The sequence below is a fragment of the Acinetobacter sp. YH12218 genome, from assembly GCF_013417925.1.
GTDB classification, from domain to species: domain Bacteria; phylum Pseudomonadota; class Gammaproteobacteria; order Pseudomonadales; family Moraxellaceae; genus Acinetobacter; species Acinetobacter amyesii.
Genome location: NZ_VPDB01000016.1, coordinates 1 through 55227 on the forward strand (window position 1 = coordinate 1; position 55227 = coordinate 55227).

The 55227-nt window shown below is 39.4% G+C and carries 47 protein-coding genes, 1 tRNA gene and 1 pseudogene; 19 read left to right on the forward strand and 30 right to left on the reverse strand.

Annotated elements, in window-relative coordinates; all coding sequences use genetic code 11:
* Window positions 1-297: 297 nt before the first annotated feature.
* Together FTV03_RS06495 and crp are read right to left on the reverse strand one after the other, a co-directional pair.
* A complete protein-coding gene (locus FTV03_RS06495; RefSeq protein WP_180040589.1) occupies window positions 298-1347 on the reverse strand; it encodes an NADP(H)-dependent aldo-keto reductase in 1050 nt (349 codons plus the stop codon).
* A gap of 202 nt (window positions 1348-1549) precedes the next feature.
* Complete coding sequence (crp, locus tag FTV03_RS06500) at window positions 1550-2260, reverse strand: cAMP-activated global transcriptional regulator CRP (protein ID WP_180040591.1); 711 nt, start codon at window positions 2258-2260, stop codon at window positions 1550-1552.
* 148 nt (window positions 2261-2408) lie between these two features.
* On the opposite strand from crp, the gene FTV03_RS06505 reads away from it, so the two are divergent.
* Together FTV03_RS06505 and FTV03_RS17925 are read left to right on the forward strand one after the other, a co-directional pair.
* The gene (locus tag FTV03_RS06505; RefSeq protein WP_180040593.1) at window positions 2409-2837 is read left to right on the forward strand and encodes an OsmC family protein; all 429 of its coding nucleotides are present in this window, start codon (window positions 2409-2411) and stop codon (window positions 2835-2837) included.
* A gap of 133 nt (window positions 2838-2970) precedes the next feature.
* Window positions 2971-3249, forward strand: a pseudogene (locus FTV03_RS17925) (ATP-dependent helicase); the annotation flags it as partial.
* Between the two features lie 84 nt (window positions 3250-3333).
* Here the strand turns inward: FTV03_RS17925 and FTV03_RS06510 are convergent.
* The 8 genes from FTV03_RS06510 to efp form a co-directional block, all read right to left on the reverse strand.
* Window positions 3334-4143 (reverse strand): phospholipase D-like domain-containing protein, encoded by an 810-nt coding sequence (locus FTV03_RS06510; RefSeq protein ID WP_180040595.1) that lies wholly within the window; start codon window positions 4141-4143, stop codon window positions 3334-3336.
* A gap of 369 nt (window positions 4144-4512) precedes the next feature.
* Window positions 4513-4589 (reverse strand) — tRNA-Val (locus FTV03_RS06515).
* Between the two features lie 32 nt (window positions 4590-4621).
* On the reverse strand, window positions 4622-6634 hold the full coding sequence (locus tag FTV03_RS06520) for a DUF3488 and transglutaminase-like domain-containing protein (RefSeq protein ID WP_180040597.1): 2013 nt from the start codon (window positions 6632-6634) through the stop codon (window positions 4622-4624).
* Window positions 6635-6637: 3 nt separating this feature from the next.
* A complete protein-coding gene (locus tag FTV03_RS06525) occupies window positions 6638-7543 on the reverse strand; it encodes a DUF58 domain-containing protein (RefSeq protein ID WP_180040599.1) in 906 nt (301 codons plus the stop codon).
* Between the two features lie 12 nt (window positions 7544-7555).
* Window positions 7556-8512 (reverse strand): MoxR family ATPase, encoded by a 957-nt coding sequence (locus FTV03_RS06530; RefSeq protein WP_180004888.1) that lies wholly within the window; start codon window positions 8510-8512, stop codon window positions 7556-7558.
* Window positions 8513-8740: 228 nt separating this feature from the next.
* Window positions 8741-9043: a YbdD/YjiX family protein gene (locus FTV03_RS06535; RefSeq protein WP_078190160.1), complete on the reverse strand. Its 303-nt coding sequence runs from the start codon at window positions 9041-9043 to the stop codon at window positions 8741-8743.
* Window positions 9044-9056: 13 nt separating this feature from the next.
* A complete protein-coding gene (locus tag FTV03_RS06540) occupies window positions 9057-11159 on the reverse strand; it encodes a carbon starvation CstA family protein (protein ID WP_078190161.1) in 2103 nt (700 codons plus the stop codon).
* A 194-nt stretch (window positions 11160-11353) separates the two neighbouring features.
* Window positions 11354-11923, reverse strand: coding sequence for an elongation factor P (gene efp, locus FTV03_RS06545; RefSeq protein WP_067762759.1), 570 nt, complete (start codon window positions 11921-11923; stop codon window positions 11354-11356).
* A gap of 388 nt (window positions 11924-12311) precedes the next feature.
* Between efp and epmB the strand changes: the two genes are divergently transcribed.
* Genes epmB through FTV03_RS06560 form a run of 3 tightly spaced genes read left to right on the forward strand, consistent with a single transcriptional unit; the run spans window position 12312 to window position 17199 of the window.
* The gene (epmB, locus tag FTV03_RS06550; protein ID WP_180040601.1) at window positions 12312-13328 is read left to right on the forward strand and encodes an EF-P beta-lysylation protein EpmB; all 1017 of its coding nucleotides are present in this window, start codon (window positions 12312-12314) and stop codon (window positions 13326-13328) included.
* Between the two features lie 14 nt (window positions 13329-13342).
* The gene (locus FTV03_RS06555; RefSeq protein WP_180040603.1) at window positions 13343-15088 is read left to right on the forward strand and encodes a GTPase; all 1746 of its coding nucleotides are present in this window, start codon (window positions 13343-13345) and stop codon (window positions 15086-15088) included.
* Complete coding sequence (locus tag FTV03_RS06560; RefSeq protein ID WP_180040605.1) at window positions 15070-17199, forward strand: EAL domain-containing protein; 2130 nt, start codon at window positions 15070-15072, stop codon at window positions 17197-17199. The genes FTV03_RS06555 and FTV03_RS06560 overlap by 19 nt, the downstream gene beginning before the upstream one ends.
* An 84-nt stretch (window positions 17200-17283) precedes the next feature.
* Here the strand turns inward: FTV03_RS06560 and rpmE are convergent, their stop codons facing one another.
* From rpmE to FTV03_RS06585, 5 genes are all read right to left on the reverse strand, one after another.
* Window positions 17284-17508 carry a 50S ribosomal protein L31 gene (rpmE, locus tag FTV03_RS06565; protein ID WP_078190165.1) on the reverse strand — a complete coding sequence of 75 codons (225 nt, stop codon included), beginning with the start codon at window positions 17506-17508 and terminating at the stop codon, window positions 17284-17286.
* Window positions 17509-17725: 217 nt separating this feature from the next.
* Window positions 17726-18196: a hypothetical protein gene (locus FTV03_RS06570; RefSeq protein ID WP_180040607.1), complete on the reverse strand. Its 471-nt coding sequence runs from the start codon at window positions 18194-18196 to the stop codon at window positions 17726-17728.
* Window positions 18197-18247: 51 nt separating this feature from the next.
* Window positions 18248-19222: a bile acid:sodium symporter family protein gene (locus FTV03_RS06575; protein WP_180026456.1), complete on the reverse strand. Its 975-nt coding sequence runs from the start codon at window positions 19220-19222 to the stop codon at window positions 18248-18250.
* A 223-nt stretch (window positions 19223-19445) separates the two neighbouring features.
* Window positions 19446-19847: a lactoylglutathione lyase gene (gloA, locus tag FTV03_RS06580; protein ID WP_078190168.1), complete on the reverse strand. Its 402-nt coding sequence runs from the start codon at window positions 19845-19847 to the stop codon at window positions 19446-19448.
* A 198-nt stretch (window positions 19848-20045) separates the two neighbouring features.
* Window positions 20046-22190 (reverse strand): MFS transporter, encoded by a 2145-nt coding sequence (locus FTV03_RS06585; protein ID WP_180040608.1) that lies wholly within the window; start codon window positions 22188-22190, stop codon window positions 20046-20048.
* A gap of 205 nt (window positions 22191-22395) precedes the next feature.
* On the opposite strand from FTV03_RS06585, the gene FTV03_RS06590 reads away from it, so the two are divergent.
* Window positions 22396-25044, forward strand: a complete 2649-nt coding sequence (locus FTV03_RS06590) for a Lon protease family protein (protein ID WP_373687951.1) — start codon at window positions 22396-22398, stop codon at window positions 25042-25044.
* Between the two features lie 182 nt (window positions 25045-25226).
* Here the strand turns inward: FTV03_RS06590 and grxD are convergent, their stop codons facing one another.
* Complete coding sequence (grxD, locus tag FTV03_RS06595; protein ID WP_067762767.1) at window positions 25227-25568, reverse strand: Grx4 family monothiol glutaredoxin; 342 nt, start codon at window positions 25566-25568, stop codon at window positions 25227-25229.
* A 198-nt stretch (window positions 25569-25766) separates the two neighbouring features.
* On the opposite strand from grxD, the gene FTV03_RS06600 reads away from it, so the two are divergent.
* On the forward strand, window positions 25767-26978 hold the full coding sequence (locus tag FTV03_RS06600; protein ID WP_180040612.1) for an aspartate aminotransferase family protein: 1212 nt from the start codon (window positions 25767-25769) through the stop codon (window positions 26976-26978).
* Between the two features lie 68 nt (window positions 26979-27046).
* Here the strand turns inward: FTV03_RS06600 and FTV03_RS06605 are convergent, their stop codons facing one another.
* The 3 genes from FTV03_RS06605 to surE form a co-directional block, all read right to left on the reverse strand.
* Entirely contained in the window at window positions 27047-27976 is a 930-nt protein-coding gene (locus FTV03_RS06605) for a LysR family transcriptional regulator (RefSeq protein WP_078190171.1), read from the reverse strand.
* A 92-nt stretch (window positions 27977-28068) separates the two neighbouring features.
* Window positions 28069-28899, reverse strand: a complete 831-nt coding sequence (locus FTV03_RS06610; protein WP_180040634.1) for a peptidoglycan DD-metalloendopeptidase family protein — start codon at window positions 28897-28899, stop codon at window positions 28069-28071.
* 114 nt (window positions 28900-29013) lie between these two features.
* Entirely contained in the window at window positions 29014-29787 is a 774-nt protein-coding gene (gene surE / locus FTV03_RS06615; protein ID WP_078190173.1) for a 5'/3'-nucleotidase SurE, read from the reverse strand.
* A 116-nt stretch (window positions 29788-29903) separates the two neighbouring features.
* Here surE and FTV03_RS06620 point away from each other — a divergent pair, with 116 nt between their 5' ends.
* From FTV03_RS06620 to FTV03_RS06635, 4 genes are all read left to right on the forward strand, one after another.
* Window positions 29904-30278: an MCR_0457 family protein gene (locus FTV03_RS06620; RefSeq protein ID WP_168377836.1), complete on the forward strand. Its 375-nt coding sequence runs from the start codon at window positions 29904-29906 to the stop codon at window positions 30276-30278.
* Between the two features lie 228 nt (window positions 30279-30506).
* The gene (locus tag FTV03_RS06625; protein ID WP_111884221.1) at window positions 30507-30893 is read left to right on the forward strand and encodes an MCR_0457 family protein; all 387 of its coding nucleotides are present in this window, start codon (window positions 30507-30509) and stop codon (window positions 30891-30893) included.
* A 118-nt stretch (window positions 30894-31011) separates the two neighbouring features.
* Window positions 31012-32160, forward strand: coding sequence for a D-alanyl-D-alanine carboxypeptidase PBP5/6 (dacC, locus tag FTV03_RS06630; protein ID WP_078191838.1), 1149 nt, complete (start codon window positions 31012-31014; stop codon window positions 32158-32160).
* Window positions 32161-32263: 103 nt separating this feature from the next.
* Window positions 32264-32794, forward strand: a complete 531-nt coding sequence (locus tag FTV03_RS06635; RefSeq protein ID WP_168377838.1) for a gamma carbonic anhydrase family protein — start codon at window positions 32264-32266, stop codon at window positions 32792-32794.
* A gap of 67 nt (window positions 32795-32861) precedes the next feature.
* Here the strand turns inward: FTV03_RS06635 and FTV03_RS06640 are convergent, their stop codons facing one another.
* Window positions 32862-34073: a P-loop ATPase, Sll1717 family gene (locus FTV03_RS06640; protein ID WP_373687952.1), complete on the reverse strand. Its 1212-nt coding sequence runs from the start codon at window positions 34071-34073 to the stop codon at window positions 32862-32864.
* Window positions 34074-34088: 15 nt separating this feature from the next.
* Window positions 34089-34958, reverse strand: a complete 870-nt coding sequence (locus FTV03_RS06645) for an IS982 family transposase (RefSeq protein ID WP_180040636.1) — start codon at window positions 34956-34958, stop codon at window positions 34089-34091.
* Window positions 34959-35178: 220 nt separating this feature from the next.
* Here FTV03_RS06645 and FTV03_RS06650 point away from each other — a divergent pair.
* From FTV03_RS06650 to purB, 5 genes are all read left to right on the forward strand, one after another.
* Window positions 35179-36269, forward strand: a protein-coding gene (locus FTV03_RS06650) for an IS4-like element ISAba1 family transposase (protein ID WP_085940648.1) whose coding sequence is annotated in 2 segments (ribosomal slippage) — window positions 35179-35719 and window positions 35719-36269 — 1092 coding nt in all. Because the reading frame shifts where the segments join, the coding sequence is not laid out codon by codon here.
* Between the two features lie 614 nt (window positions 36270-36883).
* Window positions 36884-37369, forward strand: coding sequence for an NUDIX hydrolase (locus FTV03_RS06655; RefSeq protein ID WP_078190179.1), 486 nt, complete (start codon window positions 36884-36886; stop codon window positions 37367-37369).
* 4 nt (window positions 37370-37373) lie between these two features.
* Window positions 37374-38510, forward strand: a complete 1137-nt coding sequence (gene mnmA / locus FTV03_RS06660; protein ID WP_180040616.1) for a tRNA 2-thiouridine(34) synthase MnmA — start codon at window positions 37374-37376, stop codon at window positions 38508-38510.
* Between the two features lie 12 nt (window positions 38511-38522).
* Window positions 38523-39254 (forward strand): high frequency lysogenization protein HflD, encoded by a 732-nt coding sequence (hflD, locus tag FTV03_RS06665; RefSeq protein WP_078190181.1) that lies wholly within the window; start codon window positions 38523-38525, stop codon window positions 39252-39254.
* A 56-nt stretch (window positions 39255-39310) separates the two neighbouring features.
* On the forward strand, window positions 39311-40699 hold the full coding sequence (gene purB, locus FTV03_RS06670) for an adenylosuccinate lyase (RefSeq protein WP_168379206.1): 1389 nt from the start codon (window positions 39311-39313) through the stop codon (window positions 40697-40699).
* A gap of 185 nt (window positions 40700-40884) precedes the next feature.
* Here the strand turns inward: purB and FTV03_RS06675 are convergent, their stop codons facing one another.
* Window positions 40885-41124 carry a hypothetical protein gene (locus FTV03_RS06675; protein WP_180040618.1) on the reverse strand — a complete coding sequence of 80 codons (240 nt, stop codon included), beginning with the start codon at window positions 41122-41124 and terminating at the stop codon, window positions 40885-40887.
* Window positions 41125-41336: 212 nt separating this feature from the next.
* Here FTV03_RS06675 and FTV03_RS06680 point away from each other — a divergent pair, with 212 nt between their 5' ends.
* Window positions 41337-42002, forward strand: coding sequence for a DUF2238 domain-containing protein (locus tag FTV03_RS06680; RefSeq protein ID WP_180040620.1), 666 nt, complete (start codon window positions 41337-41339; stop codon window positions 42000-42002).
* A gap of 364 nt (window positions 42003-42366) precedes the next feature.
* Here the strand turns inward: FTV03_RS06680 and FTV03_RS06685 are convergent, their stop codons facing one another.
* The 6 genes from FTV03_RS06685 to FTV03_RS06710 all read right to left on the reverse strand — a co-directional run bounded on the left by FTV03_RS06685 (window position 42367) and on the right by FTV03_RS06710 (window position 48883).
* Window positions 42367-42792, reverse strand: a complete 426-nt coding sequence (locus FTV03_RS06685) for a hypothetical protein (protein ID WP_252725857.1) — start codon at window positions 42790-42792, stop codon at window positions 42367-42369.
* A 105-nt stretch (window positions 42793-42897) separates the two neighbouring features.
* Window positions 42898-43860, reverse strand: coding sequence for a protease SohB (sohB, locus tag FTV03_RS06690; RefSeq protein ID WP_180009607.1), 963 nt, complete (start codon window positions 43858-43860; stop codon window positions 42898-42900).
* Between the two features lie 190 nt (window positions 43861-44050).
* The gene (gene pstB / locus FTV03_RS06695; RefSeq protein WP_168379202.1) at window positions 44051-44974 is read right to left on the reverse strand and encodes a phosphate ABC transporter ATP-binding protein PstB; all 924 of its coding nucleotides are present in this window, start codon (window positions 44972-44974) and stop codon (window positions 44051-44053) included.
* A gap of 13 nt (window positions 44975-44987) precedes the next feature.
* Window positions 44988-46379, reverse strand: a complete 1392-nt coding sequence (gene pstA, locus FTV03_RS06700; RefSeq protein WP_180040622.1) for a phosphate ABC transporter permease PstA — start codon at window positions 46377-46379, stop codon at window positions 44988-44990.
* Window positions 46376-47755 carry a phosphate ABC transporter permease subunit PstC gene (pstC, locus tag FTV03_RS06705; RefSeq protein WP_180040624.1) on the reverse strand — a complete coding sequence of 460 codons (1380 nt, stop codon included), beginning with the start codon at window positions 47753-47755 and terminating at the stop codon, window positions 46376-46378. The genes pstA and pstC overlap by 4 nt, the downstream gene beginning before the upstream one ends.
* A 99-nt stretch (window positions 47756-47854) precedes the next feature.
* Window positions 47855-48883: a substrate-binding domain-containing protein gene (locus tag FTV03_RS06710; RefSeq protein ID WP_078190190.1), complete on the reverse strand. Its 1029-nt coding sequence runs from the start codon at window positions 48881-48883 to the stop codon at window positions 47855-47857.
* Window positions 48884-49293: 410 nt separating this feature from the next.
* Here FTV03_RS06710 and FTV03_RS06715 point away from each other — a divergent pair, with 410 nt between their 5' ends.
* Window positions 49294-50346, forward strand: a complete 1053-nt coding sequence (locus FTV03_RS06715) for a Rieske 2Fe-2S domain-containing protein (RefSeq protein ID WP_180040626.1) — start codon at window positions 49294-49296, stop codon at window positions 50344-50346.
* 357 nt (window positions 50347-50703) lie between these two features.
* Here the strand turns inward: FTV03_RS06715 and FTV03_RS06720 are convergent, their stop codons facing one another.
* Both FTV03_RS06720 and FTV03_RS06725 read right to left on the reverse strand, forming a co-directional pair.
* Entirely contained in the window at window positions 50704-52236 is a 1533-nt protein-coding gene (locus tag FTV03_RS06720; RefSeq protein WP_180040628.1) for an aspartate aminotransferase family protein, read from the reverse strand.
* A 3-nt stretch (window positions 52237-52239) separates the two neighbouring features.
* A complete protein-coding gene (locus FTV03_RS06725; protein ID WP_180040630.1) occupies window positions 52240-53613 on the reverse strand; it encodes a diaminobutyrate--2-oxoglutarate transaminase in 1374 nt (457 codons plus the stop codon).
* Between the two features lie 483 nt (window positions 53614-54096).
* Between FTV03_RS06725 and FTV03_RS06730 the strand changes: the two genes are divergently transcribed.
* Complete coding sequence (locus tag FTV03_RS06730) at window positions 54097-54798, forward strand: SIMPL domain-containing protein (RefSeq protein WP_180040632.1); 702 nt, start codon at window positions 54097-54099, stop codon at window positions 54796-54798.
* The last annotated feature ends 429 nt before the right edge of the window (window positions 54799-55227 follow it).

Below are 55227 nucleotides of genomic sequence, written 5' to 3' on the forward strand. Positions count from 1 at the left end.
GTTCAAATGGCTATTCTACGTTTGATTGGTTTTGGAAAAAAAGAAGAATTTAAGAAAGTGCTAGCAATTTTAAGAAAGAAAAAGCCTGATAGGACAAGGATCCTATGAAATTTGTCGTGTACAGAGTACTTTATTATATTGTTTAAATACATATGTATTTTTAGGCAATTTTCTTGTCAACTCAACTGACTTTCTGACAATAAAATTCAATGATTTTCCATTTGCTTAAATAATACAAATGTCAAAAAAGCCCACATTTACATGCAGGCTTTTGCTTAATCCACTAAAAAGTTCAGCTTAAGGTGCAGGATTTGGCTGTTGGCGATGAATAGCTTCAATCCCTTTTAAAATGTCTTCTGATAAATTCACCTCAAAAGCATCAATATTTTCTTTCAACTGATCTAGATTTGTCGCACCAATAATTGTACTGGTGACAAAAAATTGCTGCTTAATAAATGCTAGTGCTAACTGTGTCAACGTTAAACCATACTGTTCAGCCAATTGTGCATATTGTTCTGTTGCCCATTCACTCTCCGCATTTGAATAGCGGCTGAAGCGTGAAAATAGTGTCACTCGAGCATTGGCAGGACGTGCACCATGACGGAATTTACCTGTTAGATAACCAAATGCTAAAGGTGAATATGCCAATAAGCCCACGCCTTCGTAGTGTGCAATTTCAGATAAACCGATTTCATAAGTACGATTCAACAAACTATATGGATTTTGCACACTGACAATTTTTTCTAAACCATGCTTTTCTGCAAGTTGTAGGAATTTTAACGTTCCCCATGGCGTTTCATTAGATAGTCCAATTGAGCGAATTCGACCTTTTTTAACCTCATGACTTAAAGCAACTAATGTTTCTTCTAAATTGGTAATAGTTTGCGTACTGTTTGCTTCGGCATTGCCATAACCCAATTTACCGAAAAAGTTGGTTGGACGTTGCGGCCAATGCAACTGGTATAAGTCAAGATAATCTGTTTGTAAGCGCTGAAGAGAATGATCCAGTGCAGACTCAATTTCCGAAGCAATAAATTTAGTTTGCCCGTCACGAATATGACTACCGCCTTGTGACGGCCCTGCAATTTTTGAAGCTAAGATTAATTTATCACGTCCACCGCGAGCTGCAATCCAGTTACCAATAATAGTTTCAGTTGAACCTTGGGTTTCAGGTTTTGGTGGGACAGGATACATTTCTGCAGTATCCCAAAAGTTAAGACCACGCTCTAAAGCATAATCCAGTTGCTCGAAAGCTTCTGCTTGGGTGTTTTGTTCACCAAACGTCATAGTGCCTAAACAAATTTCTGGAACTAAAATTCCGGTATGGGCCAATGGTTTAAATTGCATGCCACAAATTCCCTCTTTATTTTAAATATCAATATATAAGTCACGAAGTAGCTTACCTAAGATATCGGCTTTGTTTAAATCATAATTTTCTGTTTACTTGTCAAAAAATGTGAGAAAAGCTTGTTCAGATATAATAGTGAGAAATGAATAGACATAAAAAAAGCAAACCCCTGAGTTTGCTTTTTTTGATTTAGAAGAATGATTATTCTTCGTCGTCGAAATCATCTGAAGCCAATTGGCTTTTATCTTCAAGCGATGCATCAAAAATTAGAATCGCTTTACCATCAGTTTCAATCATGCCTTGTTCTTCAAGTGTTTTTAGAACACGACCAACCATTTCACGGGAACAACCCACGATACGACCAATCTCTTGACGAGTAATACGAATCTGACGACCATTTGGCAAAATCATTGCTTCAGGTTGTGAAGATAAATCAATTAAGCAACGTGCAATACGACCTGACACGTCAATAAACGCAAGGTCAGTGACTTTCCGTGTCGTATTTTTAAGACGACGTACAAGCTGTGCAAATACCGCATAACTTAAGTCTGGGTATTGTTTGCTTAATTCATGAAAGTTTTCATAGGTAATCTCAGCAATTTCACATACATCACGCGTACGCACTTCTGCAGTACGCTGTGCATTTGCTTCGAATAGACCCATTTCCCCAAAAAAGTCACCCGCATTTAAGTACGCAACCACAATTTCACGCTCATCATCTTCGCGTAAAATGATAGATACTGAACCCTTAAGAATTAAATACAAAGATTTAGATTCTGAGCCCGCATCAACGATTGTTGTACGTTTTGGGTAACGATTGATATATGCACGTTTTAATAATGCCTTCACCGACTCAGGTAACTGCCCCGGAGATAGCGCATCTGTGCTAAGTTGTGAAAAGTTTGAAGTCATGCTAACAGTTTCCGAATATGGATAATTTATAGATCGCACAAGACCTAAAGTGAACTTGTCACACGTAAGAGTTGAAATTCCTTATCAACTCAATTTATGTTAGTGTACAGGTACTGCGTAAATTTATAGCTTTTTTTAGGGACTTGCAATGCAAACTAGTGTTCATTGGCTAGAGAATGTTGCTTTTGAAGCAAAAACTCAAAGTGGTCACACTGTTATGATGGATGGATCACAAGAATATGGCGGTGAAAACCGTGGTCCGCGCCCAATGGAACTGATTTTAACAGGACTTGGTGGTTGTGCATCTTTCGATATTGTGACGATTTTAAAGAAAGCACGCCAAGACATTACCGATGTTCGTTGTGAATTAAATGCAGAACGTGCCGACACTATTCCTGCTGTATTCACTAAAATTCATTTGCACTTTGTAGTCACTGGTCATGGCGTGAAGGAAAAGCAAGTTGCAAAAGCGGTTGAACTTTCTGCTGAAAAATACTGTTCTGCTAGTAAAATGCTGATGGATGGTGGTGTAGAAATTACCCATGACTTCGAAATTTTAGAAGCGGAAGCTGTTTAAAAATTAAACTCAAAGCTTGCATAGATTAGCCCTAATTCTTGTTAGGGCTTTTTTATGTTTGAGAATTTACTAATTTGTGAGGAAATAGATTGGGAGTTGTAGGCAGTACCTTTGTGATATTTCTAAGCTGCCGATAACCGCTTTAGAAATTCTCGAAGTGCTTGAACTGGGCCCTGCTTTGGTAACTGCTCCTTTACGAGTTACGGCAAGTGCTTGGCCAGATGAAGCAAAGAAATAGCAGCACGTAGAAAAGCTTAAGGTCATTGCAATTATCGGAACGCCTAAAGAACGTGAAACCACACTTCGCCAAAAAGCCCACGTGGACACAATCAATTATGAAAACTTGCTATGGCTCATTGAATACCTTGGTAGCAATTGGAAATTCAACAAAGTGGTTGCAGATGAAAGTACATAGCTAAAAGGCTTCCGTGTACTAGTGTGGCAAAGCGCGACGCTAGACGGAAACTTTAAAAAAATGGCTTAGTGTCCTTTTTAGTTATTTTCTAGGTAAATCTTCGATAAGTTTAATAAATTCATCTGCAAATTTTTCTGCTTGCTCTCTTTGCTCTATCACAGCTATATTTTCATTATTAAATGAAGCTTTGACTGTCCAATTAAAAGAACCAGTAATAACTTTTTTTAGATCTATGATGCAAAATTTATGATGCATTAAATTTTTAAAACCCCCATTTAGAGGAGCTATTTTATAATATTCTATTTCTGACTTTTCTATTTCCCCCCCTTTGCTGTTTGTTAACTCATCATCATTTACCACTATTCGAACATTTACACCTTTTTTATGTTGTTTATATAGTGCCTCTGCAATTGGACGAGACGTTATCCATGCCACAGCGACCCAAATGGAATACTTTGCTGAACGGATTTGCTCTATCACTTGCTTTTCAATATCTTCAAAAACTGGAATAACTGAAACACTTTCAGGAAGATCTGCACCAGAAATCTTATAAATACCGTCTGCATTCCTGACCAATTCATATTTATCATATTTCAAAATTTTGTTTAACTCTTTCGCTGTTTCTTCCGAAGCGTTGTTCTCTCTTTCATCCACTAAAATTTCAATCAAGTTTCTTAATTGGTTACTTCCGTTTATTTCTAAAAGTTTCTTTTTGGCAAAATCTTTTCTTGCGCCAAAAAGCCCCTGAGCATTTAAAAACCAATAATCGTCCCGAAACTCAACGGCATTAAATAGCTCTACAAGAGCTGGACCACTTCTATAGCTAGGTGATTTTTCTATTCCCAGAACAATTGAGACTATCGATAAAACAGAAAGATCTGATATTTTCATTCTTAAAAAAGCCCCATTCAATGGGGACTATTCTATTTAATATTCAACATTTTGGCTATTACAGATAGCCGTCGGGTGTAATACGTATTTATCAATATATCGAATATTTTATGTCCCGTGACCTTTGCCAATATTTCTACGGCTACCATTGATCATAATTTCATTATAAAACGTTGCACCGCGATTGCGAGGTTGCACTAATTTCATGACGTAAATTCTAAAATTCTTGACGTAAATCTAACTACATAATCGGCATAAATAGCGATTTTGCAGTAAGTACGGTTAAGCTATAATTTTTTTGTGGGCATAAAAAAAGGGCTTTAAGCTGTTGTTTTAGCTTAAAACCCTTATAACATATAGTTTGAATATTGGTAGGTTTAACCAGATTCGAACTGGTGACCTCTACGATGTCAACGTAGCGCTCTAACCAACTGAGCTATAAACCTAGAATGCGTAGAATCATATTCATTTTTATTTTTTATGACAAGCCCTTTTCTGACTTTTTTAAACTTTGCGTACAAGTTTTAAGCAATAACTTAAAACATTGAATATCTTGAGAACTTAGCGGAGTACCTACGTAAATTTCCTGCTCAAATAACCTAATAGCTTGTTCAAATGAACGCCTTTCATGTTCAGGTACATTTTCTGCCAAACGTTGTAACCAATGCCGAAAACTTTCAGAAGTCAATTTTTGCTGGCTCAAGGGTAAATTCTTTGCGAAATTGGTAATTTCTCTTTCAAGCGGGCTTAAACTTTTTCTTTTTTTCCGCAAAATCCATATAAAATATAATGCTACAATGCCACCAATACTCAAAATAAGAATTAAAACACCTGCATAAGCAGAATTTGTACCTAGCTTTTTAAACCATTGTTGTTGAGATTGAGCATTATAGCCCACCACTTTGCTTTGCCATTGGTAACTCGCATAATCACTCCATACACGGACTTTTTTCAACATCGAAAATTGTTGATAGGCCCAAGTAGACTGCTGGCTCCCAAAAATTGTCCGATCTTGTTCCATATAATCCTGCATCCCACCATCGATACGCTGAGGTGCGATCATGGCTGTAGGATCAATTCGACGCCAATGTTGATTGACATAAACCTCTGTCCACGCATGTGCATCAAGTTGACGAACTTCCCAACTTTTTCCATCTGGTGCTAATTGACCACCTTGATATCCCACGACAATACGCGATGGAACACCCACATAGCGCATCAACATTGCAAAGCTCGAAGCAAAATGTTCGCAAAAGCCCTGTCTTGATCCGAATAAAAAATCATCTATCCGATTTTGCCCCAATACACCTGGGCTTAAGGTATATGCAAAGCGATTTTGTTTATACCATTGCAAAACTTCTGCAATATAACGCTCAGGATTTTGATGACTTTGCTGCCATAAAGTTTGGGCCAATTGTTGTGATTGAACATCCAAGTTTTCAACATAACGTGTGTTTAATTTTTCAAGTAAAGTCACATTTTTTATTTGTGGCGGCTCTGCACTTCCTAACCATTTCAGTTGAATCGGCTCCGTACGTGCTGATAATCGGTAGGGTGTAATTCGACCATCTTGACCTAAAGCAAAACGTGCTTCATTGGGAACGGATTGCTCCAACGACATAATCCACATCACACTTGGGTCGGCAGCCAAATATTGATAATTCAATGTCCGTTTGGGTTTTAACTCGGCTGGATTCAGCTGTATAACGTTCTGGTTAAAAAAATGACTGGTCCATTTAGCACCATCATATTCATCTAATGCCATCGCCCGCCAATACAGCTCTGTACGTGGTGGCAAGGCTTGGATATCACCGATTATACGAAAAGCCAAACTACTCGACTGTGATAACTCAGCAATATCGCCCGGAGACATGCTGTCACTGATCCCCGTTGTGGCTTTATTTTCAGGAATAGGAATGTGCCATAGCGGCGGGAGGCGTGGAAAAAAGAGAAACAATAAGATAAAGAATGGAACAGCTAGGGCAATAAATTTTCCCACATGCCCAATATCTTGTTTAATCGCTTGTACTTCACCGCCTGAGTTTTGGCTAAAACCAACGGTCTGTAAACGGTATAATCCAATAAAACAGCTCAACAACGCCAATAAAATAACCAATGCCATGGCAAAAGACTGGCTAAACAAAAAGCTACTGGCAATCACAAACATCGCAAAGTTAAATAAAATAATCACATCACGACGTGTTTTTGTTTCTAAAGATTTAGCAAATAAAAATGTACTGAGTACTGCAACCCCTGCATCAACACCAATAAAGGTTTTATGGCTTATATAAATGCTAAATAATGCTGTCAATGTCAGCACATAGGTTAAAATTTTAGAAAATGGTTTTTTACTGGCGCGGGTATTGAGTAATAAAATAAGCCAAATGACTAAAAATACTAATGATGTCACCACTGGTATATAAAGCATTTGCGCAATGAGCACCAAAGCTAAAGTGAGTAGTATGGAGCGGCGTATGGTATTTTCAATCATAAATCAAGCCTGCGCCAATAACCGTTTAGCTTCGGAAAAATGCAGTGCTCCAGTGCCTGATGCTAACTCAGCATTAGGTAAATACAGTGCATATTGATCGTGATTTTGCTCAGCCTGCTCGACCAAACCCATCATAAGGCTAAGTTTTTCTTCATGACTTTGAGCTGGCATATGGTGATAATGAATCTCCAATTTCTTTAGATCTTCATATTGTTCAAAGACTTTGACATATAAGCCTTGTCCACGTGCTGCTTGTTTCCATGACACCGCATGAAGTGAATCCCCCGCCTGAAAACTGCGTAATTCCCGAAATTCATCAAAATCAGGTTCAAAATTTTGCTGTTGTTGCTTATTTTCAACGGAATGCAAACTGGCTTGTGGCGCAACCCACGCAGGTTGCTGTGCATACAAATACGTCCAGGCCCGAACTAAACCAAAGGGATAAACACTATAAATTTGTATGGGTGGAATCTGAAAAACACCGCGTTGGCTGGTTGTAAAATTTAACTGGAAACAGTGCTGTTGCTCATTGACTAATATTTTATGTAGCTGATTTTCCGTTTTAATCCACAAATATCTCGCCTGTTCAGCATCTTGCTTAAAGTAAATTTCAACCGAAAGTAATTCCCCAGCTTGCGGGATATCAACAACATTTATTTGAATCTGCAACGCATGAAGCTGCTTAAAAGTAATATAGAAACTAATACTCAATACGGCGCTAATTAAAAAGCAAAAGCCTAAAATCAAATTATTGGCATAATTCACACCTGCAATAAAAGTGATGAAAATTAATACCAAATACAAGTAGCCTTGCTGATAGATAAAGATCAAGACATCTTTTTGAGTCAGCTGCTTGTGCTGATCGATTTTAAATCGACGTTCAATCCATTGCTGCCACATTGAAGCCAAGGTTCAACTCCTTTATTGGATCGAAACTTGTTCTAAAAGCTTAAAGGCTTCAAGATCTGACAACCCAATTCGATGAGATACCACAGCTGTAAAAACGGCTTGTACATCGTCAGGATTCACATAATTTCGCTGCTCAATCAGCGCATAGGCTTGCGCAGCTTTCTTTAAGGCTAAAACACCACGAGTAGAAAGACCATGTCTCCCCTTACGTGTCTCAGCAGCAAGATCCAAAATGTAATCCATTAAACGATCACTCAGATGTATCTGCTCGACAAACCCTTGTAGTTGTAAAATTTCTGCTTCATTAAAGATATGTGCTAATGCCGCAATCAGATCATGGCGTGAAGTTTGTTGGAGCAATAATTTCTCTGCCTGACGCGATGGATAACCTAAAGACAAACGCATTAAAAACCGGTCCAACTGGGACTCAGGTAAGGCATAAGTACCACTTTGAAATAAAGGGTTTTGTGTCGCAATCACCCAAAATGGTTGAGGCAAAGCATAGCGCACACCATCAACCGTCACATACCCCTCTTCCATCGCTTCCAATAAAGCACTTTGGGTCTTTGGACTACAACGGTTGATTTCATCTGCCAATAAAATTTGGGTAAAAATCGGCCCAGATTTAAACTCAAAATGATGTTCTTTTTGATTAAACATATTTACCCCAATCACATCGCTGGCCAGCATGTCATTGGTAAATTGAATCCGTTGAAACTTTAATCCCGCTAAATGTGACAAGGCGCTAGATAATGTCGTTTTTCCTAAACCAGGTAAGTCTTCAAATAGCACATGCCCACCAGCCAATAGACAAGCTAAAGCCAATTTGGTTTGCTGGTTTTTATCCAAAATAATTTGGTTAATTTGTTCGAGGAATGTATTTATTTTCGGGTAAAAAGGCGCAAGGCTCTGCTCACTTAAAAGCGTTGATGTATTATTTTGTTGGCTTTTCTCTGATCCCCAAAACACCTTTTATTCCCCAATAAAAAAGTTAAATGAATGACTAACATACAGGGTTTTATTTAAAAATACAGTGTTTATCTCCAAGCCATACCCAGTTCAATACTTTAAATACATACGCTTGATATTTATTGAGTATACAAAAGCGTTGTTTTCGCTTCGACTGATCACAATTCAGCAATAAAAAAGCGTCCCGAAGAACGCTTTTTTATTGGATTTTTAGCACAAGTCAAAGCATTAGCAAGGACACTTCTTCATGTCACCACCAGCTGATGGATAACGTGCATCTACACAGTGACGATAAAATGTTTTTGCATCCATCGCTTCCAAATCAGGATGATGTTTTGCCATATGTTCCAAATAGTTTTGGTAATCTGGCACACCCACCATCAGGCGGAAGCTTTGCTGTAAACGTTGCCACAACGTCGCAATACGTGACCAATTTTTCGGGTTCAGAATTAGATCCTTCTGCGACATAATGGTCATTTTAATGATTTTATAAATCACCGTTTTTCCACTTTTTGCAAACTTCAGGTTCATTCATATTCCCCTATTAATGTGCTGAATTCGACGGATTAATTTCAGCTGGGTCACGGTAAATCGCTTCTGCTTCATTCACCGATGGATTTGGATTTGCCAAAGCACGACGCACCACACCAATCGCTGCAAATAACATCACAAATGCCACAATCATAAAGAATGCACAAAGACCGGCATTGATTTGATTCGACAATGCAACCGTATGCATTTCAGCCATGGTTTTCGCAGGTGCCAACAATTCATTTTTCGCAATTGCTGCATTAAAACGATCTGCTTGAGCCAAGAAACCAATCTTTGGATTTTCGTGGAAAATCTTCTGCCAACCAGCGGTCATTGAAGTAATAAACAAGAATACTGTTGGGATAATCGTTACCCAAACATACTTTTGTTTTTTCATCTTGAATAAAATCACTGTACCCAAGATCAAAGCCATCGCAGCGAGAATTTGGTTACCAATACCAAATAGCGGCCATAAGCTATTAATACCGCCGAGTGGATCCACAACACCTTGGTAAACGAAGAAGCCCCAACCTGCAACAGCCACCGCTGTACCTAACAGATTTCCGAAGAAATTATGTGAGTTTTTAACCGCAGGAACTACGATACCCACTGTATCTTGCACCATGAAACGACATGCACGCGTACCTGCATCCACAGCAGTTAAAATGAAGAGTGCTTCAAATAAAATCGCAAAGTGATACCAGAACGCCATCATTGAACGGTTATTGAAAATTTCCGTAATAATGTGAGCCATACCAATCGCAAATGTTGGCGCCCCCCCTGTACGAGACAGAATCGAGTTTTCACCCACTTCTTGTGCAAGTAAGGTCAATGCTTCAGGTGTTACCACGAAGCCTAATGTACGTACTGCTTCCGCAGCAGATTCAACCGTTGTACCAATCACCGCTGCTGGCGCATTAATCGCAAAATACACACCAGGTTCAAGAATCGTTGCACAGACCAAAGCCATGATCGCAACAAAAGATTCCATCAACATGCCGCCATAACCGATCATGCGAATATCTTTTTCATTATTCACAAGCTTCGGTGTCGTTCCTGAAGAAACGAGCGCATGGAAACCTGAAATTGCACCACAGGCAATGGTAATAAACAAGAATGGGAACATTGAGCCTGCAAATACAGGACCTGTACCATCAATAAAATGCGTTACCGCTGGCATTTTCATCTCAGGTAAAGCAAACATGATCCCGATTGCTAAACCTGCAATAACACCAATTTTCAAGAAGGTAGATAGGTAATCACGTGGTGCAAGCAGTAACCAAACAGGTAATACTGATGCCACGAAACCATAACCAATCAACCACCAAGTTAATTCAGTACCTGAAAGTGTAAAGAATGGCCCCCAGTACGGATGCTGTGCAATGTCGCCACCATAGATAATCCCAGCCATCATCAGTACAAAACCAATGATCGACACTTCTGCAATTTTACCCGGACGGATAAAGCGCATGTAGATACCCATGAAAATCGCAATCGGCACTGTTGCAGCGATACTGAAAACACCCCACGGACTGTTGGTCAACGCTTTTACAACAACCAAAGCAAGTACCGCAAGAATGATGATCATCACGCCAAGTGCACCAAGCATCACGATGATTCCAGCAAAAGAACCTAGTTCTTGTTTTGCCATTTCACCGAGTGAACGACCATCACGACGCGTCGAGATGAATAAGACTAAAAAGTCTTGAACCGCACCAGCCAGTACAACACCCACCAAGAGCCAAATTGTTCCCGGCAAATAACCCATTTGCGCAGCAAGGATCGGTCCAACTAAAGGGCCAGCACCTGCAATCGCAGCAAAGTGGTGACCAAATAGAACGCTTTTATTGGTCGGTACATAATCCAATCCGTCAGCTAAGCGATGGGCAGGCGTTAAACGTCGCTCATTCAGTTCAAAGACTTTATTGGCAATAAATAAACTATAAAAACGATACGCAATGCTATACACACAGATTGCTGCAAGGATCAGCCAAACTGCATTGACATGCTCGCCTCGACTGAGTGCTAGTATACCGAATGAAACGGCACCTAAAATGGCTACAAACAGCCAGATAATCTTTGAAGCCATTCCTGACTTCGGTTGAATGGTTTCCATCTCAATCCCTCATAAATGTTGAAATAAATCAGCTTGATTTTTCTTGTTCGAGGTACTGCTGTTTCTTCCCTTGAAACTCTACTCCTGTTATGGGCTTTTTCATCTAATACTTTGGCATAAAAATTTAAACCAATAGGTATAAAAAAAGGGATGAATCACTTCATCCCTTTCGATAATAGTCTATTTTTAAACCATTATGCACGTTCTAAATAGTCACCAGTACGGGTGTCTACACGAACGCTTTCTTCTTGCTGTACGAATAATGGAACACGTACAACTGCACCAGTTTCAAGCTTAGCCGGTTTACCGCCACCGCCTGAAGTATCACCACGTACACCTGGATCAGTTTCAACGATTTTTAATACAACGAAGTTTGGCGCGCTCACAGTTAAAGGAACACCGTTCCAAAGCATGATTGTGCAAAGTTCATTTGAGTCATCTTTCAACCATTTAGCCGCGTCGCCCATAGCAACTTTATCAGCAGCGATTTGTTCGAAAGATTCTGGATCCATGAAGTTCCACATTTCACCGTCGTTATACAAGTAGTTCATTTCAACTTCTTGGATGTCAGCAGCTTCTAGTGAATCACCAGATTTGAAAGTTTTTTCTAAAACTTTACCAGTTTTAAGGTTACGTAATTTTACGCGGTTAAAAGCTTGGCCTTTACCTGGTTTTACGTATTCGTTTTCCATGATTGAACATGGGTTACCGTCAAGCATGACCTTAAGGCCTGACTTGAAATCATTCGTAGAATAATAGGCCATGACTGGCTCACTCCAAACTTACTAACTTTAATCTATAGATGCTATGGGCTGTAACATGTCATTTAGCAAGTACTGACTGTAACATTGGCTGCCACATGCACATTAATGTGATATTGCGTATTCTAAATGACCAATGCACCATGTCGCAACGAAAAAATCCCCATTAAAGGGGTCAAGCTGCTTAACTTACACTCAGACATTAAAGAACTTTGTTTATACAATGCCCACAAACAGGTAAAATTGCTGTTGACTGAAACTTAATAAATGTTTCGTAGGCTTCATCCGTTGTGAGCTTTATCGGAATTATTTCAGCTTACACTTCAAAGTTCGACGCATTAATTTCAGCAATATTCCCCCACTCACCTTTCTGCATTTTTAAACAATCGGCATGATAAACTATTTATTTCAAGAGCAAAACTGGCAAACTCAATTGAGTGATTTGATTACAAATCCTCAAGAATTACTCGATGTATTAGAACTTTCGCATGATCAGTTATTATCAGGTCCTCAGTTCGCAGCAGATGAGTTTCGCCTACGCGTGCCGCGCGCTTTTGTCGAAAAAATGCAAAAAGGTAATCCGCTCGATCCGCTTTTACTCCAAGTCCTACCGCATCATTTGGAACTTGAAGAACACGCCGGTTTTGTTACCGACCCATTAGGTGAAGAACAAGCCAACCAACAGCCTGGTGTATTACATAAGTACAAGTCTCGATTTTTACTGACCTTAACCGGCGCCTGCGCGGTCCATTGCCGTTATTGTTTCCGCCGACATTTTCCCTACCAAGAAAACCTGCCTAAAAATGACGATTGGGCAAACATTAAGCAATATATCGAACAACAATCCGATATTAATGAAGTGATTTTAAGTGGTGGAGACCCGCTCACACTATCAAATCGTAAACTTCAAGTGTGGATTGAACGTTTATCGACTTTGCCACAAATTAAATTTTTGAGAATTCATTCACGAGTTCCTATCGTAATCCCCAACCGTGTCGATGAAGAGCTGGTTTCTATTTTAAAAAACAGTAGGCTACGCATTATTCTAGTGGTACACTCAAATCATGCATCAGAGCTAGATGACTTCACGTGTAGCCAGCTTCAACAGCTTGTCAAACAAGGAATCACCGTGCTGAACCAAGCAGTCTTATTAAAAGGGGTTAATGATTCTGCAGATGTATTGGTCGATTTAAGTTACCGCTTATTCGACGCAGGTGTAATGCCATATTATTTACATGTTCTGGATAAAGTAAAAGGTGCTCATCATTTTGATACACCAGCTCAGGATATTGATTTAATTTATAAAAAAGTTTTAGAGAACCTACCAGGTTATTTGGTTCCTAAACTTGTACGGGAAATAGCGGGCGAAAAAAACAAGACACCGCTTTTTGGGGCTTCAACTTTTTGAGTTAAATAATAAAGATGACCACGCATACTTCAGATACGTTTTACAATCCGACTGAATTAAAGCTGGATAAATTAAGCTTTTGTCCGACCAATACTAAAGGTCTACAAGAGTGGTTAAACGGTATTTCAATTTTACAATTGGGTACCTCATCTAAAGCTTTATTCAATGCCTTACTTGAAATCTCCGAGCTGAAATGCCAAGAGATGCTACGTTTTGATTTGGTTCAAATTTTACATCCAACCATGGAAAGTGTGCTCACGAGCTTAGAAAAACACTTTACCAATCAAAGCCTCATTACCACGGATCGTAATGACCAAATCATTGAATTGGCAATGCTTTTACGCAGTCACTTTGCCAAAATCTATATTGATATTGCCAAACGATGTAATCAGCAGCTCAATCAACAAAAGTTTTCGATCTTTTCATTCGGCCATAAAAAAAGCTTACAAACCGCTCGAATTGCATCAATCTACTATGCGTTGCAACAACTGACACTGTTGTTGTATCAACAACACATGTTGTATGCCACACCGACGGCGGGTCAATGGATTGCGGCACATCAACTGATTGAATGTGCCATTGAACACAATTTCTATCAAAGTAATGTCAATCAGTTACTGGGTACTCAACATCAAATTGCAAATATTGCTCAAGCTTATGCACAATTAATCTTATTAGATATTTTCAATAATCATCAGATTCGCCCTGCTGAAATCCAAGGTTTGTATTTATGTAGCTTTGACTGGGCAAAATTGGTTCAAATCCTACCGAAAGAAACCACGCTTTCACGCTATATTGTAGACACGAAAAAAGATCACCCACCGATTTATAACTCAAAACAAGATCGGTCTTATCAAGCCAATGTATACATTTCAACGCAAAACTTGCTCGATCATTTGACCGAAACGCAAACTAGAAATGCCAATTATTTATCTAAAAATGAAAAGTTATTTTTAACTCCAGCGCTATATTTCCATATTCATAATATTTTGACCAACAACACTGAACGCCGTCATGAACGTTATGAATATTCTGCGCAAATTAATATTTGCTTTAGCTTAATGGTAGCGCATTTCTATCTCTCTAAAGGTAAAAACTTCCACGAAACTTTAGATTTGGAAGGCAATTATCAATTCCACAATGAAGCCTCTTTTGTCAATTCGCATGATTCAAATATGCCAACAGGCATGACTAATGCGAAAGCGCTAGATCGTGAAGCAAAACAGATTCATACTGCTGACGTATTAGATATTAGTGTGAATGGTTATCGCATTAAATGGACTGGCCCTACCCCAGCCAATTTAAAAACCGGCGAATTTATTTTGATCCAAGAAAATGCTCAAAGCCAATGGCGTGGCGGTGTTGTTCGCTGGATCAAACAATCGACTGAAAAAAGTTTGGAATTGGGTCTCGAAGTACTGGCTCAAGATTTGTATCCATGTTCAGCCCATATTCGTACCGACCGCAATACAACAAATCATCAACCTGCTTTATTGGTACAGACCACACAACTTGATCAAGTGTCTACGACCTTAATTTTACCTGGGGCAAATCTCTTCCGAGAGAAACAAACGATCCACCTTCGCTTAGGCAAAGAAGACATCAAAGTCTATCTCACCAAAGCGCAGTTGGTGACACAAAGCTTTATTCGCTTTGAATATGAATTATTGAATGAAGAGCAAGAAAATGTCGTTAAAGACTATATTGCGAAACAGAGCAATGAGATCAAAAATAACGACTTATGGGAAGCATTAAAGTGAGAAATCCATTACTATCCAAAAAACTAAAACGTACGGAAACTCGATTACTCATTATTGATGATAATCAAATACGTTTTAACCAGATACGTGATTTATTGACAGACAGCGAACATCAAGTTCATGCCATATTACTTGATGATTTACAAAATTTCGAAAAACAGCTGAATCTCAATTGGGACTTGATCATTTTTGGACGTGCTTATGATTTAAAATATGAACAAGCTTTAAGTTTAGTTCAACTATCGAGCCAACCGAATTTACCGATTATTTTACTTAAACCCGAAGACTATCAAGCAGAACAATATGCAAGTTTAGTCAAAAAAGGGATTTATGACATTGTCGATATTGCTGAACCTGAGAGTTTCTATTTTGGTTTAATCCGTGCTTTATCCTTTAGTCGCCTACAACAATCGCAGCAACATTTAATGGAAGAGCTCGAAACAGCTCAAATCCAAACCCAGTCTTTAGTTGAAGATAGTCGTAAAGCGGTTGCCGTGATTCAAGAAGGCATTCATATTCAAGCCAATGCTGAATATCTCACTTTGTTTGGTCTAAAAAATGAAGATGATGTAATTGGTCTGCCTTTACTTGATCTATTACAACCTACTGACCTCAACGACTTTAAACAACGCTTTAAAAAAATTAGCCAAGGGCAGCTCGATTTAGGACGTTTTGATATTGTTTCGCAAAATATCGCAGTGGCTGGGCAAAACCCACTAAAACTCGAATTTATTGCTGCGGCTGAAGAAGATGCTTTACAGCTCGCAATTGAAATTGGCAGTCAAAGCAGCAATGCTGTAAGCACCGCGCCAGTTGAAGCCAGCCCACAAAAACCAAAAGCTTTTCAACAACTCAACCGTACCATCGGCCAACAACCTGCCAATGTAAATGCATTAGTGCTATTTACGTTGGCTTCTTGCTCAGATGCGATTTTTCAAAAAGATTGGAATACCTATAAGAGCTATTTCACCAATATTAAAGACTTCTTGAAAGATCAGACTCATGCTCCATTATTTAGTTTAGACAATGGTGCAATTGTTGCCTTATTCCAAGCGGATAATCAGCTCAAACTTGAGTCTAAATTGATTGGTCTTAACACTCTGAGCAAACCTCAATTACTCAGTGTAAATAATGAAACTTATCCATTAAATTTACGCATGGGATACAGTGTTTTAGACAGCGATATTCGTGATGAAGCACATTTTGAGACCTTTGTTGCAAAAGCCTTTAATACTGCGCTACCAACCAACCAACAAGCACCTGAAATCGATTTAACGATTCCATTAGAAATTGATATTCCAAGTTTGGATTTTGGTACACCAGAAGCGCAAATTGCACCGATTGTCGTTAGCGATGAAGCTCCTGTTATCAAGGCGCTTCGCAACTGCTTAGAACGCGGTGAAATTCATCTTAAATATCAACAACTATATGATAAAGAAGATTCACATCTATATACTTATGAAGTAACCAGCGGCTTTATTTTTGAAAATAAATGGAAAGATATCGCCCAACTGCGTGAGTTAGCTGAAGACTCAGAGCTATCCATTAAGTTGGATCGATGGATCTTGGTTGAATCGTGTAAACAGCTACACAACTTCATCACTCAGTTCCCTGAAGCTAAATTAATCGTTAACCTGAACAAAGAAGTGCTATATAACGACCGCACCTTCCCTGAATTTATTTCAAAACTCATTACGATTATTCGTAGTAAATTGAAGAATCCACTGATTTTACAATTTGCAGAAGAAGACATTCAGCTCAATATTGATGCCGCTCAAAAAGCATTTGTTGAACTTCGTAAAAATGGTGCCGAACTGGCTTTACGTAATTTTGGTCATTCGATGTTTAGTGAATCATTATTACGTCAAATGGATGTTCACTGCTTAACACTAGATTCAAGCTTGACCCAAATGCTTGCAAACGACAAGTCATGCCAAGAGCTGCAAGAAAAAATTACCACTTATCATGAAATCAAAACTGTTGAAATCATGCTACGTGAATTAAATGACATGACACTGTTTGCCAATGCTTGGAATGTAGAAGCTCGTTTTATTCAAGGTGATTATTTCCAAAAGAAACTCGACCATCTCATCGATGTTCAGGACCAATAAGGTTCTGAACATTGCCGATTTAAGGTTTATCTTTTTATCGGCACAAAAAAAACGGGCATAAAGCCCGTTTTTTCGTTTTGGATATTAACGTTTGATAGAACGTGACATACCAGCAAAACGTTGTTTGAATTTGTCGATACGACCGCCAGTGTCAACGCTTTTCTGTTTACCAGTGTAGAATGGGTGGCAAGCAGAACATACGTCTAGGTAAATAGTTTCTTTACCAAGAGCTGAACGAGTTTCAATTACGTTACCGCATGAACATGTAGCAACTAAAGTTTCATATTTTGGGTGAATATCGGCGCGCATCGTCGATTACTCCTAAGATTTAAGAAGGTTTAGCTGTCATCGCAATTGATCACTCTTGCATCACTACAAGGAAGGCTTAAAAAAGCAGACCAACACCATAACAGACCATTCTTTTGGCCCACCGAGACGGATACCGCCAGAGCTAAGCACAACAAGTTGGGGCAAATTATAGCTGATTTTTTATTGTTAATAAATAGATATTCAAGGCTGAATCACTCTACTCTTTAGGTTGAGCTTGCTCTAAATATTTCTGATATTGTAATTCGACTGTACGCTGAAATTGGGCTTGATCAAAATGTTTTAATTTTTCAATAAATGCAGAACAAAACGTCGCTGCATTTACTGGCTGTAATGATTTGCTCATGCCCTCTAACATGCCTTGAAGCTGCTGTTTAAATTGTGCATCGACTGGCAAATCAACATCTTTTGCTTTTAATGGCTCTATACCCTTAAAACGGACAGCCTGAACCGCAGCAATTAATTTTAGCTTGGCAGCTTGATAAGCCTGATCTAATTCCGTATTCATCTGTGGTTGTCGATCACGACAAAAATCCAACATGGGCTGCAGGCTGATGAGCGGCATTTTTTCAATGACATCACGGTTACTATTTACGGATAAATCCTCTTGGGCATGAACGACTGTGTTCAAACCCAAGAATAAAATGAAGAAGCCTTGTTTAATTTTCATGATTTTTTTTCATCTATATAAGGTATTTTAAAAGGACGTACTCATCTCGCCCTATTCTTGCCCACGGCTTTGTTTTGCCCAAAGGTTGGCAATCACACCACAGACCATCAACTGAATTTGGTGAAAGATCATAATCGGTAAAACTATCATCCCCATCGGCTGCCCAATAAATAAAATTTGTGCCATGGGCACGCCGCTCGCCAAGGTTTTTTTAGAACCACAAAAGAAAATCGTCTTTTGATCAGCTCGGCTAAAGCCCAACCAACGTGGTACATATAGCGCCAATAACATAATGATCGTTAACAAGGCAGAGCACGCCACAATCAATAGGAATAAGGTCATACCACTCACTTGATGCCATAGCCCTGCCACCACTGCACTACTGAATGCACCATAGACCACCATCAAAATTGAGCCCTGATCAAATACCTTGACGATTTTTGGCATTTTCTTCATATAAGGAAACACCCAAGGACGGAGGAGCTGCCCTAAAATGAAGGGAATGAGTAATAACAGGGTAATTTGGATAATAGATGCCGTCGGATCATAGTTATGTTGTGACTGACCGAGAATAAAATAGGCCACCATCACTGGGGTAATAAACATCCCAATAATATTTGAAAATGATGCACTACAGACTGCGCCAGCAACATTACCCTGTGCTACCGAAGTAAATGCAATAGAAGACTGTACTGTCGAAGGTAAAAAGCACATAAACAAAAAGCCCCAATACAACTCTTGCCCTAACATCGGCACGAGGATTGGTTTCGCCATTAAACCCAATAATGGAAATAATGCAAAGGTAAAAGCAAAAACTAAAGCATGTAACTTCCAATGCATTATGCCTTCAACCACAGCCTCACGAGATAACTTTGCACCATGTAGAAAAAATAAAATGGCAATTGCAGCCGTTGTAATATAGCCAAAAATTTCTGCAGCTTGACCACTGACAGGCAAAAAAGTCGCAAGTATGACCATTACAAAAAGTAGAATGGTAAAACGATCCAAAGCCAACATTTTTAGCATAACAACATCCTGTAAAAATTTCCCTTTAAAGCTGATCGGCACAAAAATGCCCAATAAGCTAAATTTACCATTGAGTAAATTTCATCTTACTGGGCCATATAAATAAAGCCAGCTTTTCTCCGATATATTCATTATTTTAAACGTTGATAGTGAGCTCAACGCAAAAAAATTTATAAATAAGAATATTCAGCATTACATATGACTTTATATTAATGATTGCAGATTAATTATTTCGTGCATTTGAGTCTTGTTGGATCAACTCAATTTTATAGCCATCGGGATCTTCAACAAAGGCAATGACGGTCACACCACCTTTCATTGGTCCTGCTTCACGTACCACGTTTCCGCCACGTGCTTTAATTTCTTCACAAGCCTTGTAGGCATCATCTACTGCAATAGCAATATGGCCATACGCATTTCCCAACTCATAACTATCTGTATCCCAGTTATGCGTTAACTCGAGTACAGTATGATTTTCTTCATCACCATAGCCCACAAATGCCAAAGTAAAACGACCTTCTTCATAATCACGCTTACGAAGCAAAGTCATACCGAGTACTTCAGTATAGAACGCCAATGAACGCTCTAAATTGCCTACACGTAACATGGTATGCAGCATGCGCATAATCGAGTTTCCTAAATCTATCATTATGTTTGAATACTATAGGGATTTAACATGCAAAGTTCAATTTAAGTCTAGAGCACATATACCCACTGATTTCAAATATCCTTGTCTAAAACCACAGATATACTTAGGCTATTTAACAGCTTAGAATAAAAAAGCCCACTCAAACTGAATAGGCTTTTTTAAAGTTAAATTGAATTATGAATTAGATTTTTGTTTATGTTCTCTCAATAGTTTGGCGACCCAAACCACTAAAATTAAAATCGGAATACCAATTAAAGTCGTCATCAAGAAAAAGTTTGGATAACCGATATTGGTCACAATCGTACCTGAGTAACCGCCTAAAATTTTAGGGGTTAAAGTCATTAATGAACTAAAGATGGCATATTGAACCGCTGTGAAAGAAACACTGGTCAAGCTCGATAAAAATGCAATAAATGCCGCGCCTGCAAGACCTGACGCCAAGTTATCGACAATGATCGCGAAATATAGCCACAGCGAACTATAAGGCTTAATGACCTTACCTTTGATGTCCACATTTTGTTCAGCACTAGCCAAATTAATCGGTTGAATATCAACACCAAGCACACCCGCCATATTGGCCGCTGTATTCACTTGATATGCTAAATCGACACTCTTTTTCACTACATCATTTTCTAGCAGTTGAGCCGTTAATGTTTTTTGCTTTGCTGTTTCGAGCGCTTGCCCTGGAATTGCAGCACTAAAAACACCGGTTTTATCAAGCTTCGCGTCGAATGGTTTAGCATCCAAAATAATTTGAATTTTTTGATTTTCTTTTAACTCGCCTGCCAAGTATTGTCCACGGACCACGATACTATTTGCAGTCTCTTGAGCTGAAATCGTGTTATCTGAAGTCACTGGCAGCAACATCATTGCTGAGTTTGAAAAAGCATTATTCAGATACGGCAAACTCACCTGTATTGGATGTTGGTTCTTAGACTGATAATCCGCACTGACTTTAATATTTTGATCTGCAGCCAAGACTGCTTTTGGAATTTGAACTGCCCACGCACCCGTATCATCCGGTATCGCTGTATAGTGCTGCCCTGCTACATTTACAGTGACATCGCCTAATGGCTGACCTGATTTGACCAGACCGATAAAAATCAAGTTTGTTGAACTTGCTAAAATCGCACCAACAAACATTAATTTCATAATGTTCATGCGCTGCGCTAGCAAACCGCCAAGGAAGCCACCAACCAAGCTAAAAATCACACCATAGACTTTTACAGCTTCAGCAATCTGCTCTTTGGAGAAGTTTAAATCTTGATAAAACACATTAGAAATGACGCCGGCGATAATATCGGAAATACGGTAAAAACCAATAAGTAACAACAGCACTAAAGCCAGTTTTAGACCATAGCGCTTAAAGAAATCTGCAACTGGATTGACCCAAGTTTCAAAAGCCATCTGCTTATTTACAGCACCCGATTTCACTAAAACTGAACCGACACCAAAAGCAACCACAGCTGAACCAATAAAGCGCACAGCCTCTAAACAGAACAATGCAAATGAGTCTGAAATTTGCCACTGCTCTTTCAAGCTTTCAACCGCAACGCCTGAATAGATATAACTCAAAACAAAGGCAACCACCGCAGCAAAGAATACAGCGACTAAGCGATAATAGTCGGTCCGTTTATAATGCTTTTGTACACGGTCAACCTGCGGCTCACGTATCGATAAAGTTGTGATAATACCGATAACCATCACTGCAGCCATTGCAAGGTAAGTATATTTCCAAGCTTCATAAATATAGTTACCTTTGGCCGTGCCTAAATATGCAGCCAAAAACAACGCCCCTGCACCTGCCACGATCATGCCGATACGATAACCTGCATTATAGGTCGAAGCTAAAACGGTCTGCATTTCAGTTTCTGCCAACTCAATACGATAAGCATCAATCACAATGTCTTGCGTTGCGGCAGAAAAACCAAGTAATACGGCTCCAGCAGCCATTTGGTAAATATAGCTTTGCCCTAAAGCTGGGTCTGAAAATGCCATGATACAAATTGCACAGATAATGAGAACCTGAGCGATCAACAACCATGCACGGCGACGTCCGAGTTGTTTGGTTAAAAATGGCACAGGTAACTCATCTATTAATGGCGCCCAAACAAACTTAAACGAATAGCCAAGCGCTGCCCAACTAAAAAAAGTCACTGCACTTTTATCAATTCCTGCTTCACCTAACCAAAGCGATAAACTGGAAAAGATCAGCAAAATTGGGATACCGGCCGAAAAGCCAAGAAAAAGCATAATCAGCGCACGTCGGTCTAAAAATGCAGTAAAAGCAGATTTCCATCCTGAAGCTTGTGTTGTCATGACTCAGTTATTTTTGTCAAAATCGAATATTGCTATTCAAGCGCTTAATGACAACGGTTTCAACAACATTTATGAAATCATTGTTTTATTTTATCGATATTTCGCATGCTGTTGCTTGATCTTTGGCATTAAACCTGTATACCTTAATTACATATCTCTATTCTTTAGTTTTTTGGATTCAACAGTGACCCAGCGACTTGAACAAATTCACTCTTCTTTATCAACCACCATTAATGAAACCAACACAAAAAACTTAGCAGAAACAGTAACGACACTAAAGAGCGCTTTTGATCAACCCGAAATACAGAATACTTTAACTAAAACTCAGTTGCAGCCACTTCAGCTGACGCATACACCTGAACTCAAAAAAATACCAACGTCTACCAAGCGGATCAAACCACTCAATGACTTTTTAGGACAAGATCGTGCCCGAGCTTCGGTCGAGGCTGGCATTGCCTTACCCTACTCAGGCTATAACATTTTTGCTGTAGGTACCGCAGGCTTAGGTAAGCGCACCATGATTAAGCGCTTATTACAACAACACGCTAAAAATATGCCAACGCCTTCAGACTGGGTGTATGTCAATAATTTCAAGTTTCCGCGTGAACCGATTGCGCTAAAACTTCCTTCTGGTCAAGCGACAAAATTCCAAACGTTATTACATCAAAGTTGGCAAACTATATTAAAACAGCTTGAACGTCGCTTCACCGCAGAAACCTATCACAATCGCATTGAAATGATTCGCCAACATGCTGGTGATGAACAACATCTTGCTTTAGTTGAATTAACCCGAGAAGGTGAAGAGCTCGATCTTAAACTGATTTCTCAGGATGATGATCATTGTTTCGTTCCGATGCATTTGGTCGATAACAAATACCAAGAAATGTCGAAAGAAGACATCAATGCTTTAAGCAGCAAACAACGTGCTGAAATTGCGTCAAACGTCCGTTATATGGATAAAAAACTTGAACGTCTTGGTCTACATCTTGGTGATCTTGAAGATGACGCACGCGATAAAGTTCAGGTTTTAAACCGTGAAATTGCTAAACAAGTCGTCATGCCGCGTATTGATGTAATTCAAAATAAATTCAGCATGGTTGAAGGCTTGGAAGATTATCTGAAGCAATATGCAGATGACATCATTCAAAATGTTGAGTTTGTGCTTGAGCAAGAAGAAGATGACTTTACACCTGGCCTATTTAACCGCGTGCCATCTCGCTACCAAGCTAACATTATCGCCACACACAAACCAAATGCTGGTGCGCCCGTTATTTTTGAAGATTTCCCAACCCATTACAATTTGCTAGGTCATGTCGAACAACTGACCCAAAATGGCACCATCACCACAGACTTTACGTTAATCCGTCCTGGTGCATTGCATAAGGCCAATGGTGGATTCCTCATCTTGGAAGCTGAACAACTTTTAGAGCAGCCTTATGCATGGCAAGGTCTAAAACGTGCATTAAAGTCAGGACATTTAAAGCTGTCTTCACTTGAACATATGCTTACATTGACAGGCAGTATTTCGATTGAACCTGAAGCTATTGATTTAAATATCAAAGTGATCCTGCTTGCTGAACCTGATATTTATTACGATATTTTAGAACTCGAACCTGAGCTGGGCAGTGTCTTTAAAATTCGTGCCGATTTTACCGATACATTACAACGTAATGACATTAATGAGCAGGCATATATGCAGCTGATTGCTGACTATGTGCAAACAGACAAACTTCTGCCGTTTGACCGTACAGCACTTGCTGCACTGTTAACTGATTCAAGTCGTCAAGCTGAAGATCAAAGCTCTTTGTCATTACATGCCCTCACCTTAGGTGATTTGATTCGTGAAGCACATCATCATGCAGCACTTGCTGGCGATAAAATGGTGACAGAAACACATATCAACACCGCTCTTGATCATCGTAAATACCGTCTAGGCTACTTACGTGAATTATATTGGCAAGATCTCACTCGCGGTACACAGTTAATCGAAACCAAAGGTCATCGATTCGGGCAGATTAACGCCCTCTCTGTGATTCAATATGCTGATGTTGAATTTGGTTTACCGTCACGTTTAACGGCTTCGGTTTATCAAGGCGGTGGCGATATTTTAGATATCGAACGTAGCGTAGAACTCGGTGGTTCTCTGCATGCCAAAGGCGTCCTATTGATGTCGAGTTTCTTAAAGGCACACTTTGGTCGTGAACAAATTTTACATTTCTCTGCTGCCCTCGCCTTTGAGCAAAGCTATGGTCAAGTGGATGGCGACAGCGCAACTGTTGCAGAGCTTTCAGCACTGATTTCCGCTATTAGCCAATTACCGATCGATCAATCTTGGGCGATTACCGGTTCAATGAACCAATTGGGTCAAGTTCAACCGATTGGGGGTGTAAATGCCAAGATTGAAGGCTTCTATGATGCATGTAAATTACAAGGGTTAACAGGCAAGCAAGGTGTGATTATTCCACGCCAAAATATGCAGCACTTAATGTTACGCAAAGATGTGATTGAAGCTGTGCAACAAGGTCAATTCCATATTCACGCCATAGATACCATTGACCAAGCATTAGAAATTTTGATGGCGCGTCCAGTAGGCACTCTTGATAAAAAAGGTCGTTATAGCAAAGGCTCAATCTACGCTGCTGTCATGGAGCAACTTGAGTACTGGCAAGCGATTGAAGACGGTGCTGAGTTTGAGGAAGAAGAGCCAAAGAAAAAGAAAAAAAAGAAGAAGTCAAAAAAGAATAAAGATAAAAAGGCAAAGAAGTCTGAAGCTCAAGACAGCACTGCTAAAAATGGGACTGCTGAAAACGAGCAACGTGTTGAAGAAAGTCCGACTGAAGACAGTCCGTCATAAATCTTCGATGAGTTTATTCATTTGTTGATTTTTCCACCACCCTTTGTGCTTTAAATGCGTATGGGGATGGTGGAAAAACGCATAAACCACGACTTTTTTGATAAATAAGTCATAAAAAAAGCGCCTTAAAGGCGCTATTTTTATCTGTATCCAATGATCAAAATCATCAAATACACATCCAATTAAGCTTCAGGAGCTGGGCTATATTGTTCAACTAAAGGTTGTAATTCACCTTTTTGGAACATATCAAGCATAATGTCGCTACCACCGATCAACTCACCATTGATCCATAATTGTGGGAAAGTCGGCCAGTTTGCAATTTGTGGAAGAGTTGCGCGAATATCTTGATTTTCAAGAATATTTACATAAGCAAACGGACGACCAATTTGACTGAGCGCTTCTACTGCACGCGCAGAGAAACCACACTGTGGAAACTGTGGAGTGCCTTTCATGTAAAGTAGAACTGCGTGTTTAGCAATTTGGTCACGAATTAACGCTTCTGTATCGCGTGCTTGTTCAGTCATTGATATATCCTCAATAAATCTGCTTCGCATTATACCCAAAACTGAGTAAAACAATATGACTAAAGCAATATTTCACGTTTTATTTACATTTCAGCTTTTCAAGTGAGTCATATTTTGCTTATATAGACCTCTTGATGCTCATATATATATGGCGTCTCCTCTATATTATTTCAATCACCTGACAAATTAGAGTTAGTCATGAATAACATTACCCTTGCCCCAGTACAAACTGATCAACCATCGCACTTGATGCCAGTATTTGGCCGCCAACCGATCAGCTTTGTCCGAGGTCAAGGTGCTCACCTGTATACCGCAGATGGCACAGAATACTTAGACGCACTGACAGGGATCGCTGTTTGTGGTTTAGGTCACTCACATCCTGCAATTACAGCTGCAATTGCTGAACAGGCAGCGACCCTCATTCATACCAGTAACTTATTTGAAGTGCCTTGGCAAACGGCTGCTGCGCAAAAATTAGCACAAGTCGCTGGGATGGAAGAAGTTTTCTTCTCAAATAGTGGTGCAGAATCAAATGAAGGTGCAATCAAAATTGCACGTAAATTTGGTCATATGCAAGGTGTTGCAAGCCCTAAAATTATTGTTGCTGATCATTCATTCCATGGTCGTACCATGGCAACCCTATCTGCGACAGGTAACAAAAAAGTTCAAGAAGGCTTTGGCCCATTGGTTGAAGGTTTTATTCGTGTACCTTTCGGTGATATCGAAGCGATTGAAGAAGCGGCGATTCACCACCCTGACATCGTCGCGATTTTGGTTGAGCCGATCCAAGGTGAAGGTGGTGTAAATACTGCACCTCAAGGTTTTAGCTACCTCGAAGAAATTCGTCAAATCTGTAATCAACATAACTGGTTAATGATGCTTGATGAAGTGCAAACAGGTAATGGTCGTACAGGTAAATACTTTGCGTATCAACACACCAATATTGTTCCTGACGTGCTAACTACAGCTAAAGGTCTGGGTAATGGCTTCCCTATCGGCGCAGTCATGACTCAAGGTCGTGGTGTTGGCGTTTTAACAGCGGGTAACCACGGTTCAACTTATAGCGGTACTGCATTAGGTTCACGTGTGGTTTATACCGTGATTGATACCATTCAAAAGGAAAACCTTGTTGAAAATGCTGCAAATATGGGGGCGTATCTTGTTGAGCAATTCACAGAGCAACTTGCAGAGCAAAACGTAACTGTTCGTGGTTTTGGTTTAATGGTCGGCATTGAATTACCAAAAGCATGTGGCGAACTTGTGAATATTGCACGTGATGAGCATCACTTGATTATTAACGTAACAGCAGGCTCTGTGATTCGTTTATTACCTACGCTGAACATCAATAAAAAACAAGCGGATATCTTGATTGAACGCATTGTTAAAATGGTGAAAAACTTTCTAGCGTAATTTGTGCCGAAAGTAAAAAAAGCCGCTGATTGCGGCTTTTTTTATATCTTTTTAAACCTTTTTTGTTTTTATGAGGCTTCTTGGTATACACGTCCGCCTGGTAATTGACTGAAATACAATTTTAATGCATCTAGGCAACGATGAATTTTAGTAGGCTGTTGATCACGTTTAGACATCACCGCATATAGAGTAAATGATGGTAAACGCCATTCTGGTAAAACTTCAACAAGAGAACCGTTTAATAAGTCTTTTTGCGTATCTAGATATAATATTCTTGCAATGCCATGTCCTTGTTGACACATTGCTTTTGCAGCAAATACATTATTTGTTGTAAATCGGGAGTGCACATCCAATGCAACCTGCTCTTTAGTCACTGCATTTTCAAATGCAAAATGCTGAAAGTTTTTAACCAAATTTATTTGAACCATATCATGATTTTGTAAATCTTCTGGTCGTGTAATTAAACTGGTTTGGTTGATATAGCTTGGTGCTGCAACGAGAACTTGTTCAACATGTGCCAATGGCACCACATGAAACTGTTGATCATCAATTTTTGAACTCATTCGTAGCGCAATATCAATGCGGCCATCAATTAAGTCGATATATTGATTATCTGCTTCTAGATGAACGGATAAACCGCGATGTGCAGACATCCAATGTGACAATGCAGGAATCACATGATTCGCACAAAGTTCTGGTGTCGATGCAATACGTAATTCACCGACTAAGTCGTCACGAAGCTCATTGATACGAATTTTGCCGCGCTCTGCGGCAGATAGCATCTCTTGGCAACTATGAAAAAAAGCTTGTCCAGCTTCTGTCAAACTCAACTTACGTGTTGAACGATGTAAAAGAATGACTTCCATATCCTGCTCTAGTGAACGGATTTGCTGACTCACGGCACTCGTGGTAATACCTAACTCACGAGCAGCACCGCTAAACGAATTTTTTTCCACAACGCAAGCAAAGACACCCATTGCTCGAAGTTGATCTAACATAAATTTCCCTCATAAACTTATGAGAAGCTTCATCTTTCGATAAAAGCAACTCATTGTATTATACGGGGATATTTTGCTTTTGCATTATATATTTAATTATTTGGTAAAACTGCAGTTGGATTGATTGGTTTACCATCTAAACGCACCTGAAACTCAAGCATCGTACGGTTTGTACCCGATGAACCCATCTCACCAATTTGCTGCCCTGCTTTCACAGTATCACCACTTTTGACATTCATTTTACTGTTATGTGCATATGCGGTGATATAGCCATTAATGTGCTTCACCAAAATTAAATTGCCGTACTCTTTAAGACCATCGGCTGCATAGACCACTTGACCATCAGCTGCTGCAAAAATAGCGTCACCCGTATTGCCTGCGTAACGTGTTCCTTTCACATTCGATGCTAAGTTATAACCTTGTAATACCGTAGGACGTGATACTGGACTCACCCATCGTAAACTAGATGAACTGACCACAGGAGTTGGTACAGTAGTTCGCGTCACTGTCGACGGTGTGGTTGAAGCTTGTGTCACGGGTGCTGTTTGCGTTGGCATTGCAATCGTTTGGCGTTGAATTGGTGCCGCTTGAGTCATGGCTTGCGTAGACGTTGTACGACGTGAGCCGCCATTTTTAAGGCGAATGGATTGTCCAACATAGATGCGATAAGGCTGCGCAATATCGTTCATTTCTGCAATGCTGACATAGCTCAAACCATAGCGAGCGGCAATGCCACTTAAAGTATCTCCCGAACGAACTGTATAATAATCCGGAGCAGTCGCATAACGGGTCGCATTATTAATTTGTGGTTTTGACGCACAGCCAGTCATGACCAAAGTCGTAACAACCGCAGCAGATAAAACAAGGGTCTTAAATAATGCTGCAGGAGCGGCAATAACGCGATATTGTGACACCAGGGACATCATCTTCCTCACTAATAATTCAAATATAGTCATTATGAATGGGCTAAGATTAGCAAAAATCCACTCTAAAAAAGTTGCGGCATAACCATTTTCACAAAGTTATAACATTAATACTTAAGATTTAGATAACTCTGAGTGCAAGTTATTCAAAATCTCATAGTTTGTAGCATCCATTTGTATAGGCGTTACACTGACATAACCATTTGCAACTGCAAAGAAGTCTGATTCGATATGCGTTAAGCCTTTCTTAGGCTCTGCCACTGCCTCGCCTGCCAATCCAATCCAATAGACTTGACGACCACGCGGGTCTACATGACTGGTAATCGGTTTGGACTGTAAACGTCTTCCTTGATAGGTCACTTTGGTGCCTTGAAGTTCAGCAACATCTGGAATATTAATATTAAAAATATGTCGTGCAGGTAGCGCGGGTAGTCCATTGGCAATAAAATCATGCACCCATTGCGCGGCGACTGCATAATCTTCTGGGTTATTATAACTACGCACATTTGGCCCAGCCAAAGAGACGGCTAGCGCAGGTTGTTTCATTAAACGGCCTTCAAATGCCGCACCCACTGTCCCTGAATACAGCACATCATCACCCAGATTTGCGCCACTATTGATTCCACTCACCACCAGATCAAATTCGAAGTCGAACAAGCCATTCATTGATAAATACACACAGTCCGCAGGTGTACCATTTACCGCCCACATATTCGGTGCAATTTCGACAGGTCGTAATGGTCGATCTAAAGTTAAAGCACTTGAAAAACCGCTGCGTTCGCTTTCAGGCGCCACGATCACCACACGACCGAGAGGACGCAATGCATGTGCTAAAGCTTGGATACCGGGAGCAAAAACGCCATCATCATTGGCAATTAAAATATTCACAACTAAATTTCCATTACTAAAAAATTAAAAATGACTCGCAAGAACATTTTATTGAAATATATGAATAATTATATATATTTACATTTCAACATCCAGCATAAATGTGTGTGTACAAAATGAATAAAACCGTAGCACTTCGTGGTTTATTGGGCTTTGCTCTAGCAGCTTGCATGACTCAAACTGTGGTCGCAGACAATGACTTCACTCAAGAAGAAGCCAATACCATCGTAAAAGAAGACATTGCATCTGCACAAGTCATGTTAGAAGTATGCCCTGCGATTATTGGTCAAAATGCAAAATTTGATGCCAACATTCAAGCACTCACTAAAACATATCTTGCTGATTATTCTGATAAATCAATGACTTTAGAAAAACTACAGTCTGACAGCGAATATAAATCAGTTCTTGAAGAAGCACGTCAAGCTGCTAAAGAAACTGATAAAGCTGAACAAAAATCAGTTTGTGATGACGTTTTAAATTATGAAGGTTAATTGATCATTCAGATTTGGACGCCCTCTCAATAGGTTAGTCCTAATTGCATCAAACCTGCCAAAAAAAGGATGAAGCCTTATAGCCTCATCCTTTTTTCTTTCACAATGTATTGATTTCTAAACAGCTTCAATACAATTTTCTACTGATCTCTACCCAAAATATGATTAAGCTTGGCTAATAAATTTTAGCTATTTGATATCTTTTAGGTTATTTAACAGGTTATTTAAATGAAAAACTCCTTTGTAAAATCTCTTTGTGCCCTTAGCCTTTCTGCTTTTGCTTTCACTACCATGTCTGCACATGCCGCAGATGAAAAAATTGAAGTCACCCCTACACCTCAAGTGACTAGTCAAGAACTTGCAGCTATCTATGTACTATCTGAAGTCTGCCCAAAATTGGTGAATGACAAAGATCAACCAAAGTTTGAAGCGGGTTATGCAAAATTAGCTAAAGAATATATGCCGAATGAAAAGAACCCAGTAAATGCTTTACAGCAACTCAGCAAACAAAAAAGTTTTAAAGACGCTTTAAAAGAAGCGCAGTCTGATGCAAAGAAAGCTGGCGATAAGAAAAATGGTGCGATTTGCAAAGAATTGACTGCTTACAGCAAATAATACCAATTGGTTACAATACTTTTAAAATAAGCCTTTCTCACCCGTAGAAGTCAGCCTAGCTTTGTCCTAAAATGCTAGGCTCTTTGTGCTTATACCTAAGTTATTGGAACCACCCAGAATGACCCGAAAAACCGCCCTTGCCGCATTACTACTTGCACCTAGTTTTTCATTCGCGGCAACTGTCCTTTCTGCACCACCTGAATTAAATAATAAATCTTATGTGCTGATGGACTATGAGACAGGGCAAATCCTTGCTTCTAAAAATGAAAACGAAAAATTAGCTCCTGCTTCAATGACAAAAATGATGACTAGTTACATCATTGAACAAAAGTTGTTAAGCGGTGAACTAACTGAAAATGAAAAAGTACGTATGAATGAGTCGGCTTGGTGTCGCGGCAGTAGCACTGAGTCATGTATGTACGTTCCGCTCAACGGTACTGCAACTGCATTAGAAATGTTACGTGGCATTATCATTCAGTCGGGTAACGACGCTTCTAAAGCTATGGCAGAACATATTGCTGGCAATGAAGGCACCTTTGCCCACATGATGAACCAAGAAGCGAAACGTATTGGCATGGTGAATACTCAATTCATCAATGCGACAGGTATGCCAGCTGAAGGTCATTTCTCGACTGCCAAAGATATGGCGACTCTAGCGCAACATATCATTCATGACAGTTCAAAATACTATCCGATCTACTCTGAAAAAGAATTTACGTTCAATGGCATTAAGCAAGGCAACCGTAATGCCCTGCTTTATACTGACCCAAGTGTAGATGGTTTAAAAACTGGCCATACTGAAGAAGCGGGCTACTGCTTAACGACTTCAGCTAAACGTGGTCCTTTACGTTTAATTTCAGTGATCTTTGGTGCGCCAAGCATGAACGAACGTGCATCTCAAACACGTGAAATTTTAGCTTGGGGTTATGCAAACTTTGAAACTGTAAAAGTTCAACCTGCTAAACAAGTGCTTGCAAAAGCAAAAGTTTGGTACGGTAAAGACAATGAAGTTCAAGTAGGTCTAGCTGAAAACTTTAACGTGACGATGCCTAAAGGCGAAGCGAACGCCATTAAAACTCAATTGGTTGTTCAACCAAAATTAACTGCTCCTTTAAAACAAGGTCAAGTGGTTGGTAAATACGTTGCAACGCTTAATGGCAAAGTCATTGCTGAAAAACCACTTGTCGCTCTACAAAATGTCGAAGAAGCTGGTTTCTTTGCAAAAATGATTGATCACATCAAACAATTCTTTAGTAACTTATTCTAAATTTGATGAAAACTCGATATTAAGACTAAAGTGAAAGCATCTAGATTTCGGTCTAGGTGCTTTTTTATTTTATACTGCCTAAAAACCTGTAGATGACTTTCCTATGAGCCAAAACATTCGCCCTTATTTAGACACTGTTCCACGTATTGCTGACTCTTGCTATATCGATGAAATGTCAGTCTTGATTGGCGATGTTGTATTGGCTGAAAATGTTTCGGTTTGGCCATTTGCTGTGATTCGTGGTGATGTAAACCATATTCGTATTGGTAAAAACTCTAATGTGCAAGATCACTCAATGTTGCATGTGAGTCATAAAAAAGCCGATAAACCTGAGGGTTCTCCACTGATTATTGGTGAAGATGTGACAATTGGTCATCATGTGAAATTACACGGTTGTACCATTGGTAATCGTGTTTTAGTCGGTATAGGTACGATTATTTTAGATGATGTAATTGTTGAAGATGATGTGATGATTGGTGCTGGTTCACTTGTTCCACCAAATAAGGTTTTGGAAAGTGGTTATTTATATGTGGGCAGTCCAGTCAAAAAAGTCCGCCCCCTAACCGATAAAGAAAAAGCATTTTTACCGTATTCAGCGCAGAATTATGTGAAGGTGTCGGGGAATTATAAATAAAATAGATTTTGCATAAAAAAATTATTTAAAATAAAGGGCATCATAGATACCCTTTATTCTAGAGGCATTATGATTCTATGAACTGTTTGCCCATGTTTAGCGCCTTGCCAAGACCATAAAAGATTTCATATTTACAATTAGTTTTCACACGTGGATTAATATTGGAAACATTTCGATCTTTAAAACACCAAAAGAAAAACTTTTTTCCATCTTCCGCTTCTTCTATGCAAAAAATGATATTCAATTCAAATAAGAACTGTAAGAAATCTCCCTCTTTATCTAAGAATGCCGGTCTTGCAATATCTTGTTCATCTACAAAGTGAAGAAATTTTTGGAAGCATATAGTGTATTCATCATAAGTAAATGAGTAGTCACCTTTTAAAAACTCGAAGAACTTAAGGAAAAGATCATAATCTTTATCTGAATAATAAAAAGATAAATGATCTTTTACCTCTCCCAGTAAGTATTCTGAATATCTTCTTCTAAAATGAGGATCTCTGAAATCTTCTTCAATAAAGTAGTTTCTTTTTGATCCACTTTCACGATGGAGTTCTTTCAAGATATTTAACATAGTTACAATATCTCTAGGTCTAAAATATGAAAATCTCAAAAATGAAATAAAAGAATGTTCCTCAGTACCTTGTACTTTTACTTTATAAGGGAAATAGTGGTCCCAGAATGAATCATCTGGGAGATCTTTGGGCTGCCCTATTGATAAAAGTCGATTTGGAAGTTTATACAATTCAGAATATTCAAATCTGTTAAAAGGTATCCTCCAATCTAGATATAATGCATTGTCTCGAATACGGTTATTAGCATTTTGAAGTCCAATGGCATTAAAAATATCAGGTCTTAATAAAATTGTGGCTTTTAATCTTCCTTTAGAATCATTAATAGTGGAGAAAAAATCATTATTAATCGACCAAACAGCATTCGCTAAACCTTTCACACACTCTAAATAATCACTATAGTCAATTCCAGAAGGGCGTAAATCAATACCATCAATAAAAATAGTATGATTTTTTGAGAGATTCAAGGATCTTAAAGAGTCTTCAAATTTTCTTTGTATATAGAGTAAGTTTGTTTGATAACGGCTTTCTGTAAATGTTTTCTTAACACTAGTAATTCCTTCTAAGTTAGCGTATTCACTTAGTAATTCTGCTGATACAGATGAGTCATGTACAAACTCAATAGCATTCATAATTTCAGGAGAAAATGCACCTTCATAGTAAGCATCTATAGCTTTATTGACTGCACGGAATTTAATATATTTATTAATTAACCCGAATCCCGCTTAAGCCAATGATTCCATAATTTGAATTGTTGGTTTATTTTCATGATTAAGTTGATATGCACATAACGATGCGTAAATCCCACTCAGAAATCCATGAATACTACGAGCTTTACTCGTCACTAAATTGTATTGTCCTTTCAATAAGCTGAATAACGTTTCTATCTTATTTCGTTGTCTTAAGTGATATTCATCTGATGCAGATAGTTGGATGGATTGCATGTTTTTTCGATGGTAAGTAATCAAATCAATACCTTGATCTTTTAACCTGCTTTTTAGTTCCTGGCTGATATAACCACGATCTCCATATAGCTTTGCTTCTAAGCCGTCAGCCAATTGCTCAACCATTTTTATGTCAGCTATATGCCCATTTGATAAAGCAGAACAAGCGATTTCACCAAATGGGTTCATCGCAATATGTAGCTTACAGCCATAAAACCAGCCCATTGAGCTTTTACCACGAGATGCTATTTGAGCTAATGATTTATGGCGTTGAATACGTTGATTTTTACAGACTGGCAAAGTCGTTGAATCAATCCACAAATATTGGGTATTTTGACCTTTCATCAGAGCCACATGTAAAGCATGTATTGCTAATTGGTGCATATTGATCAGATGAATCATCCGTTGGTAACATGGTAAGCTTTTAAACAAATGTCTTTTATCTTCTTTTAACCATGTGAAAAAGGCTTTGAAATTGCTGAAATAAGAACATTTATACCAAATGGCAATAAAGCAGATTTCTGAGATCGTCAGATGAGCACGTCTGATTCTTAAAGAATGGTTATTTTGTTTGAGAAAGTTCCAATAAGTTGCTTCAAATTTAAGAAAGAAATCATCAATTACGCAGAATAATTCGGTACTATTGAACATTAGGACTAGAGTTGTGAGTTTTGTGTGGTAACTCAACTGATGGCTCTAGTCTTCTTATTTTCAAGTTTATTTCTTATCCGCGATTCGGGTTAATTATGTTTTCTTTACCTTCTTTCTCATAAACATGCTTAGAAACTAATAAAAGAATTCTCTGTACACGACAAAAATAGATAACTCATTGAAATAATGTCACAATAATTGTTTTCTAACGACGAATACTATGACACATCTCAATGAGTTATATCTTATCTTAAACAAATCTCTAAAATGGAACAAGTCACATTTAAAGTGCTTTGCGCTCATCATGCTTGTGATTATTTTAAAGCAAACATGTAATCTTTCTTCTGCATCTAAAGCCTTGCCCATCAAGTGTTTACCACAATCATTTTATCGACGTATGCAGCGCTTCTTTGCAGGTCAGTATTTTGATTATCGTCAAATTTCTCAGTTGATTTTCAATATGTTTTCATTCGACCAAGTGCAACTGACTTTAGATAGAACCAATTGGAAATGGGGAAAACGAAATATTAATATCCTGATGCTCGCAATCGTTTATCGTGGAATAGCGATACCTATCCTTTGGACATTGCTTAATAAACGTGGAAATTCAGATACGAAAGAGCGTATTGCTTTGATTCAACGCTTTATAGCCATTTTTGGTAAAGACCGTATTGTGAATGTGTTCGCAGACAGAGAGTTTATCGGTGAGCAGTGGTTTACATGGTTAATTGAACAAGACATCAACTTCTGCATTCGTGTTAAAAAAACTTCATTGTCACCAATCATTTAGGAAAGAATCATAAAATTAGTGATTTATTTCGCCATCTTAAAGTTGGTCAAATTGAATGTCGTAAACGACGGATTTTGGTTGGTCGGGTGAAACTATATATAAGTGCACTACAGTTAGAAAATGGAGAGCTTTTACTCGTCGTTTCTCCTCAGTTTAATGCCAATGCTATTCAGGATTATGCATTACGCTGGGAAATTGAAACCTTATTCAGTTGTCTCAAAGGACGCGGGTTTAATCTTGAAAATACGCGCTTGACAGACCCTAGACGAGTGAAAAAATTGATTGCGGTGTTAGCTATAAGCTTCTGTTGGTGTTACTTAACGGGTGAATGGCAACATAATCAAAAAAAAGCGATAAAAATAAAGAAGCATGGACGACTCTCAATGAGTTTATTTCGCTATGGTTTAGACTATGTTCAAATGGCGATTCAGCGTTTAATTGGTTTTGGGAAAAAAGAAGAGTTTAAGGAAATTTTGGCAATTTTAAGAAAGCAGAATCCTGATAGGATAAGGGTTCTGTGAAATTTGTCGTGTACAGAGAAAAGAATTATTACTTTCCAAATATTTGTATAGTCAGAAAGAGTTAGGTTCTTTTCCCTTTTTAAAGTTACAAATTTTTGATATTCCGTCTCACCAATATAGTTGAGTGTTGAGCTCGTATTTTTATATTCGTTATTACTTAACCATACAGCATATGCTGTTTTACCAGTACCCTTATCTCCTATGAGAAAATAAGTAGATAATTTCATTAAATCATCGAGCTTTTCATTCTTTACAAATAGCTGATTAAAAGCGTTCTTATTTTCACGACGTCTATAGTTAATTGCATCATTAAATCCAAAATTTAATTCACTAATAGGTATGTACATTCTCTAAATTTCCCCTTAAATCACTTTTTAATAATAGATAAATTAATGTTTCCAATTAAAAAACATTTAAAAATAATAATTTATATAGATTTTATCTTCTTTTACAGCAAAAACCTAGATGATAATAGTAAGAATTTTGCCAATCGTTTTTCTAAAATTTTATAGAAAATCATCACAATTCACCTATAAATAAAGAAATCCCTTCACATCATAGCCACCGCTCCCTAAATTTTGTAGAATAGCGTTTTTACCCCATGGTGCTTTTCTATGACCGCTTGGACTGCTCACGTCACTGTTGCGACAGTCGTTGAAAAAGACGGAAAATTCCTATTTGTTGAAGAACATACAGAAGGTGTGACCCATACTGTATTTAATCAACCTGCAGGTCATGTTGAAGCTGGCGAAACCATTATTGAAGCCGCCATTCGAGAAACCATGGAAGAAACAGGTCACGATGTAGAAATCACGAACCTCCTAGGCATGTATACTTATACTCCTCCGATGTTCCCTGATCGTACTTATTTCCGTTTCTGTTTCTTAGCTAAAGACATTCAGCACCATGCCGATGCACAATTAGACACAGGTATTGTCGGTGCAGTATGGATGACGCTTGATGAACTCATTGAGTCTGCCCGTGCGCGTAGTCCATTAGTCATCAAAGCTGTGCAAGATGCTCTTTCAGGTCAAAAATTTCCTTTATCGCTCATTTACGAGCACCAAAATTCTCCCTTAATTTCAAATTTGGATGCTTAATCCTATGCAACAACGTGTCATCGTCGGTATGTCTGGTGGTGTAGATTCTTCTGTATCTGCAGCACTTTTACTTCAACAAGGTTATCAAGTTGAAGGTCTTTTCATGAAAAACTGGGAAGAAGATGACGGCACGGAATACTGTACGGCAATGGAAGATCTTGCCGATGCTCAAGCCGTTTGTGACAAAATTGGAATCAAACTTCATACCGCAAACTTTGCGATGGAATATTGGGACCGTGTCTTTGAGCATTTCTTAGAAGAATATGCCGCAGGTCGTACACCAAACCCAGATATTCTCTGCAATAAAGAAATTAAATTCCGTGCATTTCTCGACCATGCTGTGAACTTAGGTGCTGACTTTATTGCGACAGGCCACTATTGCCGCCGTGGTGAAACGCTAAAAAATTCACGTGGTGAAGAGTATGCCCCTCTACTGCGTGGTCTAGACAACAACAAAGACCAAACCTATTTCCTACATGCAGTGCATGGTCGTGAAATTAACAAAACTTTGTTCCCTGTGGGTGAAATTGAAAAACCACAAGTGCGTAAAATCGCTGAAGAATTAGGTCTAATCACCGCGAAGAAAAAAGATTCAACAGGAATTTGCTTTATTGGCGAACGTCGATTTAATGACTTCTTAAAGCAATATTTACCTGCTCAACCCGGAAAAATCATCTTAGACACAGGTAAAGAGGTTGGTGAACATCACGGCTTAATGTACTATACGCTCGGCCAACGTGGTGGCATCGGTCTTGGTGGTCTAAAAGGTGCTGAAGAAGGCGCTTGGTTTGTACTGCATAAAGATATCGAAGGTAATCGCCTAGTCGTTGGTCAAGGTCATGAACATCCACTCATGCAAAGCACCATTTTATGGTCTGAAGCGATTGATTGGGTGGCTGGTGAACAAGAGATTCCTGAATCAGGCTTCCGCTGCACAGCGAAAACTCGTTATCGTCAGCCTGACCAAGACTGTACAATATTTAAAGACCCTACAGCGCCAAATGGTGTGCGTGTCGAATTCGATGAGCCACAACGTGCTGTTACACCGGGTCAAAGTGTGGTGTTCTACACCGGTGAAGTTTGTTTAGGGGGTGGTGTGATTCATCATACCAATGCGCCTAAACCGGATTTTATTGAATAAGGATTGTTTCGGATGACAGAGTTACCGTTTCAACAGCCTCAGACTCTGAATACTCGCCAAAATCGTGCATTGGCGTTAGCTGCTGTTTTTCAAGCGACACAGCTGACCCACATGACTGCATTGACTGGGCAACAGAGTATCGGGGAAAGCGGTAACTTTTATTTTGAACATCTCATTAAAGCCAGTTTAAATATCCGTCCTAAGTCGAATCAGTCTAGTCAGACGCTTGATTTTTTTAGTGGCTTGGCGGATATTTCGCTGGGATTAAAAACCTTAGAAAGTAGCATTACTCAACCCTTCAATACATCTCCCAAATCTAGACTTCCTAAACTTGCCAATACTAAGCTACCCATGACGTATGCGATGGCGTTATTGCAGTTAGAAAAGAAAGTCTATAGCAATCCTAAATTTGTCGAAATCATCGAACAATCCCAACAAAAAATTCTAAGACAGCTTTCCTTTTTTGATAATAATTATTTACATCCAAGTATCATTGCCAATTTAGCGCAAACCTATATTGAAACTGCAGGCCAAATTAATCCACGTATTATGGTTCGTGGTAATGCCGAAGCATTTAAAGACACTTCTCATACCAATCGCATTCGCGCCACCTTATTTACCGGCTTACAAATGGCACATTTATGGCGTCAGCTCGGTGGTAGCTCATGGGGTATGATTTTCAGTAAGCGCAAGCTACTACAAGATATTCAAGATCTTGCCCGTTTACAGTATCAGGTGGTTTAACTGATGCAGTACGGGCTTTTTGTTTTACGTTTAATTCCAAAATTTAAGGAATCGCTATGAACGCTTTAACCGCACTTTCTCCATTAGATGGACGTTACGCAAGCAAATGTGATGCTCTACGTCCCTTCCTCTCTGAGTTTGGTTTAATCCATGCTCGTGTGACTGTTGAAGTGCGTTGGTTACAAGCGCTTGCAAACCGTCCTGAAATCACTGAAGTTCCAGCGTTCAGTGCTGAAACTAACGCTGCGCTTGATGCAATTGTTGCGAACTTCTCTGAAGACAATGCAAACCGCATTAAAGAAATTGAACGTACAACAAACCATGACGTAAAAGCAGTTGAGTACTTCTTAAAAGAGCAAATCGCACATATCGATGAGCTTAAAAATGCTGGAGAATTCATTCACTTTGCATGTACATCTGAAGACATCAACAACTTGTCTCATGCTTTAATGCTTAAAAATGGCCGTGAAGTTTTAGTTGCAGCAATGCAGCAAATCATCGATTCAATCGTTGCTTTGGCTGAACAACACGCTGAACAACCAATGTTGTCTCGTACACACGGTCAAACTGCAAGCCCAACAACTTTGGGTAAAGAAATGGCGAACGTGGCTTACCGCCTTGCACGTCAAATCAAACAATTCAAACAAGTTGAATTACTTGGTAAAATCAATGGTGCAGTAGGTAACTACAACGCGCACTACTCTGCTTACCCTGAAATTAACTGGCCTGCTCATTCACAAGCATTTGTTGAATCTTTAGGCTTAGAATTTAACCCGTACACCACTCAAATCGAACCACATGACTACATGGCGGAACTTTTTGATGCGCTACGTCGTTTCAACACCATTTTGATCGACTTTAACCGTGACGTTTGGGGCTACATCTCACTTGGTTTCTTCAAACAACGTTTGAAAGAAGGTGAAGTTGGTTCTTCAACTATGCCGCATAAAGTAAACCCAATTGACTTCGAAAACTCTGAAGGTAACTTGGGTATTGCAAATGCAGTACTTGCGCATTTAGGCGAAAAACTTCCTGTATCTCGCTGGCAGCGTGACTTAACTGACTCTACTGTTCTTCGTAACATGGGCGTTGGTTTCGCACAAAGCTTAATCGCTTTTGAAGCTTGCTCTAAAGGTATTGGCAAACTTGAGTTGAATGCTCAACGTATTCTAGAAGACCTTGACCATGCTCAAGAAGTTCTTGCTGAACCAATTCAAACTGTAATGCGTCGTTATGCCGTTGAAAAACCTTACGAAAAACTTAAAGCCCTAACTCGTGGTCAAGCAATGACTCGCGAAATGATGGTTGATTTCGTAAATGGTAACGAATTAGAAGCTGTTCCAGCTGCTGACCGTGCACGTCTTGCAGAAATGACACCTGCAACATATACAGGTAATGCATCAACTCAAGCAGCAAACATTAAAGATCTTATTTCTAAAATCTAATTTTAGATAGATCAAAAAAAACGAGGCTTCATGCCTCGTTTTTTATTTATAATACTTCTGCTCTCTTTGAGATGAGGTGCATGCTCCGCAAGGAGATTAGACTATCCAACTCTCCCCTTGCGAACTCAGAATATATTCTGAGGATTCTCATCTCCTATAAGGAGATAGAAAATTTAGACGTAATTTTATTCTGCAGGGCAATATTTCGCCCAATCTTCTTTCATCCTTTGTAATTCACAGCCTGTTAAAACATCTGAATAATAAACATAATATGTGGTATCGGGATATTGAATCTCATGGCGAAACATCATGCCGCGCAAAGACACAGAGAGCTCTTCTGGAAAATCATATGTTAAATTAAGTTCTTCAAACTCATAGTTAAAATAACAATTTTGAGTCGCAATAAATGCCTCAACAACAGCCATAGTCACGTCCAAATATATAAACTTCGATATACATCTGAGTTTAATACAATCTTTTTGAAAATACTTATCCCTAGTAGCGAACTGATGACATTTGAAAAAATAATGCACAAATTCTAGCGCCGTCTAACTAACACTTTTCATCGCATTATGGCTATACTTGCCGCGAATTATAACCACTGCACACCGATAAAAATTTTGAGCTTTGCCTTTTCATGATTGATTTCAAATTAAAACTTAAGCACATCTTAGCTTTTGCGTTATTAACTCTTGCCATTGTGATCGCCAGTATCCAACCTTTAGAAATGGAAGCATATATTCTCCATCAAATCGGCACTGCGTTTATGCTGATTGTGCTGCTCATTTTCCTCTATAAAATAGGGCTAAGTTTCACAACTGTTTGCCTGTATCTTGGCTTTTTATTGATTCATGTTATCGGTGCCCATTATTTATATTCTTATGTACCTTATTCTGAATGGACACAAGCTCTCTTCGGTTTCAACCTTGACCAAAGCATGGGATGGTCTCGGAATATGTATGATCGGCTTGTACATCTTGCCTATGGATTGCTGCTCTATCCGTTCTTTTATCGCATATTTCAAATCTGGCTACCGCCATTAAAAGCCGGAACACTCTTTTTATTGGTTATACAATTCGTCATGGCGACCAGTTTATTTTATGAATGGATCGAATGGCTGATTGCCATTGGCTTATCACCAGAAGAAGCTGAAAATTATAATGGGCAACAAGGTGATATTTGGGATGCGCATAAAGATATGCTGCTCGCAACACTTGGTGCGATGATCACTGGTGGTATTTGTTTAATGACATCAAATTTGTTGAATAACGCTAAACAAAAGCCTGAATATTTTTTATCTTAAATACTGATGTTACGCACCTAGAAGTAATTTCTCATTTTAAAAATGATTTTTAAGTCTATTCGACGGAGTCTTACATCTAGGAATTGAATAACGGGATTAGCCTTCGGCTGGAGGTACTTTTACGAAACGATGTTTCTCATTCGGCAAAATGAGAAGCGAAGCTTCGCAAGGAAACCATCTTGCGAAGCAATGCTCCTCACCGCAAAACTCGTTCGCTCGCGTCTACGTATTCAAAGTATCGCAAAAACATTTTTGATTAGAAGCAGCCCTGTCTCAAACACTTGCGGATGACGTTACCGCGTATCGTTGTTTTATTTGAATCAAATTGCACTTCTGGTGTTACTGCGTAACATCAGTTAAATATTTAAGCAGTCCATTGAATTAAGATTGAATCTGACATTTGCGGATTCAATTTTCGGTCATAATACTGAAAGCACGCTTTTGCTCCCGCTGGCATTTTTTGTAGATCATCATCTATACGAAAATGCCGTGTATATTTTGTATGATTCACTAAAATTTCAACCCGCTCAAAAGGCTGTCTTTTATTTATATTTCCGCTACTCATATAACTCTGATAGGCCACAACAGTGCCGCAGGCTTCAGAGCGAACATCTACCTGTAGTGATGAACAATAAATATAGCCTGCCAACAGTGTTGCTGCTGGGCCAAACAGCGCAGCATACTGTTTCAGCACAGATTTTTTCACACTTTGAAAATGCAGCAAATATAGCCAAGGCCAAACCATTAGGCAAATGACACCACCTAAAATAAACAGAAAATTAGACATCATTATCATCAATATCTATGTACGCAACGCAATCTATCACAACAGCATCGTTTAGCATAAAAAAAGCTCACCGAAGTGAGCTTTAAATACTTTATAAGCATAAAGATTTTAAAATTTTAGATCTTTTAATTGAACGATATTTGCATTAGCTTTGCTCAATGATTCCATCACTTTTGACATGACAGCAGGAACCAATGAATCCGCAATTTGTGCTGCTTGTAAGCCTAACTTCTCACCCAGTGTTGGTTTTTTGCGGGTTTCAATCATATATACATCATGTTGTGGCATAAGACTTAATAGATATTCATCTGACGTTTGGAGTTTATCGACCAAATTGAGATCCATTGCATCTTGACCATACCAATGCTCACCTGTGGCAACTTTATCGACATTGAGCTGAGGACGGTATTTTTCAACAAAGTGTTTAAACAAGTTATGGGTTTGCTGTAACTCTTCTTCAAATTTGGCTTTACCTTCAGCAGTATTTTCACCAAACATAGTTACGGTACGTTTGAACTGACCCGCGGTATACAGTTCAAAATCGATATGTTTTTCTTTCAATAAACGGTTAAAGTTCGGCACTTGTGCAACTACACCAATCGAACCCACCACGGCAAATGGTGCTGAAACGATCTCATTTGCAATGCAGGCCATCATATAGCCACCGCTTGCAGCAACTTTATCCACGCAAATGGTTAAGTTAAATCCAGCATCACGTAAACGTACCAATTGTGCAGCGGCCAGACCATAGCCATGCACCATCCCGCCTGGACTTTCTAAACGTAAAACCACGCGGTCACGTCCTGCTTTTGCTGTCGCTAAGATCAGGGTAATTTCTTCACGTAGACTCGTTACCGCAGATGCAGCGGTATCACCATTAAAATCGATTACATAAATTTTTTGGTTATTCTTTTTACGTGCGCGCGCTTCTTTTGATAATTGTTGGCTTAGTTGCAGCAGCTCAAGTTTAGATGCAGTCGTTTGCGCAATTTTTTTTCGTTGTTCATTGATACGTGCATTTAAGTGGCTTACACGAATTTCCGCAGGCAACTTGGGATTATGAAATAGCATAAAATTGAAACTCATTTAATTCATATTTATGTTGTATAACATGTGGGTTACATCACAAAAATTCAATCTATTTTTTGAAAATAATTCTCATTGAGTCAAATTGAGCTTTTTATTTCTATCAATCCTTTTCTACCTAATTATTGACTTCATAAAAAAAGAGCCTTTCGGCTCTATTTTCAAACAGTCTAGATTAACCAAAACGACCGGTAATATAGGCTTCTGTAAGCTGATGATCCGGTTGGGTAAAGACTTTTTCAGTGGAATTCACTTCAATTAAATCACCCAAATGGAAATATGCGGTACGGTCAGAAACACGCGCTGCTTGTTGCATCGAGTGTGTCACAATCGCAATGGTATATTGCGCTGAAAGTTCAGTGATGAGCTCTTCTACTTTTGCTGTTGCAATTGGATCGAGTGCTGAACAAGGTTCATCCATTAAAATCACTTCAGGACTGACAGCAATGGTTCGCGCAATACATAGACGTTGCTGCTGACCACCTGAAAGTCCTGTACCCGGTTGGTTCAAACGGTCTTTCACTTCATCCCAAAGGCCTGCTTTACGCAGACTATTTTCAACAATTTCTTCCATGTCGTATTTGTCACGTGCCAAACCATGCAATTTTGGACCATAAGCGACATTGTCAAAAATTGACTTTGGGAATGGGTTCGGCTTTTGGAAAACCATACCCACTTGGGCACGCAGTAACACCACATCTAGATTTGGATCATAGATATCTTGATTATCCATGAGCACTTGCCCTGTCACACGACAAGAATCAATCGTGTCATTCATACGGTTAAGCGTACGTAGGAAAGTTGACTTACCACAACCAGACGGTCCAATAAAGGCAATCACTTCATTTTCATAAATGTTCAGATCAATGCCTTTGATCGCTTCAGATTCGCCATAGTACACATGCACATCATTGGTACTGATTTTCACATTGGTCGATTTCGCATCTTTTTTCGCGCTAGATTGCGTATCGAATTGTGACACAAACGCAGTATTGGTTTGCTTTTGGCTGCCCTGTGCAGAGGTAAATTGTGTTTGTTCTGGATTCACGGACTTATCCTGATCTAAGGAATTCTTTTCAGTTGTAACGACGCTATTCATATAATGCCCTCAATTACCAGCGTACTTCAAATTTCTTACGTAACCAGATGGCTAAACTGTTTAAGCCGATCATGAGAGCAAGAAGTACAATGATTGCTGCTGCGGTACGCCCTTCAAAGAAGTTACGTAGTTCGTTACCTTGCCAAAGGAAAATTTGTACAGGTAATGCAGTGGATTGATCTAAAGGAGTGGCTGGTACACTTGCCACAAAGGCACTCATACCAATCAATAATAATGGAGCAGTTTCACCTAGGGCTTGTGCAACACCAATAATGGCACCGGTTAAAATACCCGGTAATGCCAGTGGCAAGACATGGTGAAATACAGTTTGTAAACGTGATGCACCCAAACCTAAAGCTGCTTGACGAATCGATGGCGGGACAGCTTTTAGTGATGCACGTGTGGTAATAATGACCGTTGGTAGTGTCATCAAACTTAAGACCAAACCACCAACCACAGGTGCCGAAAGCGGCATGTGCATCCAACCAATAAAGATCGCAGCACCAAGTAAACCAAAGACAATCGAAGGAACCGCTGCTAGGTTGTTAATGTTGACTTCGACAACATCCGTAATCCAGTTTTTAGGTGCAAATTCTTCTAAGTAAATTGCGGATGCTACACCGATTGGAATCGAAATAATCATCACGATCAGCATCATGAAGAGTGAACCCATAAACGCCCCTGCTAAACCTGAAGTTGCAGGTGAGCTACGAGAGTCTGGATTTTTAAATATTTCAGTATTAAATGAGTTGGTGATAACACCGTCAGCCTTGAGTTTATCTGCGAGTTGGCGTACTTCTGGGCTCAATTGTTGCTGTTCATCAGGCAAGCTGCGGTCAATATTACCCGCTAACCAGACATCGACATTGGCATCTGCAAGGATTTTTAAATCTTGTTTTTGGCCAATCAATGACGGATCTGCCATAACCATGTCACGTAAGCGATATGCTTCTGAACTGGTATATAAACTGTTGAGATCATCACGTTGAGTGGCAATCGCTGGATCTTTTGCAATGATCCCATTTACGATCAGCGCATCCCAATCCACCATGCCCATTTCAGTTTGCCAAGCAATATAACGCTCTTGGAACTGTGCAGGAGATTCACCTTCTTTTTGAACCGGTTTCGCTCCTACATTGACGATACTTGGATCAAAAAACACAGGCACCGTCATCGAGCTTTGCCAGAATGCTGGTAAGCCTTTGGCTAAAATACTGCCAAACAATAGCACGACGAACAATAAGCCAGTCACTACTGCACTAAAACCCAAGACACGGAAGGTATTTTCTTTACGGTGTCTTTTCGCCAATGAGTTTTCAATGATTTTCTTACGTTTTTCACGAAGCTCTGCGGCTGCGTGCGGATCAAAAGTTTGATCCATATTTGATATATTCGTCGTACTCATTCGTATTGCTCACGGTATTTACGCACAATGTACAGTGCAACAATATTCAGACCTAAAGTAATCACAAACAGTGTTAAACCGAGTGCAAAAGCGACCAATGCTTGAGGACTCGCAAAGTCTGTATCACCTGTTAATTGGTTTACGATGGTAATGGTGACTGTAGATACCGCTTCGAGTGGGTTGATATGCAGTAAAGGACTGTTCCCTGCTGCAAGCACCACAATCATGGTTTCACCAATTGCACGAGATGCAGCCAATAAGAATGCACCGATGATGCCCGGCAATGCTGCTGGAATCACCACTTGGCGAATGGTTTCTGATTTTGTAGCACCCAAACCAAGTGAACCATCACGAAGCGCGCGAGGCACTTGAGTAATGATGTCGTCAGATAATGATGAAACGAATGGGATAATCATAATCCCCATCACAAAGCCTGCTGTTAAAGCACTGGTTGCATTAATATCGAGTCCAATATACGCGCCGAGCTGTTTTGCAAAAGGTCCAATAATCATTAAGGCAAATACACCGTAAACAATCGTTGGAATACCTGCGAGAACTTCAATGGCCGGTTTTGCCCAAGCACGGAAACTTGGCTTGGCATATTCAGCCAAGTAAATCGCAATCATCAGACCAACTGGAACAGCAACCAATAGCGCAATTCCACTAACCATGAGTGTGCCCCAAAGGAGTGGCAGCAAACCATAACTACCTTCAGCATTCCCTGATGTACTAAAACCGGGGTTCCATTCAGTGCCTAAGAAGAAATCTAGTGGACTGACAAAACTAAAGAAACGCATGGCTTCACTGAACATCGACATCACAATGCCAACTGTTGTCAGGATTGCGACACCCGAACACAGTGCCAATGCGATATTAATGACTTTTTCGACTTGGTTACGTGCACGATATTTTTCTGCGATGCGGCGTTTAGCCATGACTAAACCAATCAATCCCGCACAAATCACAATGGCCAATTTTGCATATGAGCCAATGTTTTCAATTTTCTTTAATTGTTCTGCTGCTGCAAGTTCATATGCAGCTGGCGTATCACTTACTCCAAAACCAGAAGCAATCGCTTGGACGCGGTCAACCATTACGCTTGTGCTTGCAGGATCTAAACCTAAACGAATATTTTCTGGGACATTATTTAAAATAACGTGTTGAAAAATACTCGGTTCAACCAAGTTCCAAACAATCAAGATTAAAAAAGCGGGAATCCCACACCATAAAGCGACCAAAACACCATAATAGCCCGGTCGAGAATGCAGCATTGCTGAGTTATTGCCTTTACCTGCAAGTTTGCGACTTTTAGTCAGTCCAACTTGATAAGCGATTGCAATAATTGCGAGTAACACACCAATAAGTAGCAGATTCATGTAATCTCCACTGTTTTTTCAAAAGCCCTTCTTGAAAAAACTGTTTCTTTGCAAAAAGCCAATGGCAGGTCAATCCTGCCATTGGCTGTTTCAATCCAATTATTTAACTGCTTTACCAGCTTTAAAGTTTGCAAGAACTGCAGCGCGTTCTTTATCAGACATTGAAATTAAGCCTGCTTTTTCTAGCTTAGAACCTTTACCTGATACTTTTTTGCTTAAGAAGAATTCTGTGAACTCTTTTAAGCCTTTAATTGATTTTAAGTGCTCGCCTTTAACGTAGAAGAACAATGGACGAGATACTGGGTATGAACCATTTAAAATTGTCTTCTCAGACGGCGCTACATTATTCACTGTTGCTACACGTAGCTTGTCACGGTTTTGGTCATAGAAACCCAGACCGAATACACCGACCGCATTAGGTGAAGTTTTTAAGCGTGCCAATGTTTCTGTATAGTCGCCTGCAATTTCAATCACACGGCCATCTTTACGGAATGTTGAACATGCTTTTTTCTGAGCATCTTTATCTAATTTTGCGAAAGCTTCATAAGTTTCACAGCCAGCATCAACCATTTTTTCTTGGAACACTTCACGTGTACCGTGGTTTGATGCAGGAATAACTAAAGTGATTGCTTCGTTTGGTAATGTTGGGTCGATTTGATTCCAACGTGTGTATGGGTTTGGAACCAATTTACCTTTTGATGGTAGTTCAGCAGCGAGTGCAGCAAATACGTGCTGTGGGCGAAGTTTGAATGCCGCTTTTTTCGCATTTGACGCAAATACGATACCGTCATATCCAACTTTAATTTCTAAGATTTGGTTAACGCCGGCTTTTTTACATGCAGCCAATTCAGTATCTTTAATTTTACGAGATGCGTTTGCAACGTCAATTGTGTTGTCGCCAACACCATTACAAAATTGTTTCAAACCACCTGAAGTACCGCCTGAACCTACGACAGGTGCTTTAAATTGTGGGAATGTATTACCAAACTCTTCTGCAACAATACTTGCATAAGGCAGTACAGTTGAAGAACCAGCAATTTGGATCGTGTCACGAGCTGCATTTGCAGTTGTAGCGACTGTTGCCCCAGTAGTGAGTACCATAGCAAGTGCGATATGATTTAAGCGCATTCTCATCTCTCTTAATTGATGCATTTATTGGAGTACGCCACTTTTGTTTTTAAAGTCTTGTACTTTTTCGATATCTGCATTTTGATTTTAGAGTATGACAGTTAGGTTACATCTTTATGACGCTTTTATGATAATTGATGATTGCACATTGATTTAAATATAATTCTCTATTTTTCAATATGTAATGAAATTTTTCAAAGTATTGGTCTTATTTATTTCTACTTTGATATTCGTAAGAATTCATGTCCGTGTCATATTTTGTCTTATTTTCTTTTTTCAAATTCCACTCTTTTTCTGAATGATGCAGATTTGCATGTTCGATTTTTTATTTCCTTGTATTCCAATAATTGAAATTTCATTACATTTTTAGTTCGCTCAATATGCAAGTTTACATAAAAACAGAGCCTAAAATGACAAGTAAAGCCATTGCGACATTTAACCCAGACTTGCCTGTGCATATGACTTTTGAAGAACATGACTGGCACTTACTTGCAGAATATTGGTATCCGATTGCTTTATCGAGAGACATTACAGAACAGCCTTATGGCACTGTGCTTTTAGATATGCCGCTCGTTATCTATAAAATGGGAAATGAACTGGTTGTCGCTAAAGACGCCTGCCCGCATAGGGGCGTACCGCTAAGTTTAGGCAAAAATGATGGTCTAGGGGTAGTCTGCCGCTATCATGGCTTACGCTTTGGTGAACATGGGCATTGCAACCGTATACCCGCACATCCCGATCACAAGATCTCCCCTCGCTTTAATTTACGAACTTATGCAGCTGTCGAACGTTATGGCTTAATTTGGTGCTCCCTCACTGCCCCTAAAGAGGCTGAGCCCAATATCCCTATCATGCCAAATTGGGAAAATATTGAATTTCAGAAATTGGTTTGCCCAACAGTAGATTTTCAATGCTTCGCAGGCAGGCAGCTTGAAGGTTTTATTGATGTCGCTCATTTTGCATGGGTACATCCAGAAACTTTTGGTGACCCTGAAAATACAGAAGTACCTGACTATAAAACCATTGAAACTGCAACAGGATTCCATGCAGATTACTGGAGCAGTGTTGGACGCTATCCAATTGGTTTAGAACAACGTGGACAAGAGGACTTTCAATGGCTACGGCATTTTGAGATTCATCTACCTTTTACCGCAACGCTGACCATTCATTTTCCAAACGACAGCAAGCAAGTGATTATGAACGCGGCCTCGCCTATGACTGCCCGCTCCACACGTCTATTTGCACCGATTTGCCGTAACTATGACAAAGACTTGCCTATTGAGGATGCTTACGACTTTAACCTGAAAATATTTGAGGAAGACCGATTGGTGTCCGAATCGCAAAAGCCTGAATATTTGCCTTTGGATTTAAGCATCGAAGCACATTTCCCGGCGGACCGTAGTTCGAGTATGTACCGTAAACTGCTGCGTAAGAAAGGTTTTAGTCCATTATTTGCGGCATAACATCAATATCGTATTGCATTCACCTCACCCTAAGCCTCTCCTACAAGGAGAGGGAAACTCCTTTACAAGCCTTATATTGGTTATAAATATTGTGGTATCACATTCATCAAATGATAAACATCAATGACTATCGCGACTGGCGACAGGGATGTCACTATAAGGTAATGGTCACATGGATGTACCTTTTCCCTGAGAAGGATTTTAGTTACTTTGATCCTTCAAAGTAACAATCTGCCTACACAGTAAAATATCATCACTCAATGAAAAATTGTGGCTGTAAAATCATTAACTGTTTTTTCATTTAGACAAAAAAAGGAGCTCAAATGAGCTCCTTCTTCTACAACTGCAAAACGACAATTAGTCAATTGCAGGTGTATATGTACCATCAGCGATTGGGCCTTTGATACGATCCGCTTCTGCAAGCACAAGAGCAAGTAAATTCTTCACGTTATCTAAAGTCGCTACTGGGCTTAAAGTCGTCATTTTCAAAGATTGAACCTGACCAACTTTAGTTACACCAATATTCGCTTCACCACGAGCAAACAATTCGTCTGCTACGTTTTGGTTCAATGTATCTAACAATTCAACAGGGTAGCCTGCTGGCACTACACGGAACAATACCGATGCAAATTGAGGATCAACCAGCATTTCTAGACCGTCAGTTGCAGTAATATAATCTGCAACATCACGTGTAAGCCCTACACCGTGATCGATCATCGAACCGTAAAGCTCTTCACCTAGCGCTTCAACTGTCATCCACAACTTCAACGCATCGAAACGGCGAGTTGTTTGAAGTGACTTAGATACTAAGTTCGGAACGCCATGCTCTTCATCATAAGCAGAGTTTAAGTACTCAGCTTCATAATGCATGAAACGATAGTTCGCTTCATCTTTAAGCAAGAATGCGCCACATGAAATCGTTTGGAAGTAATGCTTATGGAAATCAAGCGTTACCGAGTCAGACAGTTCAATACCATCTAACATTGAACGATAGTCATTTGAAAGAATCAGTGCACCGCCCCATGCTGCGTCGATATGCATCCACGCGCCATATTTGTTGGTGATCGCACGCACTTCTTTCAATGGGTCAATTGCGCCTGCATCGGTTGTACCCGCAGTTGCAACTACACATGCTACGATTTTGCCCGTCGCGCGAAGGTGCGCCATGGTTTTCTCAAGCGCGTCCATGTCCATGCGTGCATTTGCATCTACAGGAACAGTGACAACAGATTGGAAACCCATACCCATCATGGCCATGTTCTTTTGCACAGAGAAATGTGCATTTTCAGAACAGATCACTTTTACGTTACGCATTGCTTCCGCAGGTACGCCATCACGCTGAACAGACCACGGGTTACCGTTTTCGTCTTTCCAGTTTTTAGCAATACATGCATCACGTGCAAGCAAAACGCCCATCAGGTTAGACTGCGTACCGCCAGAGGTGAATACACCTGCTTGACCTGCACCATAGCCAACTTTTTGGCGAAGCCAGTCAATTAACTGAACTTCCATCAATGAACCTGCAGGGCTTTGATCCCAAGAGTCCATAGATTGGTTTGTCGCGTTAATTAACACTTCAGCGATTTGGCTTGTTACCATCGTTGGGCAATGCAAATGCGCTAAAGAATGTGGGTGATGTACTTTTAAGCTTTTATTTAAGAAAAGCTCAACCATACGGTCTAGTGATTTTTGAACGCCCATACCTTCTTTTGAAGGGTTGAACGCAATTGCACTACGAAGCTCTTTAATGCTACCGCCGGTGTACATTTTGTCATTTTGCAACCATGCAGATACAGCTTTTACAGCTGAATCCATTGCTGACTGATAGTCAGCAATGGATTGTGCATCATTGCAGAATAACGCTTTACGATGTTCTGCAAAATCTACCATGACTTATGCGCCTCGAGTTGCAACTAGTGCTTCAGCAAGTGCTTTCTTGAAGCGAACGATCACTTCTTCACATTCAGCTTGGTTAATGATCAATGGGCAAAGTAAACGAATTACAGTACCGTTACGACCACCTTTTTCTAACAACAATTTGTTGTTGAAACATGCTGCTTGAATTGCTGCTGCCAATTGAGAATCACCTGGTAAAGAACCCATGTGATCTGCTTTTTGACGTTCATCAACAATTTCAACACCAATCATCAAACCACGGCCACGTACGTTACCGATACATGGGAATTCTACCGCTAATTTTTTAATTTCAGCTTGTAAGAAGTCGCCACGCTCTTGCGCGTTTTGAGCCAAGTTTTGTTCTTTGATGGTTTTGATTGTTGCAAGACCAGTACCCATAGCAAGTTGGTTACCACGGAATGTGCCCGTATGACCCGCTGGTTGCCATGCGTCAAACTTACGTTTAATACCTAATACTGCAAGTGGTAAGCTACCACCTACTGCTTTAGACATTACAACGACGTCTGGCTCAATACCTGCATGTTCAAAGGCAAACATTTTACCTGAACGTGCAAAGCCTGCTTGTACTTCATCAAGAATCAACACGATGTTGTGCTTTTCAGTCACTTCGCGGATTTTCTTTAACCATTTTACAGGTGCAGTCACTACACCGCCTTCACCTTGGATTGCTTCCAAGATTACAGCTGCTGGCTTAGTTACACCACTTTCTACGTCTTCAATGAAGTTTTCGAAATAATACGTTAATGCGTCTACACCCGCTTCACCACCAATGCCTAATGGGCAACGGTATTCATGCGGATACGGCATAAATTGAACACCTGGCATTAAGCCATTCACAGCATTCTTCGCAGACAAGTTACCTGTCATTGCTAAAGAACCATGTGTCATACCATGGTAACCACCTGAGAAGCTGATTACTGAACTACGACCAGTGTAAGTTTTTGCTAATTTAATTGCTGCTTCTGTACCATCTGCACCAGATGGGCCACAGAACTGTAAGCAGTACTCTTCTTTACCACCAGGTAATTGCTCAAGTAATGCTTCAGTAAATGCATCTTTTAAAGGCGTTGTTAAATCCAAAGTATGCAATGGGAGACCACTTGCAAGTGTATCTTGGATACTTTGAATGACCGCAGGGTGATTATGGCCTAGTGCCAATGTACCTGCCCCAGCTAAACAATCAAGGTACTCTGTACCTTCAACATCGGTAACCCAACAGCCCAAAGCTTTTGCTATCGCAAGTGGAAGTTTACGTGGATAGCTACGAACATTCGATTCCATTTGACTTTGGCGAGTTAAATAGTATTCGTTAGTAGAATTAGGGGCAGGATTTACTGAAGAAACGCTCATATCGAATTACCATCTCTGATATGGGTTAAAAGAAATAAGTCGGGTGACTTGCGGTCCTTTGACTCGGTGCTTTATGAGTTCCAGTTAGTTTTAAGAGCTCTATATGTAATGGCTAACTAGAGGGCGGATGATACAGAATTTTTCAGGAAAATAAATAACTTTTATGACCAAATCATAGCATCAAGCACTGAAAAAACAGATCAATCCGATTGATAGCCTGAATTATCATCTTACAGTGTGACAAAACAAAGAAAACCTTTTTATTTTATGCTTTTTTACAACTTATGAATGATTATTGTAATCATCAATTATTTAAACAACTAAGTACTGATTATTTAAATAAATATTCATCAAGCACTACATTTATTTTTCTTGAAAGATTTACAATCCCACCACAGATTTTCCTTTAATCCATCACAATCCCCTTTTAAGATAACAGCATAAGCTAAATTAGTCATTCTGAAAGAAGAATAGGTCATAACAATGCGTAAAATTATCTTATCTACTGTTTTATTAGCATCAGGTTTAGGTTTGGCAGCAGCAACTCAAGCAGCTGACCCACTCAATTACAACATCGTGAACATTCAAGCGGATGCTACTCGCCAAGTGTCGAACGACCAAATGTATGCCGTTTTATATATTGAAAAATCAAATAAACAGCCGGCTGAACTTGCTACCCAAATCAACCAATTAATGACCCAAGCGGTGAACACAGCCCGTAAATACCCTGCGGTAAAAATCGAAACGGGATCTCAAAGCACCTACCCGATTTATGACAATGACAGTCGTAAATTGAAAGAATGGCGTGGTCGTGCTGAAGTTCGTTTAGAAAGTACTGACTTTAAAACTGCTAGCCAATTGGTGAGCGAGTTACAACAAAATTTCCAAACTCAATCCATCAGCTTTAGTGTGTCAGATGCACAGCGTAAAAAAGTTGAAAATGAACTGATGGTTGAAGTATCCAAAAACTTTCAACAACGTGCCCAAGCGCTCGCTCAGGCATGGAATAAATCAGGCTACAACTTGGTTAATATTAATTTAAATACCAGCAATTATGGTGGTCAGCCAGTTCCGCGTATGGCGATGATGAAAGCTGCAAGTGCCGATGCTATTCCTGAACAAGAAATGGCAGGTGGTGAATCTAAAATCACGGTCAGTGCAAATGGCTCTATCCAGTTTAAATAATTAAATTCATTTTAAGAAACCGTGCTTTAGCGCGGTTTTTTTGACTATAAATTCCATCTATTCTTTATTTAAATTAAAAAGTCTATTAGCTTAATCAAATTCATAGTTTCAAATGATAATCATCCTTATTTAAATTTATCGCACTCAAGATTATGATACGCGCTCTCTCTCCATTGCTCACACTTTTATGTATAGTTCAAGCAAAAAATCTCTAAAGCTTCAAAACTTCCCGTTATTACCGCTAAGTATTGCCGTAGGTATAAGCATGGTTGCCACTATGGCTTCTGCTGCTGAAAATACAGATATAGCTAAATACCAAATAAATCATTACAGTAATCTTTAAATAATTTATCAATATCTTTAACTCTAAACTTAGTTCGAATCGCCTTGACTCGTGACCACATATTTTCTATTGGATTTAAATCTGGA

Excerpts from the sequence above, each read along its gene's own strand:
- FTV03_RS06495 (WP_180040589.1), bottom strand. The coding sequence starts at position 1,347 with ATGCAATTTAAACCATTGGCCCATACCGGAATTTTAGTTCCAGAAATT.
- crp (WP_180040591.1), bottom strand. The coding sequence starts at position 2,260 with ATGACTTCAAACTTTTCACAACTTAGCACAGATGCGCTATCTCCGGGG.
- FTV03_RS06505 (WP_180040593.1), top strand. The coding sequence starts at position 2,409 with ATGCAAACTAGTGTTCATTGGCTAGAGAATGTTGCTTTTGAAGCAAAA.
- FTV03_RS06510 (WP_180040595.1), bottom strand. The coding sequence starts at position 4,143 with ATGAAAATATCAGATCTTTCTGTTTTATCGATAGTCTCAATTGTTCTG.
- FTV03_RS06520 (WP_180040597.1), bottom strand. The coding sequence starts at position 6,634 with ATGATTGAAAATACCATACGCCGCTCCATACTACTCACTTTAGCTTTG.
- FTV03_RS06535 (WP_078190160.1), bottom strand. The coding sequence starts at position 9,043 with ATGAACCTGAAGTTTGCAAAAAGTGGAAAAACGGTGATTTATAAAATC.
- FTV03_RS06540 (WP_078190161.1), bottom strand. The coding sequence starts at position 11,159 with ATGGAAACCATTCAACCGAAGTCAGGAATGGCTTCAAAGATTATCTGG.
- efp (WP_067762759.1), bottom strand. The coding sequence starts at position 11,923 with ATGGCCTATTATTCTACGAATGATTTCAAGTCAGGCCTTAAGGTCATG.
- epmB (WP_180040601.1), top strand. The coding sequence starts at position 12,312 with ATGATAAACTATTTATTTCAAGAGCAAAACTGGCAAACTCAATTGAGT.
- FTV03_RS06555 (WP_180040603.1), top strand. The coding sequence starts at position 13,343 with ATGACCACGCATACTTCAGATACGTTTTACAATCCGACTGAATTAAAG.
- FTV03_RS06560 (WP_180040605.1), top strand. The coding sequence starts at position 15,070 with ATGGGAAGCATTAAAGTGAGAAATCCATTACTATCCAAAAAACTAAAA.
- rpmE (WP_078190165.1), bottom strand. The coding sequence starts at position 17,508 with ATGCGCGCCGATATTCACCCAAAATATGAAACTTTAGTTGCTACATGT.
- FTV03_RS06570 (WP_180040607.1), bottom strand. The coding sequence starts at position 18,196 with ATGAAAATTAAACAAGGCTTCTTCATTTTATTCTTGGGTTTGAACACA.
- FTV03_RS06575 (WP_180026456.1), bottom strand. The coding sequence starts at position 19,222 with ATGCTAAAAATGTTGGCTTTGGATCGTTTTACCATTCTACTTTTTGTA.
- gloA (WP_078190168.1), bottom strand. The coding sequence starts at position 19,847 with ATGCGCATGCTGCATACCATGTTACGTGTAGGCAATTTAGAGCGTTCA.
- FTV03_RS06585 (WP_180040608.1), bottom strand. The coding sequence starts at position 22,190 with ATGACAACACAAGCTTCAGGATGGAAATCTGCTTTTACTGCATTTTTA.
- grxD (WP_067762767.1), bottom strand. The coding sequence starts at position 25,568 with ATGACTGAACAAGCACGCGATACAGAAGCGTTAATTCGTGACCAAATT.
- FTV03_RS06600 (WP_180040612.1), top strand. The coding sequence starts at position 25,767 with ATGAATAACATTACCCTTGCCCCAGTACAAACTGATCAACCATCGCAC.
- FTV03_RS06605 (WP_078190171.1), bottom strand. The coding sequence starts at position 27,976 with ATGTTAGATCAACTTCGAGCAATGGGTGTCTTTGCTTGCGTTGTGGAA.
- FTV03_RS06610 (WP_180040634.1), bottom strand. The coding sequence starts at position 28,899 with ATGTCCCTGGTGTCACAATATCGCGTTATTGCCGCTCCTGCAGCATTA.
- FTV03_RS06620 (WP_168377836.1), top strand. The coding sequence starts at position 29,904 with ATGAATAAAACCGTAGCACTTCGTGGTTTATTGGGCTTTGCTCTAGCA.
- FTV03_RS06625 (WP_111884221.1), top strand. The coding sequence starts at position 30,507 with ATGAAAAACTCCTTTGTAAAATCTCTTTGTGCCCTTAGCCTTTCTGCT.
- dacC (WP_078191838.1), top strand. The coding sequence starts at position 31,012 with ATGACCCGAAAAACCGCCCTTGCCGCATTACTACTTGCACCTAGTTTT.
- FTV03_RS06635 (WP_168377838.1), top strand. The coding sequence starts at position 32,264 with ATGAGCCAAAACATTCGCCCTTATTTAGACACTGTTCCACGTATTGCT.
- FTV03_RS06645 (WP_180040636.1), bottom strand. The coding sequence starts at position 34,958 with ATGTTCAATAGTACCGAATTATTCTGCGTAATTGATGATTTCTTTCTT.
- FTV03_RS06655 (WP_078190179.1), top strand. The coding sequence starts at position 36,884 with ATGACCGCTTGGACTGCTCACGTCACTGTTGCGACAGTCGTTGAAAAA.
- mnmA (WP_180040616.1), top strand. The coding sequence starts at position 37,374 with ATGCAACAACGTGTCATCGTCGGTATGTCTGGTGGTGTAGATTCTTCT.
- hflD (WP_078190181.1), top strand. The coding sequence starts at position 38,523 with ATGACAGAGTTACCGTTTCAACAGCCTCAGACTCTGAATACTCGCCAA.
- purB (WP_168379206.1), top strand. The coding sequence starts at position 39,311 with ATGAACGCTTTAACCGCACTTTCTCCATTAGATGGACGTTACGCAAGC.
- FTV03_RS06675 (WP_180040618.1), bottom strand. The coding sequence starts at position 41,124 with ATGGCTGTTGTTGAGGCATTTATTGCGACTCAAAATTGTTATTTTAAC.
- FTV03_RS06680 (WP_180040620.1), top strand. The coding sequence starts at position 41,337 with ATGATTGATTTCAAATTAAAACTTAAGCACATCTTAGCTTTTGCGTTA.
- FTV03_RS06685 (WP_252725857.1), bottom strand. The coding sequence starts at position 42,792 with ATGATGTCTAATTTTCTGTTTATTTTAGGTGGTGTCATTTGCCTAATG.
- sohB (WP_180009607.1), bottom strand. The coding sequence starts at position 43,860 with ATGCTATTTCATAATCCCAAGTTGCCTGCGGAAATTCGTGTAAGCCAC.
- pstB (WP_168379202.1), bottom strand. The coding sequence starts at position 44,974 with ATGAATAGCGTCGTTACAACTGAAAAGAATTCCTTAGATCAGGATAAG.
- pstA (WP_180040622.1), bottom strand. The coding sequence starts at position 46,379 with ATGAGTACGACGAATATATCAAATATGGATCAAACTTTTGATCCGCAC.
- pstC (WP_180040624.1), bottom strand. The coding sequence starts at position 47,755 with ATGAATCTGCTACTTATTGGTGTGTTACTCGCAATTATTGCAATCGCT.
- FTV03_RS06710 (WP_078190190.1), bottom strand. The coding sequence starts at position 48,883 with ATGCGCTTAAATCATATCGCACTTGCTATGGTACTCACTACTGGGGCA.
- FTV03_RS06715 (WP_180040626.1), top strand. The coding sequence starts at position 49,294 with ATGACAAGTAAAGCCATTGCGACATTTAACCCAGACTTGCCTGTGCAT.
- FTV03_RS06720 (WP_180040628.1), bottom strand. The coding sequence starts at position 52,236 with ATGGTAGATTTTGCAGAACATCGTAAAGCGTTATTCTGCAATGATGCA.
- FTV03_RS06725 (WP_180040630.1), bottom strand. The coding sequence starts at position 53,613 with ATGAGCGTTTCTTCAGTAAATCCTGCCCCTAATTCTACTAACGAATAC.
- FTV03_RS06730 (WP_180040632.1), top strand. The coding sequence starts at position 54,097 with ATGCGTAAAATTATCTTATCTACTGTTTTATTAGCATCAGGTTTAGGT.